The following is a 51845-nucleotide window of genomic DNA, read 5'->3' as shown; positions in this document are numbered from 1 at the left end:
GCCCCATCGACATCCCCGCCCAGGAGATGTACGGCGAGCAGTTCGACATCCCGGCCCCCGACGAGCTGATCTTCATCAGCTCGTTCACCGGCGGCGAGGTGTTCCGCAGCGGCTGCACCTTCCGGCGCGGCAACGGCAAGATCTTCTACTTCAGCCCCGGCGACCAGGACTACCCCGTCTACCACCACCCAGACGTGCTGCACGTCATCGCCAACGCCACCGAGTGGGCGGCCGCCGACCCGCCGCGACGCGACCTGCCGGCGCTGCACCGCTCCGAGGAGGGCGCCTTCGGCGCGGCCCACCGGGGCACCGAGTGAGCGCCCCCGCGGGCCCGGCGCGGCCGCTGCGCGTGGTCCAGGTCGGGGCGGGCGCGATGGGCCGGGTCTGGCTGCGCACCCTGACCGCGTCCGAGGACGTCGATCTCGTCGGGGTGGCCGACCTCGACGTCGAGCGGGCGCGGGCCGCCGTACGCGCCGCCGGAGCCGACGGCGCCAAGGTCGCGGGCTCGCTCGGCGACCTGCTCGCCGACACCGCGCCGGACGCCGTCGTGAACGTCACCGTCCCGGCCGCCCACAGCGAGGTGAACATCGAGGCGCTGTTCGCCGGAATCCCCGTCCTGTGCGAGAAACCCGCCGCGCCCACCCTGGCCGAGGCGGTCGTCCAGGTCGCCGCAGCCGAGGCGACCGGCCGGCTGCTGATGGTCAGCCAGTCGCGCCGCTACTACGCCGCCCTGGAGGAATACCGCCGGCGCATCGCCGAACTCGGCACGCCCGGCCTGCTCACGACCGGCTTCTTCCGCGGCGAGCGCTTCGGCGGCTTCCGCGACGTGATGGAGCAGCCGCTGCTCGTCGACATGGCCATCCACCCCTTCGACGCGGCCCGTCACCTGCTCGGCGCGGAGCCGATCTCGGTCATGTGCGAGACCTGGAACCCCGCCTGGAGCTGGTATCACGGCGACGCCAGCGCGACCGCGACGTTCCTGTTCGACGGCGGCACCCGCTACGTCTACACCGCCTCCTGGTGCGCGGAGGGGCTGGAGACGCCCTGGAACGGCCAGTGGCGGGCCACCGGCCCCGCGGGCAGCGTCACCTGGGACGGCGAGCACCGCGTCACCTCCAGCACCGGCGGGCCGTCCGACGGGCCGTCCGACGTGCCGCCCGGCACCCACGAGGAGATCGCAGGGGCGCTCGCGGAGTTCGTCGCGGCCCTGCGCACGGGTACGGAGCCGTCAGGGGCGATCGCCCGCAACATCCGGTCGCTGGCCATGGTGGAGGCGGCGGTGCGCTCGGCCGAGTCGGGCGCGCGGGTGCACATCGGGGAGCTGCTCGACCAGGCCCACCGCGACGCTCTGGCCCTGCCCGTCAGGGACGAGATCCGCGCCCGCCTGCAGGCCTCGGCTCCCCCGTCCCTCTGACCGTCCCACCGTCACAGGGCGGGCGGCGGCGCGGGCCCACCGCGGAAGGTTGAACCATCTACCGCGGCGGGTTGACGACGTGGTGTGACCACGACCATATATTCCGCAAGATCGGCATGTCGTGAGCCGGAGGAGTCGGAGAGATCGTGGACGCACGCACCAGCCAGCCCGTCGCGTTACCGGAGCGGTGAGGACCAGGGACCTGCGCGCGCCGGGGCCGCGACCGAGCACGAAGCGCTGGTGGCGGCGCGGCGGACGGGCAAGCGGGTCGAGGTCGGTTCCCTGCGGACCGAGACGTGCGCCGTCCACGCCACCCCTCAAGGCGGTCTGGTGCTGGAGCAGCACGCCCGCCCCGTCCGCGTACGCCAGAACGGCCGCTGGACGAGCGCGGCGGAGACGGCCTCGGCACCGGAACGAACTTGGAAGCGTGCCCATTGACAGGTAAGTCTTCCGGCCGAAAAGATACGGTCGTCCGTACAACTTCGTGGGCAAGAGGCACCGGGATGACCGACATCGACTGGGCGCGGCGGCTGGCTCTGGAACCCGGCGCCGCCGTGCCGCTCTACTACCAGCTGCGCGAGCGCCTGCGCGCGGTGATCAGCGAGTGCGAGCCCGACACCCCGATCCCGGCCGAGAAGGACCTCATGGCCTTCGCCGGGGTCAGCCGGGCCACCGCGCGGCGGGCGATCGGCGACCTGGTGCAGGAGGGGCTGCTGGTGGCCCGGCAGGGCAGCGGCACCTACACCGCCCCGGCCGGCGTCACCTCCGAGCTGGGCTCACGGCCGGCCGGCTTCACCGAGACGATGGCGCGGCTGGGCCGCAAGCCGACCACGCGGGTGCTGGAGGCACGCGTGCAGCCGTGCGCCGCCGACCTCGCCCCCGCCCTCGGCCTGGAGGCCGGCGCGGGGATCGTCTTCCTCGAACGCATCCGCCTGCTCGACGACGAGCCCTGCATGATCGAGAGCGCGCATCTGCCCGCCGAGCTGGTGCCCGGCATCCTCGACGAGGACCTGACCGGCTCGCTCTACGGCCTGCTGCGGCTGAAGTACGGCCTGAGCCCGGCCTCCGGCAAGGAGACGATCGGCGCGGTCAACGCCGACTACCGCCTGGCCGGGCTGCTGCACGTGCCCATGGCCGCCGCCCTGCTGGCCACCGCGCGCTCGACGGTCACCGAGGGCGGGCTGCCGCTCGAATACACCATCCGCCACGCCAGGGGCGACCTCACGGTGTTCTCCGTCGAGCTCAACGACGCGAAGAACGCCCTGATGGGTCAGGGGCCGAGATGAGTCGCGTGTCCAGGCGGAGCCTGCTCGCCGCCGCCGCACTCACACCCGTGCTGGCCGCGTGCGGCGGCCGGGAGGACAGGCCCCAGGCGCCCGCCGACGGTGTGCCGCGCGGCGACCTGTCGGTCTGGCTGCACCAGACGCGGGCCTACGACGCGGTCTTCACCCCGCTGGTCGAGAAGTACACGCGGGAGTTCCGCGAGGTCGGCGTGAAGCCGCTGTTCATCCCGGTGGCCCAGCTCGACACCAAGCTGCTCACGGCCTTCACGGGCGGCTCCCCGCCCGACGTGTTCAGGGTCGGCGGCTGGACCATCCCCGGCCACGCCCGCAAGGGCCGCCTGGCGCCCGCGGATCAGTCGCTCAGCAGCGGCTTCGACAAGACGGCGATCGACTCGCTCACCTACGAGGGCCAGGTGTACGGCGTACCGACCGACTACACCCTCTGCTACCTCTACTACCGCCGCGACCGGTTCGCCGAGGCCGGGCTCGACCCCGACAGGCCGCCCACGACGTGGGAGGAGGTCGCCGACTACAGCAAGCGGCTGACCTCGGCCGACGGGAAGAAGGTCGGCCTGCAGTGGATCCTCGGCAACCCGCAGTGGACGGTCATGCAGCTGCTCGCCCTGGTCAAGGGGAAGGGCGGCACGATACTCAGCCCCGACGGCGGCAAGGCCACGATGGCGACCGACGCGGGGGTGGAGGCGCTGCGCTTCTACGCGGGCCTGGGCAACGCCAAGCTGTCCAATCCGCTGTCCGCGTTCGGGTTGTTCGCCAGTGGGGAGGCGGCGATGATCGTCTCCGGCCTGTTCGCGATGGACCTGCTGCCGACGCTCAACAAGAAGCTGGAGTTCGGCAAGGTCTACGACATTGCGCCGATGCCGCGCTTCGGCGCCGGCCCGGCCGTGGTGCCCGCCTACACCTGGGGCTGGGCGGTGGCCGAGAAGAGCGAGATCCCCCACACGGCCTGGCACTTCATCGACTACCTGCAGCGGCCCGACGTGGCGGCGGAGCAGCTGCGCGAGGCGGGCTCGCTCACCCCGATCACGGGCTGGGAGAAGCTCGAAGGCGCCGATCAGAAGGCCATCGAGATCATGGCCGCCTCCGCCCCCGACGCCGACTTCGGCCCGCGGACCCCCGTGTGGGCCGAGATGGCCAAGGCGCTCACCGACGCGGGCGACGCCGTGGCCCACGGGAAGAAGACCCCTGAGCAGGCGGCGCAGGACTTCGACCAGGCGATGCGGCTCGCGCTGTGACAGCCGTCCAGCTGCGGCTCGGCCGCCCGGCCACGCTGTCGGGCCAGGGACAGCGGCGGGCCGAAGGCCGGGCGGGCGGGCTGCTGGCGCTGCCCGCGGCGATCTACTTCGGCGTGTTCTGGCTGTTGCCGTTCCTGTCGGCGGCCTATCTCAGCTTCACCCGCTACGACCTGGCCGGGACGCCCGAGTGGACCGGCCTGGACAACTACCGCAAGATGGCGGAGGACCCGGGCTTCTGGAACTCCGCCCAGGTCACCCTCGTCTACACGGCGGGCTCGGTCATCCCGTCGATCGTGCTGGCCCTGGCGATCGCCGTGCCGCTGGCGCGGCCGGGGCGCCTCAACGGCGTGCTGCGCGGCCTGATGATGATCCCGGCGGTGATGCCGCTGGTGGCCACCTCCGTGGTCTGGCGCATCATCTACGCCGACGGCGGCCCGGCCGACGCGGTGCTCGGCGTCGCGGGGCTCGGCCCGGTGTCCTGGCTGACCGACGACGGGACGGCGCTCTGGGCCCTGGTGATCATGGTCACCTGGAAACACCTCGGACTCTTCGTGATCATCCTGACGGCGGGGCTCCAGGGACTGCCGGCCGGCGTGTACGAGGCGGCCGCGCTGGACGGCGCGGGGCCCGTACGCGCCTTCTTCTCGATCACCCTCCCGCTGCTGCGCAGGACCCTGCTGTTCGTGCTGGTCATCGCCGTGGTGGGGTCGATGCAGGCGTTCATCCCCGCGTTCCTGCTGACCGGCGGAGGGCCGGCGGGCGCCACGGAGGTGCTGCCGTACTACATGTGGTCGAACGCCTTCGGCTTCGAGCGCATGGGCTACGCCTCGGCCATGGCCATGGTGCTGCTCGCGGTGCTGGTCGTGCTGTCGCTCGTGCAGTTCCGTTTCCTGCGCGGCGGTGGCGATGAGTAGGGTCCTGCTCCCGCTGGTGGTCGCGGTCATGCTGCTGCCCGTCGGCGTCATGGCCGTCGTGGCCTCGGCGCCCGAGGGCGGCGGCGCGGAGTTCAGCCTGTTCGCCAACGTGGCCGAGATGTTCGCCGGCGGCGACTTCCCCGTCTACTTCCGCAACAGCCTCATCCTGTCCTTCGGCATCGGCCTGCTCGACGTGCTCTTCGCCGGCGCGAGCGGCTACGCGCTCGCCCGGCTCCGCTTCCGCGGCAGGAAGGTGCTGTTCGTGCTGGTCGTCGGCACGCTGGCGCTCTCGCCCACCGTCGTGATGGTGCCCGTGTACGTGATCGTGCACCAGCTCGGCTGGATCGACACCTACCAGGGCATGATCGTGCCGAGCATGATCAGCGCGTTCGGCGTGTTCCTGGTCCGGCAGTTCGCCCTCGGCCTGCCCGAGGAACTGCTGCTCGCGGCGCGGGTGGACGGCGCGGGCGAGTTCCGCATCTTCGCCACCATCGCCGTCCCGCTGCTGCGGCCCGCGCTGCTGACGCTGTTCCTGCTGCAGTTCCTCACGCAGTGGGACAACCTGCTCTGGCCGCTGCTCGTCGCCAACGACCCGGCGCTGTGGCCGCTGCCGGTCGGGATCTCCCAGCTCCAGACCGAGATCGGCTACGACATCCGGCTCATGACCACCGCCGCGCTGGTCACCGCGGTGCCGCCGATCGTCCTGATGTTCTTCCTCCAGCGCTACTACGTCGCCGGACTGACCCTCGGGGGTGTCAAGAAGTGACCGCCTTCGGCGAGTGGACGCTCGTCCACGGCCTGCCCGCGTTCTCGTACACGATGGACCAGGAGGGCCGCGCGCGTCGTGGGACCCGATCCTCGACCCGCCGACCCGGCGGCACGTCGTCCACCTGGGCAACCGGCGCATCACGCTGGTGGCCGACAACTACGGGCGCTGCGACCTGTTCGACGAGCACACCGGGCTGCGCTGGCTGACCCGCGAGACCGGCGTCGCCACGGCCGGCGGCCTGTCGACCGCTGGGTCCACGACCGAGCGGCTGTTCGGGCCCGCGTTCGCGGTGGTGCGGGTGGCGGACGAGCGGGTCCGACTGGAGCGCACCGTGCTCTGCCCGGAGGGCGAGCAGCCCTGGGTGCTCATCCGGCTGACCGTGCGCAACCTGACGGACGAGCCGGTACGCCTGCCGCTGACCGAGGAATGGCACTCCCGCCCGGCCGACGTCCGCCTGATCAGCGGCCCGGCCCCGGCCCCCGACCCCGGCCTCGAACTGGAACTGCTCGGCGGCGAACGCACCCGGGCGGGACGTCTCACGATCGACCTCGACCTGGAACCGGGCGGCGAGCGGACCGTCGAGCTGCGCTACGGCCTGCTCGGCGAGGACACGCACGAGATCGGCGGCACCGAGGAGAGCCTCGCCGGTCTGGCCGCGCGGCTGCCCCGGGCACACGCGGGCCAGGCTCCCGAGGCCGAGCGCGAGGTGCCCTGGCACGCGGCGCTGCTGACCGGTGGCGCCTGCGCCGACGGGGTGCTCGGCGGCCACACCCTCGACCAGGGGTCGTGCTACTCCTTCCGGCACGGGTTCAACGGGGCCGCGCGCGACCCGCTCCAGCACGCGCTGCCCCTCGTGTACACCGAGCCCGACCTGGCCCTGTCCGTGCTGCGCAACACCTGCGCCTGGGGAGGCCCCGACGGTGACCTGCCGTACGCGCTGGGGCCGGACAAGTCACCGTGGACCGACCTGTTCCGGCCGTCCGACCAGAACCTGTGGGCGTTGTGGCTGGCGGCCGAATATCTGGCCGCGACCGGCGACGTGGCCGCGTTCGGCGCGGACGTGCCCTGTCACCCGGTGCACGACGCGCCGCCCGTGCCGCTCGGGGAGCACCTGCGGCGGCAGTTCCGCTTCTTCGCCGACGTCGTCGGTCGCGGCGACCACGGGCACGTACGCATCCTCAACGCTGACTGGAACGACCTGGCGATCTCCAGGAGCGGCGCGCCCGCCGAGGACATGATCGAACGCGGCGAGTCGGTGCTCAACTCGGCGATGGCGGCCTGGGTGCTGCCCCGCTACGCGGCGCTGGCCGAGCGGCTCGGCGACCACGCGACCGGCAAGGAGGCGCGCGAGCTGGGCGCGACCCTGCGCGCCCTGGTGGCCGGCGAGTGGACCGGACGCTGGTTCCGCCGCGCCTACGGACCCGGCGTGGTCGTCGGGGAGGACGACCTGTGGCTGGAGGTCCAGCCGTGGGCGATCCTCTGCGGGGCCGCCACTCCGGACCGGGCCCGCGAGCTGCTGACCACGATCGAGGCCACGGCCGCCGCCGGATCGCCCCTGGGCGCCCGCGTACGCTGGCCCGCCCTGCCGGGCGGCAAGGCCGGCGACGGCGCGGTCTGGTACGCGATCAACATGACGCTCATCTGGGCCGCCGCCGAGCACGCCCCCGAACTGGGCTGGTCGTGGTGGCGGCGGATGTCGCTGGCCTCCCACGCGGCGGCCTACCCCGAGGTGTGGGAGGGCACGCTGTCCGGCCCCGACGCCTACCTGCCGCCCGAGTCGGCCCGCCCCGGCCGCACCTGGGACCTGGCCGACCTCGGCGTCGCCATGCAGGCCTACCCGGTGGCCAACCTGCACGCGCACGCCCAGCCGCTGCTGGCCTACCTGCGGCTGCTGGGCGTCGTACCGGACGGGTCGGGCCGCCTCCACGTCGGCGGCGGCGCGTCGTTCGAGAGCCGGGTGCTGACCGTCAAGCCGGACGGGCACGGGCGGCTCGCGGCCCCCGGCCCGGTCGAGCTGATCACCCCGTCCGGCCCTGTTACCGGCCCTGTTACCGGCCCTGTTACCGGTACGGGACCGCTCACGTGGTGACGCGGCTCGGGGTCGACGTCGGGGGCACCACCGTGAAGTGGGCGCTGCTCGGCGCGGACGACGAACTGCTCGGCTCGGGCTCCGCGCCGACGCCGCCGGGGCCGGGCGCGGTGGTGGCGCTGGCGCGCGGGCTCGTACGCGAGGGCGTGACGAGCATCGGGATCGGCCTGCCCGGCCACGTGGACCGGGCCGCCGGGATCGCCCGGTTCGTGCCCAACCCGCCGGGAGACTGGACGGGTTTCCCCGTCGGGCCGCAGCTGAGCGCCGGCACCGGGCTGCCGGTCGCCGTGGTCAACGACGCCCGCGCCTTCGCCCTGGCCGAGCTCCGCACGGGCGCCGCCCGCGGCAGGTCCGACGTGCTGTTCGCGGTGCTCGGGACGGGCGTCGGCGGCGCGGTGGCGCTGGGCGGCGAGATCCTGGCGGGCCCCCGCGACAACCTGGGCGAGGTCGGCCACATCACGGCCGACCCCTCGGGGCCGACGTGCTGCTGCGGCAACCGGGGCTGCGTCGAGACGTACGCCTCGGGCCCGGCGATCGTGCGGGGGCTCGACGGCTACGCCACCGCGGCCGCCGTCGCGGCGGCGGCACGGGCGGGCGACCGGGAGGCCGCGGCGGCGATGAGCCGGGCCGGCCGGGCACTGGGCGTGGCGCTGGGGGACGCGGCGGCGCTGCTCGGGACGGCGACGATCGTCGTCGGAGGCGGCGTGGCCGGGGCGCTCGACCTCATGCTGAGCGCCATGCGCGACACGTTCGAGCGGAGGCGTCCGCTCATCGGTGAGGTGACGGTGCTGCCCGCCGCGCTCGGCCCGTGGGCCGGGGCGATCGGCGCGGCGCTCTATGGAGGTGAGCCGCAGTGAAGTGGATCAGGCAGGCGATGGAGCTGCTCGGGGAGATCGAGCGTACGCAGGAGGCACCGATCGCCGCCGCCGCCGGCATCGCGGCGCGGGTGATCGGCGGCGGGGGAGTGGTGCACACGTTCGGCACCGGGCACTCGCGCATGGGCGTGGAGGAGTTGTTCCCCCGGTACGGCTCCTACCCCGGTTTCCACCCCGTCGTGGAGTTGTCGACGACGTTCTACACCCAGGTCGCGGGGGCGAACGGGATGCGGCAGGCGATGTTCATCGAGCGGGTCGAGGGGCTGGCCGAGCAGATCCTGGCCAACTACGAGTTGCGGCCGACGGACGCGGCGATCGTGTTCAGCGTCAGCGGCCTCAACGCCGTCCCGATCGAGATGGCCATGGGGCTGCGCAAGGCGGGCGTGCCCGTCGTCGCGGTGACGTCGTCGCGGGAGACGTACGCGGTCGAGCCGGGCCATCCGAGCGGCACCCGGCTGGCCGACCACGCCGACGTGGTGATCGACCTGCGCACGCCCGTGGGCGACGCGCTGTGCCGGGTCGAGGGGCTGGCCGAGCCGGTCGGGCCGGGCAGCACGCTGGCGGTGGTCGCGGTGGTCAACGAGATCAAGGTCCGTACGGCGGAGCTGCTCGCGGCGGACGGCCTGGTGCCGCCGGTGATCTCCAGCGCCAAGCTCGTCGGCCGTCAGCGCTCCGACGAACTGTTCGAGGCCGCCTACCTGGAGCACGCGCGCCGGGCAGGCGAGGTGCTGAGGAAGCCGGGCCTATGACCGTCGTGGTGGCGGGGGCCGCCGGCGGCATCGGCCGGGCCTGCGTGGAGGCGGTGCGGGCGGCCGGCGGCGAGGTCTTCGGCGCCGACCTCGACAACGGCCTGGACATCACCCGGCCGGGCGGGGCCGAGCAGGCCATCGTCCGGGCGTCGGCGTACGGGAAGATCACCGGGGTCGTGCACGCGGTCGGCATGTCCGGCAGGGCGCTGGGCGACGGCGGCGTCACCGCGTGCGGCGACGAGGCGTGGGACGAGGTGCACCGCGTCAACCACACGTCGGTGTTCCGGCTGCTGCGCGCGGCCATTCCCGTGATGGAGGAGGGCGGGTCGATCGTGGTGATCGGCTCGGCGCTGGGCACCACGCTCGACGACGACTTCCACACCGTCGCCTACGCCTCGTCCAAGGGGGCGCTCATCCCGCTGATCAGGTCGGCCGCGCGCGAGACGGCGCCGCGCGGGGTGCGGGTCAACCTGGTCTCCGCCGGCCTGGTGGCCACCCCCATGAGCCGCCGCGCGCAGAACGACCGCGCCATCCAGGCCAGGCTGCCCGAGCTCATGCCGCTGGGGGCCAGGCTCTGCACCCCCGAGGACGTCGCGGCGGCCGTGCTCTGGCTGCTGTCGCCCGCGGCCGGGCGTACGACAGGCGCCGTCATCCCCGTCGACGGCGGCTGGCACCTGCGATGAGAGGAACGCTGCGGTGGACGTGTTGTGGGAAGGCGACGTGATCGTCGCGGGAGGAGGCAGCGCGGGGTGCGCCGCGGCGGTGGCGGCCGCCCGGTCCGGCGCCCGCTGCCTGCTGGTGGAGCGCGCGGGATACCTCGGCGGCACGGGCGCGGCGGTGCTCGACACCTTCTACGGCTTCTACGCGCCGGGGCCCACGTCGCCGAGGGTGGTCGGCGGCATCGGGTGGGAGGTGTGCGAGCGGCTGTTCGCCACCGGGTCGGCGTTCGAGCGGCCCAACACCTACGGCGCGGGGACGGGGGTCACGTACGAGCCCGAGGCGCTCAAGCTGGTGTGGGACGAGCTGACCGCCGGTGTCACCGTCCTGCTGCACGCCTGGGTCTGCGGGACGGGCGGCGAGGTGGAGACCGTCGCCGGGCGGTTCACGATCAGGGCGCCGGTGCTGGTCGACGCCACGGGGGACGCGGAGATCGCCTGGCGGGCCGGGGCCGCGGTCGAGCGGCCCGGCATGCGGCTGCAGCCGATGACCACGACGTTCCGGCTCGGCGGCGTGGACCTGTCGGCGACCTCGGCGGCCGAGCTGCGCGCTCTCATGGAGGAGGCGGGGGACGCCTACGGGCTGCCCCGGCGCGACGGGTCGGTGCACAGGACCGTGCACGACGGCATCGTGCACACCAACCTCACGCGGGTGAGCGGCCTGGATCCCACCGACCCGATCGAGTTGTCGCGGGCCGAGCGCGAAGGACGGCGGCAGGCGGACGCGTACGTGCGCTTCCTGCGGGAGAAGGTCCCGGGGTACGGCTCCGCCGTGCTGCTCGGCACGTCGATCCGGATCGGGGTGCGGGAGTCCCGACGCCTCAAGGGCCGATATGTCCTGACCGCTGAGGACGTACTGGCCGGGCGGGACCATCCCGACACGATCGCCCGCTGCGGCGCTCCCATCGAGGACCACGACGCGGGAGCCGGGACCCGCTGGGAGTACGTCCGCGACCACGGCACCTACGGCATTCCCTACCGCTGCCTGCTGCCCGAAGCGGCGCCCGGCCTGATCGTCGCGGGGCGGTCCCTGTCCGCCACCCACGACGCGCACGCCTCCGCCCGCTCGATGGGGCAGTGCATGGCCATGGGGGAGGCCGCGGGCACGGCCGCCGCCCTCGCGGTGGAGAGCGCGGCGGAACCGGCGGACGTCGACGTGGACGCCCTGCGCGGCAGGCTGCGCGCGAACGGAGCCATCCTGTGACAGTCCGCACCGTGCTGGGAGACGTCGAGGAGCTCGGCGTCACCTACGCCCACGAACACCTGTTCATGACCGGCGGCTGGCCCGTGCGCAACGAGCCCGACTACCGGCTCGACTCGCTGGAGGCGGCCGTCGCGGAGGTGACGGCGGCGCGACGGCACGGGCTCGGCGCCGTCGTGGAGATGACCCCGCTGGGCTTCGGCCGCGGCCCCCGGCTGATGCGGGCACTCTCCGAGCGCACCGGCCTGCACGTGGTGGCCGTGACCGGCTTCCACAAGAGCACGTACTACAGCGACGCGCACTGGCTGCACCACTACGACGCCGACGAGATCGCCGGCCTGCTGGTCTCCGAGATCGAGGAGGGCATGGACGAGCTCGGCCTGGTCGGGCCCATCGTGCGGCGCTCGCCCGCGCGGGCCGGCGCCATCAAGCTCGCCGCCGGCTACCACCGGCTGCCGCACGGCCGGCTGATCAGCGCCGTCGCCCAGGCCGCGCGGCGCACCGGCGCCCCGGTCGTCACCCACTGCGACAAGGGCACGATGGGGCACGAACTGCTGGACGCGCTCGACGTCGACCGGGTGGTGCTCGGGCACATCGACCACAACCCCGATCCCGGCTATCTCGTCTCGCTGGCGGAGCGGGGCGCGTACCTCGCCTTCGACCGGCCGGGACGGATCAAGTACGGGCCGGACAGCGACGTCGTGGCGCTGGTCGAGGCCCTCGCGGAGAAGGGGCTCGGGCACCGGTTGCTGTTCGGCATGGACCTCGCCCGCCGGTCCTACTGGCCGAGCCTCGGCGGCGGGCCCGGCCTGACGTACCTGCTGGACCGGTTCGTGCCGCGGCTGGAGGCCGCGGGGCTCGGCGAGGTGGCGCGGGCGGCGCTGACCGGCAACGCCGCCGCGGCCTTCGCGATCCGCCGAGGCTAGGGGAGGTTCTTCTGGGCGGCGTTGTTCCAGGAGGCGTTGGTGCCGATCTCGGGGGCGGAGCCGGCGAAGGCGCCGCGGGCGTAGGTGTCGCCCTGGAGGGTGTACATCAGCCAGGCGGTCAGGTAGCCGAGGAAGCCGCCGCCGTCGCCCTGGATCGTGTTGTGCCCGGCGCCCTTGAGCATGGCCTTGGCGGCGGCGCCGGGGACGGCCTGGTAGTAGGCGCGGATCGCCGAGTGCGGGGAGATGAGGCCGTCCTGGGTGCCGCTGAGGAACAGCACGGGGCAGTCCAGCCGGTCCACGTGGAAGGCGTCCTCCGGGTCGACCCAGATCGGGGCGGGCAGCGCGATCGGCACGACCGACGAGATCAGGCCGCCCGACCTGGTGGCCGTGTTGACGGAGCCGCCCGCGCCCTGCGAGTGGCCGACGGCGCCGACCTTGCCGATGTCGAGCTTGCCGTGGAACACGCTGGAGGAGTCGCCGTTCCTGGCCACCAGCCATTCCGCGGCGTCGATCATCTCCTCGCCGGTGCCCGTCGTCGTGTCCGTCGTGGCGATCACCACGAACCCCCAGGAGGCGAGCTGGTCGAGCACGCCCGGATACTGGCCGGGCACGGCGTTCGTGCCGTTGCCCCAGGTGACGATGGGATGTTTGACGCCCCCTTCGCCCAGGTCGGCCGGGTAGTGGATGCGGTAGTCGGCGCCGAGGTCGGCGGTGGCCACGTCCCATGGCCCGGCTGCCGCGTAGTGGGCCTCGATCGTGTCGGCGGCCCGCGCCGGGGAGACCAGGACCCCCAGGAGCAGCACCACGGCGGCCATGAGCTTCATGCGCCCTCCACAAATTGTACGGATGACCGTATCTTTCGCTGCGCCGGCCACCCTGTCAACCACCAGGTCGCCGGCGCACACGCTATCCACCCGCGCCGCCGTAGGGTGTTCAGGGTCCCGGACCTCACGAGGAGCGGTGATGGGGAAGACCCAGGGGGATGCGGCGGGTGGCGACGCCTTCGACGAGATGCTCGCGGAACTGGCCGAGCGCCGCCAGGAGTTCCGCGAGCAGTGCTACGTCCCCAGAGACTTCGTCGCCCGGCTCAAACGGCTCGGCCTCTACCGCGCCTCGACACCCGAGCGCTTCGGCGGCGAGACGCTGCCGCCCGCCGAGTTCCTCAGGAAGATCGAACGCATCTCGGCCGTCGACGGCTCCACCGGATGGGTGGCGAGCTTCGGCTCGCAGCTCGTCTACCTGGGCTCGCTGCCGCTGGAGACCCAGGCCGAGATCTACTCCGACGGCCCCGACGTCGTCTTCGCCGGCGCGTTGTTCCCCGTCCAGCAGGCCACACCGACCGAGCGCGGCTTCCTCGTCAACGGCCGGTGGAAGTTCGCCAGCGGCTGCATGGCCGCCGACATCGTGTGCGTCGGCATCCCCGGCGACGACTCGACCTCGGGCAGGCCGCGCGGCGCGCTGGTCCGTCCCGAGCGCCTGGAGATCGTACGCGACTGGGACGTCGTCGGCATGCGGGGCACCGGCTCGTTCGACCTGGTCGCCGAGGACGTCGAGATCGGCAGGGAGTGGACGTTCATCCGCGGCGGCGAGCCGGTGATCGACGAGCCGCTCTACCGCTATCCCGCGATCACCTACGCCGCCCAGTCGCTCTCCGTCGTCTCCGCCGGTGTGGCCAGGGCCGCCCTCGACTTCGCCGAGCAGGAGGGCGCCGGCCGGGCGAGCATCACCGGAGCCCCGGGCCTGGCCGACCGGGCCTACTACCGTGCCGGGATCGCCGAGGCCGAGGCGGCGCTGCGCTCCGCCCGCGCCTACTTCTACGAGGCCGCCGACGAGGCCTGGCGGGAACTGGCCGCCGGCCGCCTGGTCGGCGACCGGCACAACGCCCACATGCGGCTGTCAGCCGCCCACCTCGCGAGGACGGCGTCGGAGGTGGTGCACAAGGTGGTCTCGCTGTCCGGCACCGCCGCGATCTACCACGACCACCCCCTGCAGGCCCTGCTCGGCGACGCGCTGGTGCCGCAGGAGCACGCCTTCCTCAGCCCGGCGATGTACGACGCCGCGGGCGCCGTCCTCATGGGCCGCGCGCCGACCGTCCCCGCCTTCCGCTGAGGAGGGTCAGGAGGCCACCAGCGAGAACTCGTCGGCCTGCAGCCACATGTCGCCGTTGTCGGTCCAGATGCCGGCGAACACCTCGACCGAGGTGCGCGAGCCGCTGTCGAAGGTGACGGTGAACGGGGTCCACGCGCTCACCGCCCGGAAGTTGACCTCCTTGACCGGCGATCCTCCCGGCACCCGTACGCCGAGGAAGCCGTTGTCGTTGTTCGGCGACGTCCGCAACCAGCCGGCGAGGGTGTAGGTGGTGTCCGGCTCGACCTCGACCACCTGGTGCAGGTCGTGCCAGCCGCTGTTGTGGCGGGCGAACCCGTTGCGGTCGCCGGTGAAGCCCCAGGTGGCCTGGTCGATGCCGCAGTTGCCGTGGCAGGCCCACGGCGCGGCCGGCGACCCCGCGCTCTGCCGTTCGAAGCCGGGGTCCCTGACCAGGTTGGGGTTGGTGATGCCGGCGTCGGGGCTGAGCGTGATCCTGGTCAGGTAGACGTTGTACGGCGTCCACTGCGACAGCGCCAGGTACAGGTCGGGCCCCGACGACCACGGGTGCATGAAGCCGCCGTACAGGCCGGGGTAGTCGGCCGAACTGGCGACGACCGCGGGCGCGCTCCACGGGCCCGTGGGGTCGGGCGCGGACCGCAGCACGATGTCGCTGCCCTGCAGGTAGGTCATCAGCCACCTGCCGGTGAAGTCGTTGTAGCTGACCGACAACTCGCCGGCGGGGGCGGGGACGACCGGCGCGGCGGCCGTATCGGGCCCGCTCTGCCAGGCGGTGCCCGTCCAGTACCGGTAGGCGTCCTTGGACAGCACCTGGTCCTCGGGCACGCGGGCGAGGTGCACCGCTCCCGCGCGGCCGTTCGGCGTGCCGTACAGGTAGACGAACCCGTCCCTGCGGACGAGCGCGGCCATCTGGAAAGGATCGGTGCCGCCGGGGTTGTCCCACCGGGGTCCGCCCTCGGTCGTCCAGGTCTGCCCGTTGTCGTCGGAGAAGGCGATCCCGGCGTGGTTGGTGTCCCACTGCCCGGGAGGTCCCCAGTGGCGTACGGACATGTAGGCGAGGTGCTGGCGCGACCCCACGGACACGCCGGCGGTGGGGATGACGGTGATCTCGTCGCCGTCGACCTTCTTGCTCGGGATGAGCTCCTTGGCGTGCCCCTGGCGGTCGGTGGCCGCGCCGGAGAACGTCATGCCGTCGGACAGGTCACGGTCGGTGCTGCGCAGCAGCACCTGGCTGCGCCAGTCGCCGCCGTTGGCGCCCGGGGGCTCCCAGTCGGCGCCGAACGTGTCGCCGAAGGCGGCGAGCACCTCCCCGCGGCCGTTGTCCCACATGATGCCTAGGTCGGTGGCCTTCACCTGCCACCTGCCGGGGGTGTCGCTGAGGGAGCCGGGGCCGGTCAGCTTGCCGACCACGACCGCGGGCGACCTGGCCGTGCCCGCTGTGCCCGCGGTGCCCGCCTGCGCCGGCAGGGGCGCCGTCCCACCGAGCGCCACCAGCAGGAGCAGGGCGCTCCCCACCGGTGCCCAGGCGCGTGAGCCAAGCCTCATCCGCCGCCACCTCCGCAGGTGAAATCGATTTCCCACATTGTGGGGCCGACGACGATGATCGTCAAGAGCCCGCCCTGGGCGGACCGTCATCGCCACGCCAGGCGGCAAGGCGTGCCGGAGACCTGCCCGGCCGGCGGGCCGAAGGCTCGCGGCGGCCACCCGGTCCCGGCCGGGTGGCCGCCGCTGCGTCCGTCAGCCCTGTGTCCGTCAGCCCTGTGTGCGGTCCAGCTCCAGGCGTACCCTGGCCAGCCAGGAACCCCAGCCGTCGTCCGGCCGGCTGTCACCGATGCGCAGGTAGAACGCCGCGGAGTCGCCCCGCAGGTCGGCCAGGTCGAACGTGTGCTCCGCCCGGTTGGAGCGGTCGCGCACGTCGTCCTCCTCCCGCAGCACCGTCCGCCAGGTCTTCTGATCGGTCGAGACCTCCACCAGGTAGTGGTTGGCGATGTCCAGCGTCAGCGACCCGCCCGTCACCTGGGCGGGCAGCTCGAACCGGTAGGTGGCGTGGCTGTCGCCGTCGGTGAAGCGGGCGCGACCGTCGTGCACCTCGCCGTCGAGCTTCGACCCGCCCGCGTCCAGGAGCCAGGGCTCCTCGGCAGGGGTGCCGGGCGTGAACTCCACGGTGTCGCCGATCAGCGTGATCGCCACCTGCTCGCCGGCGGACCCGGAGCCGGAGGTGGCGGTGAGCCTTACCGCGTGGCTGCCGGGCCCGGCCGTCGCCGGCACCGCCACCTCGAACGTCAGGGTCTGGGACGCGCCCGGCGCGACGGGCCCGAAGCGGGCGGAGGCGGGCCGGACCGTCCAGCCCTCCGGCCCGGTGGCGGTGAGCCGCCCGCTCGCGGGCCTGGTGGCGTGGTTGGCCACGGTCGCCGAGAGCTTCACCGTCTCGCCGGGCGCGGCGAAGACCCCGGAGCTCTCGACGACCAGCGTCGACGTGCTGGGCGGCTCGTGAGCGAGCAGTTCCACCTCCGCCAGCGACACCGTCCTGCCGTCGGTGAACCTGAGCCGGTAGTGGGGGTACGCGTTCGGACTGGTGATCTTGAACGGGCGCGTCTGCGAGCGCCACCGGAAGCTCTCACCCGCCCGCTTGTCGATCGACTTCCACGCGTTGCCGTCCTTCGAGCCCTCCAGGACCCACCCGGACGGATCCTGGGCGGGATCACCCGAGGCGGACGTCAGCGTGTAGTAGCGCGCCGTGCGCTCGCCGTCGAAGGAGTAGCGCACCCACTCGGGCAGCGTCACCCCCGTCGCCGAGTCGTCGTCGAACAGCGCGCTCACGTCCGCGTCGCCGGGCGCCGACGCCGTGCCGCGGCCCGGGTCCGTGAGGTCGTGCAGCGGCGTCGGGACGCGTTCGTCGCCGGTGATCGAGGGCGGAGCGGCGTCCTTCCCCGTGCCCCAGCGCGACGGCTTCGGCCCCATCTCGAACACCAGCTCGCCGCCCTTGGCGATCAGGTCATGCGGCAGGTACGTCTTCCCGTACCGCTTGCCGTTGACCTTCAGCCCCTGCACGTACACGTTGCGCGCGCTGTTGCCCGGCGCCCTGATCACCAGCTTCTTGCCGTTCTCCAGGCGCACGGTCGCCTTCGTGAACAGCGGCGAGCCGATCGCGTAGTAGGGGCTGCCCATCTGCAGCGGGTAGAAGCCGAGGGCGCCGAAGATCTGCCAGGCCGACATCTCCCCGTTGTCCTCGTCTCCCGGGTACCCCTGGCCGATCTCGCTGCCCAGGTACAGCCGCGAGAGCGCCTCGCGCACCTTGGCCTGGGTCTTCCACGGTTGTCCCGCGTAGTCGTACATGTAGGGGATGTGGTGGGAGGGCTGGTTGCTGTGCCCGTACTGGCCCATCCGGATGTCGCGGGCCTCGCGCATCTCGTGGATGATCCCGTTGTACGAGCCGGGGAACAGCGCGGTCTCCTGGTCGTCGAAGAACGCGTCGAGCTTGCCGGCCAGCTTGTCCGCGCCGCCGTACAGGTTGGCCAGGCCCCGGCCGTCCTGCGGCACGTGGAAGGCCATGTTCCAGCCGTTCGTCTCGGTGTAGTCGTGGCCCCAGTCGCGCGGGTCGTACGCGCCCGGCTTGAGCCGGAACGATCCGTCGGCGCTCCTGCCCTGGAAGAAGCGAACCGCCGGGTCGAACATGTGCACGTAGTTGAGCGCCCGGTTCCTGAAGTACTCGTACTCCTCCAGGTAGCGGGCGCGCTTGGCGCCCTTCGACCGTTCGGCCAGCGCCTTGGCCATGTTCGCGATGCCGAAGTCGTTGATGTAGCCGTCCATGGCCCACGACATGGCCTCGCCCGTCGACTCCGTGCTCGTGTAGCCGAGGAAGACGGAGGTGGACAGGCCCTTGCGGCCCACGTGGCGGGTGGGCGGGGCGACCGTGGCGTTCTTGAGCGCCGCCTCGTAGGCGGTCTCGGCGTCGAACCCCGTGATGCCCTTCAGATGGGCGTCGGCGAAGGCGACGTCGGAGCTCGTGCCGACCATCAGGTCGGCGTAGCCCGGCGAGGACCACCGCGCGATCCAGCCGCCGTCCTCGTACTGCTGCACGAACCCGTCCACCATCTCACCGGCCGCCTCCGGCGTGAGCAGCGCGTACGCCGGCCAGGTGGTGCGGTAGGTGTCCCAGAAGCCGTTGTTGACGTACACCTTGCCGTCCGCCACCTTCGCCCCCGTCTCGGTGGGCGTGCTGGGCGGGGTCTCGGTGGCCGACTGCACGGCGTGCCGGTACACCGGCCGGTCGGCGGTGCCGGTGTTCTCGAAACCCGAGTTGGGATAGAGGAACAACCGGTACAGGTTGGAGTACAGCGTGACGAGCTGGTCGTGGCTCGCGCCCTCGACCTCGATGACGCCGAGCTTGGCGTCCCACGCCTTGCGGGCCCGCTCGCTGACCTGCTCCAGCGTGTCGGAGGCGCCGATCTCCAGTTCCAGGTTGCGCCTGGCCTGCTCGACGCTGATGAGCGAGGACGCGATGCGCATGGTGACCGTGCGCGCCTGTCCTGCGTCGAACGCGAGGTAGCCCAGCACGTCGTCGCGTCCCTCGCCGCTCAGCTTGCCGCCGCCGGTGACGGGGCGGTCGAAGGTCGCGTAATAGAACATGCGCGAGGCCCCGGTGGACAGGTCGCTGCGCACGTCGGAGTATCCCGTGACCACGCCGCCCCGCACGTCCAGGGTCAGGCCGCCGTCGCCGGTCGCGTTGTCGAAGATCAGCTTGGCCGACGACCCGGGGAAGGTGAAGCGGGCCAGCGCCGCGTGGTCGGTGGGCGCGATCTCCGTCTTCATGCCGTTGTCGAAGGTGACTGCGTACAGGTGCGGCTGGGCGACCTCCCGCTCGTGGCGGAAGGGCAGCGCGCGGGCGGTCCTCGACGGGTCGGGCGTCCCTTCGGCGGCCGACGGCATGAACTGGAACGTCTGCCGGTCGCCCATCCACGGGCTGGGCTCGTGGCTGGCGGTGAACGCCTGGATCTCGGGAAGGTTCGCCGCGTTGTTGGCCCGGTGGTACTCGTAGAGCCAGCGCGTCGAGGACGCGTCCGTCATCGGCGTCCAGAAGTTGAACCCGTGCGGCACGGCGGTGGCGGGGATGTTGTTGCCCCGCGAGAACCCGCCCGTGGAGTGGGTGCCGCGGGTGGTCACGACGTACTGCGAGGGCGAGCGCGGGTCGCCGCCGCGGCCCTCGTACGGCTGCCGCTTCCGCTCCGAGACGATCTTGATGTCGTCGACCCAGCCGCGGAACCCGGCCTCGCCCACGGGACTGTCGTAGGCCACCAGGATGCGGCTGATCCGCTTGCCCTTGGCGACCTTGCCGATCTCGGCGCGCTTGAAGTTCCACTGGTCGGTGTACAGGGTCTTCGACTCGCCCTGCTCCCGGGGCGCCAGCCGGACCCCGTGCTGGTCGACGGCCTTCAGGTCGCTGAGGTAGGTGCCGTCGCCGAAGGCCAGGTCCACGGAGACGTACGTGCTGGGATAGCGCAGGTCGGCCGCGGTGAACTCGGGGAAGACCAGGTAGGACAGCTCCATCCCGGACGTGACCGGGATGTCCACCTCGAACACCTTGTTGGTGGAGTAGCCGCCCTTGCTCGACGTGGTGCCGCCCGCGTACCGGAACGCGCGCAGGCCGGTGAAGCCGGCGCGCGGCTTGGACACGTACCCGCGGGTCGGGCCCTCCCCGACGTGGCTGCGCATGTCGCTGGGCGGCCGGCTGCCGGTGTCGCCGTCGGACAGCTCCCACTCGGCCAGCTGCAGCATGGGGGCGCCGCCGACGCGGGTGACGTTCAGCCGGTAGTGGGAGTAGGCGGTCGTGTTGGGGAAGCGGTATTCCTTGCGCTGGTGACGCGCCGAGAACGTCTCGCCGGTGCGGGTGTCCAGCGTCGTCCAGGTCTGCCCGTCCTGCGAGCCCTGGAGCTGCCAGTCGCGGGGGTCGCGCTCGGGCACGTCGTCGGCGGAGGTCAGCGCGTAGTGCACGACCGCGACCGGCTCGGACAGCTCGTACTGTGCCCAGCCGGTGCCGCTGTCCACGAGCCACTTGGTGCTCGCGTCGGTGTCGGCGAGGTTCTCCCTGACCTCGCCGGCGTCGAAGAACTCGCCGCTGACGGTGATCCGGGCGATCCTGTCGGAGACGCTGCCCTCGATGCCGCCTGGCAGGGTGCCGGAAACGTTCTCGGCCTTCTTGCCGCCCTCGGCGTCGGTCTCGGGGGTGTCGGCCCAGGCCGGCTGAGGGTCGCCGGGCTCGAAGGAGGAGGCGAAGGCCGCTCCCTCCGCCTGGGCCAGTCTCTGCCCGTCCTGCGCCGCGCGCCGCGCCTGCTCAGCGGACGGAGGCGGCGCGCTCGCCTTCGGATCGGGCGGCGGGCTGGAGGAAGGGCCGGGGGCTGGGGTGCCCGAAGGGCCGGGATTGGGAATCGGGTCTGGACCTTTCTGTGCGGTGACTCCCGCGGTGCCGTAGGTCAGCGCGGCGGCGGCGGGGGCGGAGAGTGCGAAGGCGACGCCCGCGCATAAGAGCGCCGTCATGAGGGATCGTCGGCGAGGGTGCTTCATCGGGGGAAACCTTCCGTGCGTCAGCCGGTACGGGGGCTCGGTCGGGCAGCGTCACGAAGGCGGCTGCGTGGGACGTGCCTTGTCGGGACGGGACGGGGACGGCCAGGGGGTGCTCACAGCGATCTCCCAGGAGACGGATGACAACGTTGTCAACCTCGATCTGCCAAGGAAGTTGTCAAATCGCAGGCTCCCTGTCAAGAGGCCGCACGGCGTACCAGGGCCCGGGGCCCGGCAGATGAAGCGGACGGAAGGGCCGGGGTCAGCGCCGCTTGACGACGGTCAGCAGGACCGCGGAGTCCTCGAGCGCCTCGAGAGCGTGGCGGGCGTCGGGCACGATGAGCAGGTCTCCCGTGCGGGCCTCCCACGAGTCGTCGCCGGCGACCATGCGCACCCGGCCGTGCAGCACCTGCACCGTGGCCTCTCCCGGGTTCTCGTGCTCGGCCAGGCGGGAGCCCTGCTTCATGCCGATGACCGTCTGGCGCAACATCTTCTCGTGCCCGCCGTAGACGGTGTCGGCGGTGTGACCGCCTCCGGCGTCGGCCGCCAGGCCGGTCTGCTGACGGGCCAGCGCCACGAGCGAGATCTTCTGCATGCCGCCATTGTGTCAGTTGGGCTATGGTCGGCCGTGTGACGGGACCCTGGAACACACCACGCGGGCTCATCGTGCTGAGCCTCGTCCTGGTGTGCTCGCTGGTGGCCGGCGCGGCCTGCGTCCGGCACGCCGCTCACGACCCCGTCACCCAGGCGGTGACCACGTGGCGCCCCGGCACCGCGGACAACCGGCTGACGGGCCTGCCGCCCCTGCTTCCCCACGGCAGCCGGCACCTGACGCCGACGACCGGCGCGCGCCAGAGCGACGCCGCCCATCTCGCGCTGCTGCCCGCGCCGCACGGCTCGGCCGCCGTCGGGGATCCCCAGCAGTTCGGGCACCGCCCCGCCGGGTCACGCAGCCCGCCGCCGGTCTAGCCGCTCACCTTCCGTCCACTGCCGCGCCGCGGCCCGGCCGTGCGCGCCCGCCGGCGCGGCCGTTCCCCACGCGGGGACACACCCTTTCCCTTCGCGTCAAGCAAGGAGCCGAACACCGTCATGGCCGAGCTCGAATCAGCCCCCACTATCCAGCGCACCCGCCACGGCAGGGTGGCGCTCGATCTGGGCACCGCGCACACCAGAGCGCTGACGGGGAGCGGGGTCGCCGTCGCCGACCGCCCCTCGGCCGTCGTCGCCTCCCGGTCCGTCGCCGGCGCCGCCGATCCGGTACGCCCGATCCGGCACGGCATGGTCGCCGACCCCGGCGCCTGCCTGCGCCTCGTGCGCCTCGTGCTGCGGGACGTCCAGACCGCGGGCGACGGCTCGATGGAGCAGGTGGTGGTCGGCGTGCCCGTCGCCGCGTCGCCCAGCGACCGGCGCGCGGTGCGCACCGCGGTGTCCGAGGCTGCCGGGTGCGGGGTGACGCTGGTGGAGGAGCCCCTGGCCGCGGCCGTCGGCGTCGGCCTGGACGTCACGGACTCGCGGCCGTTCCTGCTGCTCGACGTGGGTGCGGGCATCGTCGAGGTGGTCGCCATCCGCGACGGCGTCATCAGCGAGGCCATGGCCATCCAGCTGGGCGCCACGACCAGCGCGGGGCTGCTGCCGTACGTGCTGGACGGGGTCGTCGACATGACGGCCGCGCTGCTGCGCCGCCTGCCCCCGCAGGTGCGTCAGGCCGTGCGCGCCAACGGCCTGACGGTGACCGGCGGCGGCGCGCTGCAGGCGCAGCTGCTGCACCGCCTGGACGGCGCCCTGCGCATGCCGGTCAGCACCCCGCCCGAGCCGCAGAACGCCACCGTACGCGGCCTGATGCGGCTGTGCCTGATGCCCGCCCTGGCCTCCAGGATCGCCGCGCGTGGCCGCTGATCACCGGGGCAGGATAGGCCTGTGATCCGACTCGATCGCCTGGTCAACGTGCTCGGCGGATACGGGGTGCGGCTGTGCGGGCGCCCCGAGATGCGCGCGGCCCAGCTGCGCAGCGTGGCGATGCCCGACCCCACCGACGAGCGCGTCCAGGGTGACGTGCTGATGGCGGTCGGCGCCCCGTCGGCGACCGAGGCGGTGCGGTGGGCGGTGTCGGCGCGGGCCACCGTCGTGCTGGTGCGCGCCGGCGCCGAGGCCGCCCGGGAGGCGTCCTCGGCCGGCGAGAGCGAGGGCGTGGCGGTCATGCTCGTCGATCCCGCCGTGTCGTGGAGCCAGCTGGCCGGCGTGGTGTACGGGCTCGTCCTGGAAGGGAGCGAGACGGAGGCCGGTCGCGGGCCGACGGACCTGTTCGCGCTGGCCGACAGCCTGGCCGACGTCGTCGGCGGCGCGGTCACCATCGAGGACCGGCTGTCGCGGGTGCTGGCGTACTCACGCTCCCAGCAGGCGGGCGACCCCGCCCGGCTGGAGACGATCCTGGTGCGGCAGGTTCCCGGCCGGCTGCGCGAGCTGTTCCAGTCGCGGGGCGTGTTCGACCGGCTGGCGGCGTCCGACGAGCCGTTGTTCGTCGAGCAGGACCCGGCCCACGGGCTGACGGGGCGGATGGCGGTGGCCGTGCGGGCGGGCCGCGAGGTGCTCGGCTCGGTCTGGGTGACCTGCGGCAGCCCGCTGACCGGGGCGCGGCTCGGCGCCCTGAGCGACGGGGCGCGCACGGTGGCGCTGCACCTGCTGCGCTCGCGGGCGAGTGCCGACCTGGAGCGGCAGGTGGAGTCCGACCTGGCCATCCGGCTGCTGGAGGGCAGCGCCGACGCCGCGACGGTGCTCAGCCAGCTGGGGATGGCCGGCGAGACGTTGCGCGTCATCGCCGTCCGCGCGCAGGCCGAGGAGGAGCGGCACGCCGCGCTGCTGCTGGCGTTCGAGCGGGCCACCACGGGTTTCGGCTGGTCGCGGCCCGGACGAAGCACCCTGCTGGGCAACACGCTCTACACGATCCTGCCCGGCGAGGACGCCGACGCGGCGCGGGCGTGGGTGTCCGCGCTGGAGTCCGCCCTGCCCGCGCAGGTGCGGCTGCTGGCCGGGATCGGGGCGCCGGCCAGGGCCTCGGAGCTGCCGGCCAGCCGGCAGGAGGCCGACGAGTGCCTGGCGCTGCACGAGGCGGGCCTCCCGCACGCCGCGCCGCCGGCATACGACGAGTCGTGGGACGACATCCTGCTGCGGCGGCTGCGTGCCGCCGCGCGCACCGGACGCACCCCCGCGCGCGGGCCGGTCGGCGCGCTGCGCCGGCACGACGCCCGCCACGGCACCCACTACATGGCCACGCTGCGGGCGTGGCTGGAGGCGCAGGGCGATCCCGCCGTGGCCGCGGAACGGCTCGGCGTGCATCCCAACACCGTACGCAACCGGCTGCGCAAGATCACTCAGATCACCCCGCTCGACCTGGACGACGCCCGCCAGCGCCTCGCCATGATCATCACGCTGGCCGCCCTGGAGGACGACCGCCTGTTGTGACGGTCGCACAATCCGGCCGTCGCAATTGTCGGCGCCGCACAACCCGTGCGGGTCCCACGCGCGCGATCCTGGGAGAAAGAGACTTTTGTCCAGGTACGGAGGCATGCCATGAGCGAGCGCATCACCAACCCGCCGCGGTCGGCGATCGTGGTGGGCGCCGGCATCGTCGGCCTGTCGGCCGCGTGGTTTCTCCAGGAACGCGGCGTCGACGTCCACGTCGTCGACCGCGGCGGCGTGGCGGCCGGGGCGTCCTGGGGCAACGCGGGATGGGTCGCGCCCGGCCTGGCCATCCCGCTCAACGAGCCCTCCGTCGTGCGGTACGGCCTGAAGTCGCTGGTCAACCCGTCCGCGCCGCTGCACGTTCCCGCCACCTTCGACCCGAAGTTGTGGTCGTTCCTGCTCAGGTTCGCCGCCAACTCCCGGTGGTCCACCTGGACGCGGGCCGTACGCGCCAACCTGCCGCTCAACGAGGAGTGCATCGAGGCGTACGGCGTGCTCACCGCCAACGGCGTCGACGCCCCCGTCATCGACGCGCCCATCACCGCGGCCTTCCGCACCCCGCAGCAGGCCGAGACCCTGCTGCGCGAGCTGCGCCGGATGGCCGACGCGGGACAGCCCGTCGACCACGCCGCCCTGGAAGGCGCCAGGCTCGCCGAGCAGGTGCCGCTCGCCTCCGCGGCCCTGCAGGCGGGCGTGCGGATCGACGGTCAGCGCTACGTCGACCCCGGAGGCTTCGTCCACGCCCTCGGCAAGGAGGTCATGGCCCGCGGCGCCACCGTGTACGCCTTCGAGGCCACGGGCCTGCGTGAGGAGAAGGGCAAGATCACCGTCAGCTCGAGTTACGGCACGTCCGTGTCGGCCGACGCGGTGGTGCTGGCCACCGGCGCGTGGCTGCCCCGCCTGGCCTCCCGGCTCGGGGTGCGGGTCCCCGTGCAGGCCGGCCGCGGCTACTCCTTCACCGTGCCCGTCGACCGTCCCGTGCCAGGCCCGATCTACCTGCCCGACGTGCGGGTGGCCTGCACGCCGTACCAGGGGGCGCTGCGCGTGGCGGGAACCATGGAGTTCCGCGACCCCGACGCCCCGGGCGTCCCGGCCCGCGTGGAGGCGATCATCGACTCCGCCCGCCCGCTGCTGGACGGCGTGCGCTGGGACGAACGCACCGACGTCTGGGTGGGCGGCCGGCCGGTCACCCCCGACGGGCGCCCGCTCGTCGGCGCGACCGCCCGGCAGGGCGTCTACGTGGCCGGCGGGCACGGCATGTGGGGCCTGACCCACGGCCCTGTCACGGGCCGGCTGCTGGCCGAGCAGATCACCACCGGCAAGCAGCCCGCCGCCCTGCACGAGTTCGATCCGCTGCGCTGACGGGCGGGGCCCGGGAGGGTGAGACGCTCGCATATGTGATCGAGCGCCTGATGTATGGACCGTCTCATGCCGCGAGCGTCACGATGGTCTCATGTTGGCACTGCCTCTGATCGCACTCGCGCTGCACGGCGCCCTCGCGGGCCTCTACTACACCTTCTCCATGTCCGTCATGCCGGGCCTGAACGCCATCGACACCGCCCAGGCGGAGGCGGCGATGCGCAGCATCAACAAGAAGATCCTCAACCCCTGGCTCTTCCTCGTGCTCCTGGGGTCGCCGGTGGCGGCGCTCCTCGCGGGACTGTTCGCGGACGGCCCGGCCGCCCTCTGGTTCTTCGCCGCCGCCGCGGTGAACTTCGCCGGTTCGTTCCTCGTCACGATGGCGATCAACGTACCGATGAACAACGCCATGAACGCCGGCACCATGCCGTGGAAGGACTTCATGCGCAGGTGGACCCCGTGGAACACGTTCCGTGCGGTGGCGAGCGTCGTCAGCCTCGTGCTGGTCGGTGTCGGCCTGACCGGTCTCTGAGCATGCGAGGTCGTCGCATGCCGAGGCGCCGGTCGCCGCCGCAGGGCAGGGCACGACCGGCGCCTCAGTGGTGATCACAGGGTGAGGCAGCCCACCAGCGGGACCTCGGGCGGCACGGTCACCGCGCCGACGGGGTCGGCAAGGGTGCTGGTGGCGCAGTTGGCCAGCACGATGGGGTCGGTTCTGGTGACGGACTCCAGGACGTTGACCTTCGCGGGATCGACGACGGCGTGGGCCGGAGCCGACAGGGTCAGGCCGGCGGCGGCGATCATCGCGACGGCGGCGATCTGACGAGGGGATGGGCGCACGGGGGAACCTCCTTGTGCGGGACTACTGTTTGATCACTCACGGTAGTCAAGCAAATGCACATTGTACATGGATGTCGCATGAGAAAACGTTCATGTCCCCGGTCGGCCGAGCAGCTCCAGCACCCGTACGGCCTGCCGCTCCCGCGTCCCGGCCGGGTTGCGCGCCGCGAACGGCCCTCCGGGTCCCAGCATGAGGAACCAGGTGAACGCGATCAGCCGCCGGAAGCCCAGCACGCGGGCGCGCTCCCGCCGCGTAAGTGCGATGAGGTCCAGCAGCCGGGCCGCGTCGAGGTCGCCGTCGAGCCGCGAGACGTGCTCAAGGAGGTCGCCCAGCTCGAACGCGCGGTCGCTGCGGCCGGAGTCCTCCCAGTCCAGCAGCCGGATCCGGCGCTCGTGGGCGTCCCACAGGTAGTTGGCGCGGTTGCCGTCCGCCTGCCCGAGCACCGGAGGGAGCGGGTCGGCGAGCAGCTCGTCAGGGTCCGCGCCCGCCAGCCACGCCGCCCCGTGCGCGTACGCCTTCCGCACGACGGGATCGTCCCAGGGGCCGGAGGGCAGCCGGGAGACCGACACGCGGGCCTTCGCCACGGCCCCGGCCGGGTTCCACGCGGCGGGCCGCAGGGACGACACGACCCCGGCGGGCACCGCCTCCCGCAGCCGGACCAGCGCGTCGGCCAGCGCCGCCACCTGCTCTTCCGTCGTACGTTCGCCGCGCAGCGGGCTGCCCGGCAGCCGGGACATCGTCACGCTCGGGGGCGTCGCGTCCAGGGCGGCCCGGAGCGGCGCAGGGGCCAGGCCCGGCGCGTACGCGGCCAGCACGTTCAGCGCCTCCCACTCCCGCGCGGGCTCCTCCCGCTCCCACGAGCGGTAGCGCTTGACCACGACGTCGTCGCGGAGCTCGAGGTCGTGGGTGGCGAAGCGGCCGCCCGTCACCGGTGGGGAGTCCGATCGCGCGCAGCTGCCGGAGCCGCGTGCTCGTCCGTCAATCGCCGTACCTCGCCTTCCGTCGCGTGCACCGGATCCTAGGCGTCACGCCGCGCCGTGGTGGCGATGAGTTTCAGGCGCGTGCGGTGTCCGCATACTCACCAGGTCGCCGTACGTGCGGGTGACCAGGCGAGCCGCAGCCATAAATCTTCGCGGACCGGTGTCCGGATCGGCGCCGGCCGTTCGTCACCTTGGTGAAAGAACGCGACCCGAAGGAGCACAACGATGAAGTACATGATGTTCGTCTGCAGCGACACGGCGCCGGACACCGACACGTCGGACTGGCCCGACATCGAGGCGTGGGTGGCGGAGAACGACGCCCGCGGCCGCCGCCTCGACGGCGACGCGCTGGCCCCCACGTCCGCGGCCACGACGGTACGCGTGCGCAACGGCGAGCTGCTCGTCTCGGACGGGCCGTTCACGGAGACCAAGGAGGTGATCGTGGGGTACGACGTCCTCGACTGCGCCGACCTGGACGAGGCGATCGAGGTCGCGAGGGCCCACCCCATGGCGAGGTCGGGCCGGCTCGAACTGCGCCCGTTCGCCGGACCGGACGGCACGCCCGCGTGACACACACGGATCCTCCCGGTGGCGGCGCGGCGGGGGCCGTCGCCGCCGCGGGCAAGGACGCCTTCGCGCGGATCGTGGCCGCGCTGATCCGGGTCACGGGGGACTGGACCCTGGCCGAGGACTGCGCGCAGGAGGCGCTGGCGCTGGCTCTCGAACGCTGGCCCGCGGACGGCGTGCCGGCCAACCCGGGCGGATGGCTCATGACCGTGGCCCGCAACCGCGCCATCGACGCCCTGCGGCGGGCGTCGACCGAGCGCCGCAAGCTCGATGAACTGGCGGTGCTCGCGCTCACCGATCCCGGCACCGAGAAGGAGCAGATCGTGGACGACCGCCTGCGACTGGTCTTCACGTGCTGCCATCCGGCGCTCCCGCTGGAGGGCCGCGTGGCGTTGACGTTGCGCACGGTCTGCGGGGTCCCGACCGCCGACATCGCGCGGGCCTTCCTGGTCGGCGAGTCCGCCATGACACGCCGTCTGACCAGGGCCAAAACGAAGATCGCCAAGGCCGGCATCCCCTACCGGGTGCCCGCCGGCCCGGCTCTCACCGAACGGCTGCCCGGCGTGCTCGCCGTGCTGTACCTGCTGTTCACGCGGGGCTACGACGCCGAGGGCCGCCCGGCCTTCGCGGACGAGGCGATCCGGCTGGCCCGGCTGCTAGAACGGCTCATGCCGGACGAGCGGGAGATCACCGGGCTGCTGGCCCTGTTCCTGTTCCAGCACTCCAGGCGCGACGCCCGACGGGACGGCGACGGCGACCTGCTCACGCTCGACCGGCAGGACCGCTCACGCTGGGACCACGCGGCGATCGCCGAGGGCACGTCCGCCCTGGCCAGGGCTCTGGGCGACAGCGCGGAGGCACGCGCGGGCGGCGGTGCCGCGACGCGCCCGGAGGGGCCGTACGTGCTGCAGGCCAGGATCGCGGCCTGCCACGCCACCGCGCAGTCGGCCGACGCCACGGATTGGGCGGCGATCGCGGCCTGTTATGACGCGCTCGTCCGGATCCAGCCCACCCCGGTGATCGCGCTGAACCGGGCCGTGGCGCACGGTTACGCGTACGGTCCGGCGAGCGGGCTGGAACTGCTGGCCGAGGTCCGCGACGGCGGCGCGCTCGACGGCTACCCGCCCGCGCTCGCTGCGGAGGCCGACCTCATCGCCCGCGCCGGCGCAAGGGACCGGGCGGCGGCCCTGTTCCGGCGGGCCGCCGCGCTCTCCGGCGGCGAGGCCGAGCGCCGCGCCCTGCTGGACCGGGCCGACCGGCTCCTCGCATAGCCGGGCCGGCCGGCTCCTCGCATCACGGGGAGCGCGCGGGGACGATGCGCGTCACGACTTCACGGCGCCCGCCATCCCCTCGACGAAGTAGCGCTGCAGCAGCACGAAGAGGATCACGACGGGCAGCAGCGAGATGACGGCCGCGGCGGCCATGCCGCTCCAGTCGACGGAGTTCTCGCCCACGAAGGCCAGCATGCCGACGCTCAGCGTACGCAGGTCGGGCCGGCTGAAGGTGAAGACGAGCGGCAGGAAGAAGGCGTTCCAGGTGGCCAGGAACGTCAGCAGGGTCACCGTCGCGGTGACGGGCATCGCGAGGGGCAGCATCACGCGGAAGAAGACGGACAGGAAACCCGCGCCGTCGATCACGGCCGCCTCTTCGAGCTCCTTCGGGACGCCGCGGAAGTAGCCCATGTAGAGCAGGATCGAGGCCACGTGGGCGGCGCCGCTCAGCGCGATGACCATGCCGGACAGCGAGTTGAGCAGTCCGAGACGCTGGGAGATCTCGACGACCGGGATGATGGTGTAGCCGGTGGGGACGAACAGGGTCGCGATCAGCACGACCATGACGGTCTTCCTGCCGGTGAACCTGTACCTGGCGATCACATAGCCCGCCATCGCGCAGCGCACGACGACGAGCACGACCGTGCAGACGGTGACGATGACGGTGTTGAGCAGATAGCGGCCGAAGCCCGCATCGGTCCAGGCGCGGGCGTAGTTCTCCCAGACGGGCGTCTTCGGCAGCAGGCTGAGGCCCGAGCCGAAGACCTCCAGCTGATCCTTGAGCGAGGCCGACACCATCCAGACGAACGGGTACACCCACAGCAGCGCCCCGATACCGACGATCACCGCCATGACCCACCACACCAGGCGGTTGCGGACACGGGCCACCGACCAGCCGCGGCCGGGATCCTTGCGGACCGTCGTCGTGCTCATACGAGGCCTCCTGCCTTGCGGGCGGCGCGGATTCCGGCGAGTTGCAACAGCCCGAGCAGGCACACGAACATGCCGAAGATGACGGCCGCGGCGGACGCGAAGCCGAGCTGGGGCGTGGTGGCGGCGAACGACCAGCGGTAGATGTAGATCTCCACCACCTCGGTGCTGTAGAACGGGCCGCCGTTGGTCATGGTGAGCACGAGGTCGAAGACCTTGAGCGTGCTCTCCAGCGTCAGCAGCGAGATGATCACGGTGAACGGCTTGAGCAGCGGCATCGTGATGTGCCGCAGCATCGACCAGGGGCCGGCGCCGTCGAGCGCGGCGGCCTGATAGACGTCGTCCGGGATCGTCTGCAGCGCGGCCAGCCAGTAGATCAGCGTCACGCCGAACCACTTCCAGACGTAGACGCCGACCACGGTCCACAGCGAGCTGGAGGAGTCGCCGAGGAAGTTGACTCCCTCGTCCACCAGGCCGAGCGTGAGCAGCAGCTGGTTGACCGGGCCGTCGGTGGGGTCGAACACGAACTGCATGACGACGCCGACGATGGCCGTCGTGGTGACCACCGGCAGGAAGAACGCCGTACGGAACAGGTTGCGCAGCGGCATCTTCGGCGAGTTCAGCAGCAGGGCGACCAGCAGCGAGAAGACCACCTTCACCGGGACGGCGACGACCGTGAACAACGCCGTGACGGTGAAGGAGTTCCAGAACTGGGGGTCGGCCAGCACGTCCTGGTAGTTCCGCAGCCCGACCCAGGTCTTCTCCGCCTCGAAGCCGTTCCACTCCACGAAGGAGAACCAGTAGCTCGCGACGATGGGGTAGACGGTGTAGAGGCCGTACAGCACCACGGTCGGGGTGAGGAAGAACCAGATCCAGACCTGGGTGCTGGTGAAGCGGCGTCGCCGCGCGGGCGGCCGTCGCCGGACCGGCGCGGGACGTTCCCCCGGCTCCCGTCCGGCCTTCAGCCTGGGCAAACTGACCATGTCGTCCTTCTGCGGGTCGTCCTTCTGCGGGTCGAGCTTCTGCGGGTCGTCGCTTCTGCGGGTCGTCGTGTGGGAGGGCCGCCGGCGGTGCGCTACGAACGGTCACTGCGGTCGGCCTGGAGCTCCTCGTCGAACTCCCTGATCCGGGCGGTGAGCGCGGCGACCAGGGCGGGGTGGCGCGCGCTCAGGTCGTACGCCTCCTCCGGGTCGCGGTCGAGGTCGAACAGCTGGGGTAACTCCTCGGTCGCGGAGAAGCCCCTGCCGGTGTAGAAGGGGCCGGGAAAGCGTCCGACGTGCAGCTTCCACCGGCCGCGGCGCACGGCGTTGCAGTCCTCGCGGCTGTAGAAGAAGATGTCGCCCCGATCCACCGGCCGCCCCCGCAGCAGCGCCGCGGACAGGTCGGTCCCGTCGATGACGCGGTCGTCGCGCAGCCGCGCGCCGGTGATCGCGGCCAGCGTCGGCAGCACGTCCACCATGCAGGCCGGTTCCGCGTAGGTGAGGCCGGCCGGCACCGTGCCCGGCCAGGAGAGCACGAACGGCACCCGCACCCCGCCCTCGTACGTCTCGGCCTTACGTCCCGAGAACGGGCCGGTGCCGCCGACGTACCAGGGGCCGTTGTCGCTGGTGAAGATCACCATGGTGTCCTGCCGGATGCCGAGCCTGTCCAGCTCGCCGAGCAGCACGCCGAGGTGGTGGTCCACGGCCTCGACCGCGTCGCCGTAGTCGCCTCCGGCGGAGCGCCCGGCGAACTCCGGCTCCACCGACAGCGGGGCGTGCGGCATGGTGTGCGCCAGATACAGGAAGAAGGGCCGGTCGGCGTGGTCACGGACGAAGGAGACGGCCTGCTCGGTGTAACGGCGCGTCAGGGACGGCTGGTCGGCGGGGTCCTCGACGACGCGGTCACCGTCGTACAGCGCGGGCCTGGGATTCCAGTCGTTGCTGCCGAGCAGGCCGTAGAACCGGTCGAATCCGTGGTTGCCGGGACGGAAGCGGGGCGGCGCGCCGAGATGCCACTTGCCCACGCACGCGGTGGCGTACCCTGCCTCGCGCAGGTAGGCGGCGATCGTGACCTCGCTCGGCGCGAGCCCGTTCGTGTCGCGCGGGTCGAGGACGTACGGCAGGTTCACCCGGGGCGCGTAGCAGCCGGTGAGCAGCGCGGCCCGTGACGGTGTGCACAGCGGCGAGGCGGAGTACATCGTGGTGAACCGCATGCCGCCCGCGGCCAGGCGGTCCACCACAGGCGTGCGGATCAGCGGAGCGCCGTAACACGACAGGTCGCCGTAGCCGAGGTCGTCGCAGTAGACGATGATCACGTTGGGGGTGCGGCGCGCGGCGGCGGCGGGCGCCGCCCGGGCCATCGTGGCCAGACCGGCGAGTACGCCCGCGCCCTGGAGCATCTGCCTGCGGGTGGTCGCCACGGTCATGACGCCTCCACCGTCCGGGCGAACTCCTCCAGGCCGGCCCGCATCCGCTCGGCGACGTCCGCGTGCCGGGAGCTCACGTCGCAGGTCTCGCCGGGGTCGGCGGCCACGTCGAAGAGCTGCGGCATGTACGCGGTCCGGTCGGTCGAGAAACGGACGTGCAGCTTCCACCGGCCCTGCCTGGCGGCGTTGAGATGCGGGCCGAAGAACAGGTAGACGGGCGGACGGCCGGCGGCGTGCCCGGCGAGCCGGGGCGACAGGTCATACCCGTCGAGGTCGCGCATGGGGGCCGAGCACAGCGCGGCCAGCGTCGCGGGCACGTCCACCAGCGACATCGGCTCGTGGTCCGCTCCCGGACGCACCCTGCCCGGCCCGCGGACCAGGAACGGCACGCGCACGCCGCCGTCGTACACCTCCGGCTTGCGCCCGCGGCGCCGCTGGTTCGCGCCCTCGTAACGCGGCCCGTTGTCGCTGGTGAAGATGACGAGGGTGGAGCCGCGCAGCCCGTGCCCGTCCAGCTCGCGCAGCAGCGCACCGACGTGGTGGTCCAGGCACTCCACCACGTCGCCGTACGCCCCCGCCGCCGACCTGCCCGCGAAGGCGGGGTCGGGCCGGTAGGGGACGTGGGGGTCGAGATAGGACAGGTAGAGGAAGAACGGCTGCTCACGTCGTTCGGCGACGAACTCCCGCGCCTTCGTGGTGAAGTGCGCGATCCCGCCGGAGACGTCGAAGTCGTCCCTCACCACCTCGTGCCCTTCGACCAGCGGCAGGGGCGAGACGTCCGTGCCGTACATCGTGCCGTGGAAACGGCCGAAGCCGTGCCGCAGCGGATGGTCCTGGGGACGGTCGCCGAGCCGCCACTGGCCGACGCAGGCGGTGGCGTACCCGGCGTCCCGCAGCGCCGACGCGATGGTGACCGTGCCGGGGCCGAGGCCCGCGTCCGCGCCGCGGCCGAGCGAGTGGGGCAGGCCGAGGCGGGCGCCGTACCTGCCGGTGAGCAGGCCGGCGCGGGACGGCGTGTCGGTGGCCGCGGCGGCGTACGCGGCGGTGAAGCGGCGGCCCTGGCGCGCGAGGGTGTCCAGGTGCGGGGTGCGGACGGCCGGCGACCCGGACACGCCCAGGTCGCCGGGCCCGAGGTCGTCGGCCACGATGAGCACGACGTTGGGGGGTGCGGGCGGCATCAGCCGTACATCTCCCGGGTGTAGTCCTTCTCCGGTTTCCAGTTGGAGAAGACCCAGTCGTCCACGCTGAGCTCGGCGCCCTTGGCCTTCGCCGCGGCGATGGCCCGGTCGCGCTCGGCGCTCATCTTGTCGCTGAGCTCCTTGAGCGCCTTGCGGTAGTCGGGGATGTCGCCGGTGAACGCGCCCTGCACGATGTCGCCGAGCCCGGGGGTGACCTCCTTGGTCTCCGCCTGGTACGCGGTCATGCCCTTGGGGTTGCGCACCACCGGGGCCGGGCAGAGGTAGGCCTGCTCGGCGAACCAGCCGACCAGCTTCTTGTACGCCGGGTGCGCGTTCGACTTCGCGACCGCCTCCATGTCGCTCGGCGGCTGGAGCATCGCGTCGGCCAGGTCGACGGCGTAGGAGTCGGTGACGAAGTAGTCGCCGAGCAGGCGGCCGGCCTCCTTGGGGTGCTTGCAGGTGGGCGAGAGCCAGTAGGTGCCCTCGCGCGGCCCCGAATAGGTGGCCACCTTCTTGCCGGGCTCGGGCACGAGCACGGGGCCGACGCCGAGCTTGTCCTTCCACTGCGGGATGGTCTCCAGCGTCGAGCCCGCGGTGAACGGCCCGCTGATGAAGTACGTCGCCGCGCCGGCCGCCCAGCGCCCGCGTGCCACGTCGTCGCTCCACGACCGCGAACCGGGGGCGATCAGGCCGTCCTTCTGCAGCGACAACATGAACTCGATGGCGTTGACGAAGGCGTCGTCGTGATAGGCGTACTCGCCGGTCTTGAACAGGCAGCCGTCGGCGCCCTCGAACCCGCCCGCCTGGGCCATCTTGTCGATGGCGAAGCCGAGCCGGATCGGCATGCCGATGCACCAGGCCAGGCCGTGGGAGTCACCGCCGGACGCCTTCTGGGTCGCGGCGCACGCCGCGCGGAACTCGTCGTAGGTGGTGGGCGGGGCGTTGGGGTCGAGGCCGGCCTTGGCGACCAGCTCGGTGTCGAACCAGGTGACGGCCATGTAGGAGCGGTAGTGGTAGATCGGCCAGGAGTAGACCTTGCCCTCGAAGGTGTGGATGCCCTCGTAGAGCTGGCCGTCCAGCCGCTTCAGCGCCGCCTCGCCGAGCTCGACCGGCGCCACCCAGCCGTCCTTGATGAGCTGCTCGACCTGCGCGCCGATGCCCACGTTGACGTGGATGTCGGGAAGCTGCTTGCTCTGCTTGGCCAGCTGCAGCGCTTGGGGGAACTTGGCGGCGCTGACGTGCGTGTACTCGACGGGGACGCCGCCGGGCGACTCGGCGAACTTCCGGAACAGCGCCTCCTTGGCCTCCTTGCCGCTCTCCTGGGCGTCCCACCACGTCAGCCTGCCCGCCGACCCTCCGGAGCCGGCGCCGCTCGTCCCGCCGCACGCGGCCGCGGCGGCCATCAGCCCCATCAGGCCGGTCGTCTGCATGAACCGCCGGCGGCTCAGGGTGTGCATCACTTCCACCTTTCGCGGCGATCCCGCTCCGGGCATGACGCACCCCCAAGAGCCGGGCGGGATCGCGGATGTCTCGTTGGTGAACACGGCGGGACCTTCGACGTGCGCAGGCGGTCGTGCGAGGCTGCCGAGTAATCGATTTCCAAGCAACGTAACGGCGACGCACAGCAGTGTCAAGAGTCACGTGAGCGACGCTGAAACAGGCACTGTCGAGGGGAAATGCCGGCGCAGGCGGGCATGCCGGCCCGCGCCGCCGCCTGCGGCCGGGCCCTGCGCGGGGCGGTCGGAGAGGCGCTCACAGCCACGTCGAGGTGCGGTCGGCGGGGTGCCTCCGCCACACCGGCGGGGTCAGGCGCAGCGGCCGGCGGCGCGTCCTTCGGCCTCGACCCGCTGGGCGGCGATCTCGGCGGCGAAGGAGGTCGCCAGCTCGGTGAGCCGGGCCATGACCTCGGGCTCCAGGTTGGCCACGTTGTAGGCCTCCCCGGGGTCCGCCTCCAGGTCGAACAGCTGGGGCAGCTCCCTGCGGTCGGGCTGCGGGTTGCGGTCGACGTGCAGCTTCCATCTGCCCTGGCGTAGGGCGTTCAGGGTCCAGTGGTGGAAGAAGTACAGGGCCTCGCGCTCCGGCATCGGCCCGCCGGTGAGCGCCGGTCCGATGTCGATCCCGTCGAGGGGCCGGTCGGCCGGCAGGTCGGCGCCGGTCAGCCCCGCCAGCGTCGGGAGGAGGTCGATGAAGCAGGCGGGCTCGTCGCACACCGACCCCGCGGGAATCCTGGCCGGCCACCGGGCGACGAACGGCATCCTGATCCCGCCCTCCCAGGTGTCGATCTTGCGCCCGCGCAGCCCGCCCGTGCTGCCCTCGAACCAGGGCCCGTTGTCGCTGGTCACGATGACCAGCGTGTCCTCGGCGAGCCCGAGCTCCTCCAGCCGGTCGAGGATCCGGCCGAGGTGGAAGTCGATGCACTCGATCGTGTCGCCGTACGTGCCGCCCCTGGACGTGCCGCGGAAGCCCTCCTCCACGTGCAGCGGGATGTGCGGCATCGTGTGCGCCAGGTAGACGAAGAACGGGTCGTCGCCGCCGCGCTCGATGAACTCGATCGCCCGGTCGGTGTACTGCTTGGTGAGCTGGGCCTGCTCCACCTCCTTCTGCACGGGTTTCTCGCCGTCGTACAGGTGCACGGGGTCCATGTCGTTGCTGTACAGCAGGCCGAAGAACTCGTCGAACCCGTGCCGCGTGGGGTTGTGCTCGGGGCGGCAGCCGAGGTGCCACTTGCCGTACCCGGCGGTGCGGTATCCGCGCGTCTTGAGCACCTCGGGAACCGTGCGCTCGTAGCCGGACAGGCCCTCGCCCTCGTGGGGGAAGATCACCCGGGGGAGGCCGACGCGCTGGGCGTACCTGCCGGTCATCAGCGCGGCCCGGGACGGCGTGCACACGGGGGCGGCCGAGTACATGTGGCGGAAGGTGATGCCGTTCTCCGCCACGCTGTCCATCCGAGGCGTCCGCACCACGGTGCCGCCCATCGCGCCCATGTCGCCGTACCCCATGTCGTCCATGAAGACGAGCACCACGTTCGGCCGGTCTTTCACTGTGGATCTCCCTTGACGATCGCTTCCGATTCCGCCTAGTTTCCTAGAAATCGATTACTCGCACCATAGCGTGACGAGGAAATCTGGTGAACCCCGCCGAGAGCCCCATTGCCTTCCCAGGAGTGCGCATGAGCCACGCCCCCGCGCGGACCCCCCGATTCGCCCCCGTACGACGTGCCGTCCTGCCCCTGTCAGCACTCGTCCTGCCGCTCGCCGTGACGTCCTCCGCGCACGCCGGCTCCAATGACGGCGGGCCGGCGGGGGTGCACGCGACAGTGCACGCGGCCCCGTCGTCGTCCCCGTCGTCCCCGTCGTCCCCGTCGTCCCTGCAGAAGTCCCCGCCGAAGTCCCCGCCCGACAGCACGTGGTTCTCGACGATCCGCGTCGGCGAGCGCAGCGCGGTCACCTCGCCGAGCGGCGGCGATCTGTGGCCCTCCTGCTGGTCGGACGACGGCGACCTGTACGCCGCCCACGGCGACGGCCGCGGCTTCGGCCCTCTGCCGGGCACCGACATCGGCGTCAACCGCATCACCGGCACCCCCGAGCAGGACGACCTGGCCGGCACGCTCGTCGCCAAGGGCGACCAGGTCGGCCAGATCTGGAGCGGCGCCGGCTACAACCGCAAGCCCACCGGCATGGCCTGCGTCGGCGGTGACCTCTACCTGGCCGTGCAGGACCTGAAGAAGCACACGTTCGACAGCGCGCCCGCCGCGACCATCGCCAGGTCCACCGACCACGGCCGCACCTGGACCTGGCACACCGGCGAGGCGATGTTCGCCGATTCCGTGTTCACCACGATCATGTTCCTGGATTACGGCAAGGGCTACGCCGACGCCGTGGACGGCTACGTCTACGCGTACGGGCTGGACACCAACTGGCGTCAGCAGACCGACGTCTACCTCGGCCGCGTGCCCAGGGGCCGGATCCAGGACCGCTCGGCCTGGGAGTTCTACACCGGCACTCGGGGCGGGCGGGCCACCTGGTCGGCCGAGATCGGCGACAGGGCGCCGGTCATCCACGACGAGGAGCGCGTCTACCCGCGGGTGCACGAGGACGGCGTGCACGACAAGGTGCTGATCGCGCAGGGCGGCGTGGTCTACAACAAGCCGCTTCGCCGCTACCTGTACACCACCTGGAACGCCTTCCAGTGGACGATCTACGACGCGCCCAGCCCGTGGGGTCCGTGGAGCAAGATCCGCGCGAAGGACTTCGGCGTCGGGTGGACCCAGGACAAGCACGGCGGCTACGCGCCCACGATCCCGTCGAAGTTCATCAGCGCCGACGGCAGGAGGATGTGGGTGCAGTCGAACGTCTGCGGCCCCTGCGGCGCGAAGCCGAAGACCGTCTACAACTTCAACCTGCGCGAACTGCGGGTCACACCGCACGTCCCGTCGGCGCCGGACAACCGTAAGGACGCCGCCCGCAACCTGGCCACGGACCCGGGCACGACGCCGTACGAGCGGGTGACCCGCGCCGGACGCACGTCGATCTACAACGACGGCGACCTGACGGCGTCCGAGGACGACTGGAACAACGAGGTGAAGAACTCCAGTTGGTGGGGGTACACGTGGCCGCGCGTGCGGCACGTCAACGAGGTCCGCTACACGACCGGCGCGATGCCGTCCGACGGCGGCTGGTACGCCCGTGACCTGCGCGTACAGGTGCGCAGGAACGGCCGGTGGACCGACGTGCAACGCTCGCGGACCACCCCCGCCTACCCCTACGACCGGACGGCGGGACCGGGCAGGACCTACACGTTCCGCTTCGCCCCCGCGGTGGCGGACGGCGTACGGGTGATCGGGGTGCCGGGCGGCTCGCACACCTTCACCTCCGTCGCCGAGGTCGAGGTCTACTACCGCTGACCGTGGGCGCAATCGATTTCTCAAGGAGCGAAGCCCAGGGCGTCGCGGCGGGCACGGAAGGCGGTCATGGCCGCGGCGTAGGCGGGGTCGGCGGCGTGGTCGGTGCTCTCCCCGGGGTCCTCGGCCAGGTCGAACAGGACCTCGGGGCCCTCGTCGCCGTACCACTGGTACTTCAGGGCGCCCTGCTTGACCATCAGCCGGTTGCCGCCGAACTGGGAGACGGCCTCGTCGGGCCAGCCCTCCTCGTCGCCGGACATCAGCCCGGCCAGCGACCTGCTGTCCAGCCCGCCGGGAGCCGGCACGCCGGCCAGGTCGCAGAGCGTGGCGAACAGGTCGCAGGTGCTCACGTTGCGCTCCACCGTGCGCGGGGCGAAGCGGGCGGGCCAGCGGATGATGAGCGGCACGCGGACGCTGGCCTCGTAGAAGCGCTGTTTCTCGTAGACGCCGTGCTCGCCCAGCATCTCCCCGTGGTCGCTGGTGTAGACGATGATCCAGTCGTCGAGGTCCTGGCCGGCCAGGCGCAGCGCGTCCAGCACCCGGCCGTACATCCGGTCGGCCAGCTCGATCATGCCGTAGTAGGCCGCGGTGGCGCGCCGGTGCTCGCGCTCGCTGACCTCGATCCCCGGGCGCACGACGAAGCGGTCGCCGCCCAGCACCGGATGGCCGGACAACCGCTGGCCGGCGAAGGGGCGGACCCGGTTGAGGTAGTGGTCGAACAGCTCGCGGTCGGGCACCTGGAACGGATAGTGCGGCTGCCACAGGCTGACCTTGAGCAGCAGCGGCACCTCGGGGATCGGCCGGTCGTAGAAGGAGTCCACGAAGTGCTGGTGCGCGTACTGGACGGCGCCGTCCACCGCGTACTCGTCCGCCGCCAGGTAGGGCGGGCGGCCGACGCCCGCGCGCCGCACCTCCTTGGCCATGGACCACTTGTGGTGGATCGGCTCCGGCAGCCCGGCGTACGACGCCTCGTCGCGGCCGGGGATGTGGCGGTGGGCGATGCCGGAGTCCATGCCGATGCGGTGGGTCCAGCCCTGCATCTGGTCGGTGCCGGTGTGGTGCAGCTTGCCCGCGGCGACCGTGCGGTAGCCGTACTGGGCCAGGCGGCGGGCGTAGGTCATGTGGCCGGGCGCGAGGTCCTCGCCGAACCGCTCACAGCCCGTGGTCCTGGGGAACTGTCCCGCCATGATCGACTGCCGTCCCGGCACGCAGATGGGGGAGGGCGTGTACGCGTGGGTGAACACCACGCCCTCCGCCGCGAGCGCGTCGAGCACCGGCGTGCGCGCCACCGGGTCGCCGGCGAAGCCCGCGGCGTCGGGCCGGTGCTCGTCGCTCATGAGGAACAGGATGTTGGGCCTTCTCGCCACGGTGATCCCTCCGTGAGCCGGCCCTCTGGCGGGCGCGGACCGTTCTGCTAAGGTGCGAGTAATCGATTTCTAGCAATATCCGGCGCCCCTGGGGCTGTCAAGGCGCGCGGGAAGGAGGTCGGCGTACGCACCCCCGGCCGAGCGTCCGTGAGGGAGAGGAAGGGCCGCGTGTCAGAGCGCGTCACCTATCAGTTCGAGTACGACGAACGTGTCCGCTGCGCCTTCATCGGCGCGGGAGAGCACTCCTACCGCAACGTCTATCCGGCCTTCCGGTACGCCCCCGTCGAGCTCGCCGCCGTGTGCGACGTGCGGGGGGAGCGCGCGGAGGCGTACGCGCGGATGTTCGGCGGGCCGTCAGGGGAGGCGGCCCCCTACACCGACCACCGGGAGATGCTGGCCAAGGAGAAGCCCGCGGCGGTCTTCATCGTCACCTCCTACGATCAGCGGACCGGGCGGGTGCAGGCCACCGACCTGGCCCTCGACTGCCTGCGCGCGGGCGCCCACGTGTGGATGGAGAAGCCGGTCGCCGCCTCGGTCGCCGAGGTGCTGCGGCTGCGGCGGGTGTCGGCGGAGACGGGCCGGTTCGTCATGGCCGGCCTGAAGAAGATCTTCACGCCCGCGGTGGAGAAGGTCGCCTCGATCATGGCCTCGGAGGCGTTCGGGCCGGTCACGTCGATCTCCGTACGCTATCCGCAGGCGCTGCCGCCGATGGAGCGCCGGCACGATCTGAAGGCCATGCGCTGGTTCCTCGACCACGTCTACCATCCGGCGGCGGTGCTGACGCACCTGATGGGGCCGGTCGAGCGGCTGTCCTACGAGTGGGAGCCGGGCGGCGGGAGCAGCGTGAGCACGCTGCGGTTCGCCTCGGGGGCGATCGGCTCGCTGCACCTGGTCGCGGGCGTGGCCGCGACCTCGCCGCTGGAACGGGTGGAGGTGGTCGGCCGCGGCGCCAACGTGATCGTGGACAACGGCGTGCGGCTCACCTACTACCGGCCGGGAGCCCGCAGGGACTACGGCAGGGACGGGTCGTTCGTGGTGGACGACGCGGTGGCGCCGCTGGTGTGGGAGCCGGAGTTCTCCCTCGGCCAGCTGTCCAACAAGAACCTGTTCTCCCTGGGGTACGCGCCGGAGGTGCGGCACTTCTGCGACAGCGTCCTGTCGGGCAGGCCGCCGGTCAAGGGCACGCTGGACGACGCACTGGAGATCATGCGCCTGTTCGAGGCGTACCGGGAGACGCCTCCGGGCACCACGGTGACGATCACGAGGGAGAGCGAATGAGCGCGTACGTGGCACGGCGGGAGGACCGCGAGGTCGAGCACACCGCCTGGGGCCGGCTGGAGTGGATGGTCTCGGGCCGGCTGGGCAACTCGGCCACGATGACGGTCGGACGTTGTCACATAGCGCCGGGTCAGGCCAACCCCCGCCACCACCATCCCAACTGCGACGAGGTCCTGCACGTGCTCCAGGGAACGATCGAGCACGCCGCCGGCGACCAGCGGGTCGCGATGGGTCCCGGTGACACGATCAGCATCCCCGCCGGCGTGGTGCACAACGCCACGAACGTGGGCGACGACGAGGCGGTCTTCGTCATCAGCTTCTCCTCCGCCGACCGGAGGACCGTCGGTGAATAGTCAGGTGGAAATCGATTACTCGTCGCGGGGCGCGCCGTACGTGGACGCCCGGAACAGGAAGGAGGCCCAGGAGCGGTACGGCCGCCACGCCTGCGCCAGCGCGCGGTAGGCGGCGGGCGGCGCGTCCTCGGGCAGGCCGTACGCCTCGCGCAGGATGGCGAACAGGCGCGGCTCGTCACCGGGGAACGCGTCCGGGGCACCGGCTCCCCGGATCAGGATGAGGCCGGCGGAGAACGGCCCGACCCCCGGCAGGGAACGCAGCTCCGCCAGGGCGTCCTCGGGGGAGAGCGAACGGAGGTGCTCGGTGGTGAGCACGCCGTCGAGCGCCGCGCGGGCCAGGCCGCGCAGCCACTCCTCCTTCTGCCCCGGCAGCCCCAGGCCGCCCGCGTCCACCAGGGACACGGGCGGGGGGAAGGCCGCGTACGTCCGCCCGTCCACGGTGACCCGCGCGCCGTGGCGTTCGGCGATGCGCTGCTTGATGCTGGACGCGACGACCATCGAGGACCGCTGCACGATCACCGCCCAGCAGGCCGCCTCCCACGGGCTCCAGAAACACACCGGCCGCAGGCCGGGGCTGTCCCGCTGCAGGTCGCCGAGCACCGGGTCGGCCTCCCCGAGCTCGGCGAAGCCGGCGCCGTCGACGTCGAGGGAGAGGATGCGCGCCACCTCGCCCCGGATCTGCGGCCCCGCGGGGCGGGTGGTGGTGACGGCGACCCCGCCGGGCGAGGCCGTCACGGTCACGCCGATCGGCAGCCAGTCGGCCTCCGCGTTGTACGCGAAGCGCAGCGAACGGCCGTCGGAGGGCAGCGTGCTGGTCGCCGGCCACTCCTCGACGAAGCGCAGCGCGGCCCCGAAGTCGAACGGGCCCTCGGCGGTGAGCGTGAAGTCGTACGTGGTCATGCGCGAATGGTAGGGGCGGCACGCGCGTCCCCCGCACCCGGCACGGGTCCGTGGACGCCCCGGGGAAGGACGATCGACACGTCCAGGCCGCCTTCGTCGCGGGCCCTGGCGGCGTACCGGCCGCGGTGGGCGTGGGCGATCGCGGCGACGATGGACAGGCCGAGCCCGTACCCCTGGCCCGCGCCGCCGGCCCGGTCGGGCGTGTGCCTGCGGAACGGCTCGAAGAGCCCGGCCACCGCCTCCGGGGCGACCCGCGCGCCGCTGTTGGCCACGCGCAACCGCACCGAGCCGGGCCCGGTCTCCGTGCGCACGTCGATCCAGCCGCCTTCGGCGTTGTGCCGCACGGCGTTCTCGACGAGGTTGGCGGCCAGCCGTTCGAGCAGGACGGGGTCGCCGGCCAGGGGAGCGGGGGCGAGCGCCTGCGTGAGCCGCAGGCCCCTGAGCTCGACGTCGGCCGCCACCGCGGCGAGAGCGTCCCGTACGGCCGCCGCGAGGTCGACGGGCTCGTAGCGCTCGACCCCGCGCTCGCTGCGGGCCAGGGCGAGCAGGCTGGCGATGAGATGCTCGTGCCGCCGGGTCGCGGCGTGGATGCGCCGGGCCATGGTCAGCAGCGACTCCAGCGACGGGCGCGCGAGCGCGACGTCGACGGCGGCGCGCTGCACGGTCAGCGGGGTCCGCAGCTCGTGCGAGGCGTTGGCGACGAAGCGGCGCTGCGCCTCGAACGCGGCGGCGAGCCTGCCGAGCATGGCGTCGATCGTGTCGGCCAGCTCCTTCAGCTCGTCGCGCGGGCCGCGCAGGTTGATGCGCTCGCCCAGGTTGTGGGTGGACAACCGCCGCGCGGCCGCGGTGATCTCGCGCAGCGGGCCCAGCACCCGTCCCGCCATGACCCACCCGAGCGCCGTCGCGACGACCGACACGAGCGCGAGAGCCAGCACCGACTGCGTGAGCAGTTCGCTGAGCGCCTCCGCCCGCTGCTGGGCCAGCGCCTCGACGATCCTCTCCCTGATGGCCCCCGCGTCCCCGGCGTACGGCGGCACGACGGGCGTCTCCGGCCGGGGGACACGGCCGCGGGCCTGGAGCTGCCGCGCGAACAACCCGTACGTGATCGTGAGGAGCAGCACGCCGACCGCCACGAACAGCCCGCCGTACAGCGCGGTCAGGCGCAGCCGGATGGTGGCCGCGGGACGCGGCAGCGCGAACGGCCCCACCGCCGTCATGGCCGGCCGATCCGGTAACCCGCGCCGGGCACGGTGTCGATGACGCCCGGCTCGCCGAGCTTGCGGCGCAGGCGCATCATCGTGACCCTGACCGTGTTGGTGAACGGGTCGGCGTGGGCGTCCCACACGCGTTCCAGCAGCTCCTCGCTGGTGACGACGGCTCCGCGCGCCCCCATCAGCACCTCCAGCACGCCGAACTCCTTGAGCGTCAGGTCGAGGGGCCGCAGGGCGCGGGTGGCCACGCGGCGCGCGGTGTCGACGGTGAGGTCGCCGTGCGCCAGCACGGGCGGCAGCGCCGGGTTCGACCGCCGCGCCAGCGCCCGGATCCGCGCCACCAGCTCGGCGAAGGCGAACGGTTTGGCCAGGTAGTCGTCGGCGCCCAGGCCGAGCCCCTCCACGCGGTCGCCGAGCGTGCCCGCCGCGGTGAGCATGAGCACCCGCGGGTGGGAGCCGCCCGCCACCAGCTCCGCGCACACCTCGTCGCCGTGCACGTCGGGCAGGTCGCGATCCAGCACCACGACGTCGTACCGGTTGACCGCGAGCTGCTCCAGCGCGCTCGTCCCGCCGAGCGCCGCGTCCACCGCCATGCCCTCGGCCCGGAGCCCTTCGAGCAGGATCTCCACCAGATCCGCCTGGTCCTCCACGACCAGCACCCGCATCGCCACCTCCGCCGCCCGTCGCCTCTGGCCCCACCTTGGCGGCGAGCCGATAACACGGGCGTAACGTCCGCGCTGTTACGCCCGTGTTAGCGCCGCCTCCGGAGACTGCCTGGCGACCGGCAAAGGAGGAATCACATGAAACACCTGGTGGCCGTCGCGGCGGCGGCCGTACTCGTGGCAGGGTTCGGCAGCGCGGCGTACGCCGCGGCGCCGAGCGTCACCTCGTCCCCCGCCTTCTCCGAGGGCCCGCCGAGATGGGGCGAGGTGCTGTACGGCGAGACCGTGACGCGCGACGACGACGGCCGGACGACGGTGCGCAACCACCAGCGGGGCCGGATCACCAAGGTCTCCGGCACGTCGATGACGGTCCGGAGCGCCGACGGCACGAGCTGGACCTGGGTGCTCAACGGCGACACCGAGGTGCGCACGGAGGGGAAGGACGACGCGTCCGACCTCAAGGCGGGCGACGACGTCATGGTCGCCGGCACCCGCGAGGGCGGTACGCGGACCGCGTCCTTCGTGACGAACCCGCTGCAGGACCTCGGTGAGCTGCGCGATCGCCTCAAGGACCTGCGGCAGGGAGGATGGCACCACCCGCGCGGCCTGGGCCGTCCCGCGTTCCGCTCGTGACGGCGCCCCCGCGGCGGGCCACCCGCCGCGGGGGATCTCTCGCGGCGGGCGAGGTCATCGTGGAGACTGGCGACAGGCGATCGGTACGGAAGGGAGCCCGCGTCCCATGGCCGAGGAGATCGTCCTGCAGGACACGCCGCATCGCCGGGTGGTGCGCGTGGGCGACACCGTGCGCAGGCCGGTCCAGCCGTGGACGCCGGCGGTCCACGCGCTCCTGCGGCATCTCGAGGGCGTCGGGTTTCCCTACGCGCCGCGGGTGCTCGGGATCGACGAGCAAGGACGCGAGGTCCTCACCTACCTGGAGGGCGAGGCAGGGCCCCTGAGCTGGGCCAAGGTGGCCGGCGACGACGGGCCCGCGACCTGCGCCCGGCTGCTGCGGGCCTACCACGACGCGGTCGCCGGCTTCGACCCGCCGCCCGAGCCGGCCTGGCACACGGGGCAGCGCGGGCTGGACGGCGCCGAGCTGGTCTCTCACGGCGACTTCGGGCCGTGGAACATCGTCTGGCGGGGTGACGTGCCCGTGGGGATCCTCGACTGGGACTACGCCCGGCCGGCGGATCGCCTGCACGACGTCGCCTACGCACTGGAATACCTGGCGCCCTTCCGCGACGACGCCGAGTGCCTGCGCTGGCTGCGTTACCCCGAGCCGCCCGACCGCCGGCGGCGGCTGGAGTCGTTCGCCGCCGCCTACGGCCTCACCGGCGCCGCCGGGCTGGCCGACAGGGTGATCGAGGTCCAGCGGGAGGTGGCGGCCCGCGTACGCACGATGGCGGAGGCCGGGCACCAGCCGCAGGCGCGGTGGGTCGAGGAGGGATACCTCGACGAGATGGGCCGCAGGATCGCCTGGAGCGTGGCCAACCGGCCGCTGTTCGGCTGACCTGGGCAAACATCATGGGTTTGGGTCGGGGTAGGGGCGACCGTAGCCGGAAGAAACGGGGAACGCTCATGAGCCGCATCGGAGAATGGCTGAAGAAGGCGGAGAACCTGGCAAGGGGGCACTCCAAGCAGGCCGACCAGGTGCTCGACCGCGCCGAGGAATACGCCAAGGAGCGCACCGGGCACAAGTACGACGATCACATCAGCAAGGGGGCCGACGCGGTGCAGCAGCGCTACGGCGGCGGAGGCGCCGCGGGCTCGGAAGAGGAACGGCGCGCCCAGCAGGAGCAGCAGGGGCAGCAACCCGGACAGCAGCAGGGGCAGGCGGGACCGGAGGAGCAGCAGCCCAGGCCGCCGCAGGGCTGACGCCTAACGTTCCTCGACGAAGCGGAGATAACGGTCGGCGGAGCGGCGCACCGCCGCCGCTCCGTCCGTCCGGACGACGCGGTTCCACCAGCCGCCGTAGACCCGGTCGAACGCGTACGGCTCCAGCAGCGACAGGGCGCGGCGCACGACGTGGGGGCGTTCGGGGATGAGGTTGGGATAGCTGTACATGAAGCTCACCCAGCGCCGGTCCTGCACGACCTGGACGATGTCGCCGGAGAACAGGGCGCCGTCGCCGGCCGACCAGTGCAGCACCTGGCCGCCCGCGAAGTGCACGCCCGCGTTGATCAGCGTCAGGTCGTCGGTGAGCCGGTGGGTGTCGCCCTCCCAGAAGACCACCGCGTCGTCCGGACGGGCCACCCACCGGCGGTCGGCGGCGTGGACGTAGATCGGGACGTCGCCGAAGGCCCGCGACCATTCGACCATGGAGCCGTAGAAGTGGGGGTGGCTGACGGCGATGGCCGACAGCCCGCCCAGTTCCCTCACCTCGGCGACCAGCTGGTCGTCGAGGTAGGAGACCATGTCCCACATGACGTTGCCCGCGGGGGTGCGGACGAGGAGGGCTCGCTGGCCGATGGCCGTGGGCGGGGCGGTGCCGATGCCGACCACGCCGGGGCCCTCCTCCTCCACCCGCCCGCGATGGCCCTCCTCGGCCAGCCCGGCGAGGGTCGTCCACTGCTGGCCGTTCCAGCCGACGTACTGGCGTTCGTCCTCGCAGATCGGGCAGTCGGGGCGCGGCTCGCCGTACTGGACGCCACAGGTGCGGCAGATGGGCAGGCTTGACGGCATCTGTCCAGCCTAGGGCCGGCGGGCGGCGTCCTCCAGGACCTTGCGCGCGTCGCGTTCGAACGACGCCCGCGCTCCGAGCGTGAGCAGGCCGCCCACCACCATCGGGATCACCAGCAGGTACATGCCGGACACCAGCGAGCCGAGCCGGTCGGAGGCGATGCCGACGATGAGGGAGCCGAAGGCGCCGCCCGCCGTGATGAGCAGTTGCAGCACCGCGAAGCCGAGGCCGCGCGAGGCGGCCGGCACCACGTCGGCCACGCACGCCATCATGTTGGGGATCGCGATCGACATCAGGGAGCAGGCCAGCAGCACGAGCGCCGTCAGCGCGCCGATCGAGTCCATCGACAGCGCGAGCGCCAGCACCAGCGAGCCGGCGGTGATGCCGCCGCCGCCCGCGAGCAGCCGGCCGCCCTTGCGGCTGCCGTGCCACTTGCGGCCCAGCCACGAGCCGACCAGGGTGCCCGTCAGCGTGCCCGCGACGGTGATCAGGCCGCTCAGCGAGCCGGCGGTGCCCACGCCCACGTCGAAGCCGCGCACCATGAGCGTGGGCAGCCAGTAGAAGATGCCGGCCAGGCCGAGGGTGAGGAAGGACAGCCCGATGCAGACGAAGACCAGCGTGGGGATGGACAGCACCTGCCTGCACTGCCGCCAGAACGGCGGTTTCGGCTCCGCCGGGGGCGCCGCGGGGGCGGCCTCTCCCTGGGCGACCAGCCGGTCCAGCTCGCCGCGGCGCGGCTCGCGCAGGAACCAGACGAGCAGCGCCGTGAGCACGCCGGGGATGACCATGACGAGGAACGCCGTACGCCACGAGAACATCTCGGCCAGCACGCCGCCGAGCAGGGTGCCGACGCCGCCGAGGTAGGTGGTGACGCGGGTCAGCCCGTACGCCTTGGCGCGGCTGACCGGCGGGTAGTAGTCGGCGAGCAGGCTGCCCGCGGCCGGGTTGTCGATGTTCTCGGCGGCGGCCAGCAGCACGCGCATCAGGTAGAAGATGACGAAGCCGGTGGCCAGGCCGGATCCGAGGGTGGCGATCGCCCAGACGAAGACGACCACCGCGATGATCCGCGTACGGCTGAACCGGTCGGCCAGGTAGCCGGCGGGCAGCGACACGATCGCGGCGGCCAGGGCGGCGGCCGTCGGGATGGAGCCGGCGGCGGTGTCGCTGAAGCCCCATTCGCGCTGGATGAGGGGGAGCACGCCCGACAGGAGGTTGTGCTCGATGCGGTCGACGAGTCCGACGATGAACAGAACGATCAGCGGCGCCCAGCCGAATGGCGCGCGGGCCTGCGCGTCGATGGCGCCGGCGCGTGGCGAGCCCAACGTACCGACCATGCCCACCCTTTCAGTAGGTAACTCTAGAATCGCGTTCTAGGGCAACGTTCTAGCCAGAGTGGCAGAAGTCACAGCGTTCGTAAATGGGGGATTTCGCGGAAATTTCGGGAGCTGTCGGCTCCGGTACGGTGCTCGCATGGTCAAGGGAGCGTTGCTGGTCGCGGGCACCACGTCCGACGCGGGCAAGAGCGTGGTGACCGCCGGCATCTGCCGCTGGCTCGCCCGCCGGGGCGTGCGCGTGGCGCCCTTCAAGGCGCAGAACATGTCGCTCAACTCGTACGTCACCGCCGGGGGCGCCGAGATCGGCCGGGCGCAGGCCATGCAGGCGCAGGCCGCCGGCGTCGAACCTGCCGCGGACATGAACCCCGTCCTGCTCAAGCCGGGCAGCGACCGCCGCAGCCAGGTCGTGCTCATGGGCCACCCGGTCGCCGACGTCGACGCGATGGAGTACGGCGCGCTCAAGGACCTGCTCCGCACCACCGCCCTGGGGGCGCTGGACAGGCTCAGGAAGCAGTACGACGTGGTGGTGTGCGAGGGCGCGGGCAGCCCGGCCGAGATCAACCTGCGCCGTGGTGACATCGCCAACATGGGCCTGGCCAGGGCCGCGGGCCTGCCCGTGCTCGTGGTCGGCGACATCGACCGGGGAGGGGTGTTCGCCGCGTTCTACGGCACGGTGGGGCTCCTGGACGCCGCCGACCAGGCCCATGTCGCCGGATTCGTGGTCAACAAGTTCCGCGGCGCGGCCGAACTGCTGGAACCCGGGCTCGACCTGATCGCACGCCTGACGGGCCGCCCGGTCTACGGCGTGCTGCCCTGGCTCGACGGGCTCTGGCTCGACGTGGAGGACTCACTGGCCCTCGACGGCCGCAGGGTGAGCGCCGGCCCGCCGCACGGCCGGCAGACCCTGCGGGTGGCGGTCGTGCGGCTGCCCAGGATCTCCAACTTCACCGACCTCGACGCCCTGGCCGCCGAGCCCGGAGTGGTGGTGCGTTTCGTGACCGACCCGGTCGAACTCGATGACGCCGACCTGGTGGTGCTGCCCGGATCCCGCGCCACGGTCGACGACCTGGCCTGGCTGCGCGCGACCGGCCTGGCCGCCGCGATCGGCGACAGGCAGGGGCCCGTCCTGGGTATCTGCGGCGGGTTCCAGATGCTCGGGCGGGAGATCGTCGACACCGTGGAGTCCGGCGCGGGCCGGGTCGAAGGGCTGGGGCTGCTGCCGGTGCGGGTCGAGTTCGCGCCGGAGAAACGGCTCGGCCGGCCGGAGGGCGTCGCGTACGGGCAGCCCGTGCGCGCGTACGAGATCCATCACGGCCGGGCGACCGTGGAGGGCGGCGAGCCGTTCCTCGACGGGTGCCGGGCCGGTCACGTCTGGGGCACCGCCTGGCACGGAGCCCTGGAGAACGACGGCTTCCGCCGCGCCTTCCTGGCCGACGTGGCCGGACGCGCCGGGCGGGCGTTCGTACCGGCTCCTGGCACCGACTTCGCCCGGCTGAGGGAGGAACGGCTCGACGCGCTCGGCGACCTGGTCGAACGGCACCTCGACACGGACGCCCTGCTCCACCTCATCGAACACGGCCCGCCGGACGTGCCCGTCCTGCCTCCGGGCGCCCCCTGACCCGCCGGGCAGCCTGCGCTCCCGCGTCCGCCACGCGGGCGCAGGCGTCGCGGTCGCGTACGTCGAGGTGGAAGGACTCGGCATGAGGCGATCAGTCGGTGAACGCCAGGCGTACGCCGAAGCCGACGATGACCACGCCCGTCAGCCGGTCGAGGAAGCGCCGCACCCGAGGGGAGCGCAGGAACCCGCTCATCAGCGACGCGAACCAGATCAGCGCCACGCTCCACAGCAGTCCCTCGACGACGTGCACCCCGGCCAGCAGCAACCCCATGAGCGCGTGCGGCGCCTCGTACGGGATGAACTGCGGCAGCATGGCCACGTAGAAGGCGCCGACCTTGGGGTTGAGCAGGTTCGTCAGCAGCCCGCGGACGAACGCCCGCCCGAACCCGGCCTCCTGCTGCTCCGGCAGCTCGTGGGCGTCCGCCCTGGCCAGGATCATGCGAAGGCCCATCCACACCAGATAGGCCGCACCCGCCCAGCGCAGCACCTGGTAGGCCGTCTCCGAGGCGGCCAGCAACGCCGACAACCCCGCCGCCGTGAGCACGCCCCAGACGAGCGTGCCGAGCTGGATGCCCAGCGTCACGCCCCAGGCCGGCCCCCGTCCCGCCAGCAACGACGTCCGGAGGATGAGGGCCGTGTCGAGGCCCGGGGTGAGCGTGAGCAGGGCGACCACGGCGGCGAACGACAACACCGAGCCCGTGACGTCCATGCCGGTCAAGGGAGGAGAAGGAGCTTGCCGGTCGTACGGCGGGCCGCGAGGTCCTCGTGGGCCTGCCGCGCATCGGCCAGCGGGTAGCGGCGCGAGATGGTGATCGCGAGCTGTCCCGCCGTGATCCAGCCGAACAGGTCGGACGCGCGCCGCAGCAGTTCATCGCGTCGCGCGATGTGGTGGACGAGCGTGGGCCTGGTGAGGAAGAGCGAACCCTTCTGGTTGAGCAGCTGGGGGTCGAACGGCGGGACGGGGCCGCTGGCCGCGCCGTACAGGGCCATGAGGCCGCGCGGACGCAGCACCTCCAGACCGCCGTCGAAGGTGGCCTTGCCGACTCCGTCGTACACCACGTCGATCGTGCCGCGCAGAGCGTCGGTGAAGTCGTCGTAGCCCAGCACCTCGTCGGCGCCCGCCTGCCGGGCCAGCTTCTCCTTCTCGGCGGTGGAGACCGTGGTGTGCACCTTGGCGCCCTTGAGCTTGGCGAGCCGGATCAGCAACTGCCCCATGCCGCCCGCGCCGGCGTGGACCAGCACCTGGTCGCCCTCGCGCACCTCGTGGGTGGAGTGCGTCAGGTAGTGGGCCGTCATCCCCTGGAGCATCGCCGCGGTCGCCACGTCGGCCGGCACGCCGTCGGGCACCGGCACCGCACGGGCCGCCGGCACCACCACCTTGCCGCTGTAACTTCCCATGACGTCGGCCCAGGCCACGGTGTCGCCCACGGCCAGGTCACCCACCCCAGGTCCCACGGCCGACACCGTGCCGGCGCCCTCCATGCCGATGGACGTGGGAAGGTCGAGCGGATATGCGCCGGAACGGTGGTAGATGTCGATGAAGTTGACCCCGGCGGCGGCGACATCGACCACGACCTCGCCCTCACCCGGCACCGGGTCAGGACGTTCGACGTATTCGAGCACCTCTGGGCCGCCCTGGGCGGAAACGACGATACTGTGCATTCCCCTAGTCAACCTCTTCGCCGCCACCCCGATCC

The 51845-nt window shown here is 72.5% G+C and carries 48 protein-coding genes; 28 read left to right on the top strand and 20 right to left on the bottom strand.

Annotated features, from left to right (window positions below):
- From E1295_RS21575 to E1295_RS21520, 13 genes are all read left to right on the top strand, one after another.
- Positions 1-317: ThuA domain-containing protein (locus E1295_RS21575; RefSeq protein WP_342775903.1), on the top strand; the 317-nt coding region annotated here is incomplete at its 5' end.
- Positions 314-1414: a Gfo/Idh/MocA family protein gene (locus E1295_RS21570; RefSeq protein ID WP_220448830.1), complete on the top strand. Its 1101-nt coding sequence runs from the start codon at positions 314-316 to the stop codon at positions 1412-1414. The genes E1295_RS21575 and E1295_RS21570, both read left to right, overlap by 4 nt.
- Positions 1415-1654: 240 nt before the next feature.
- Positions 1655-1852: a hypothetical protein gene (locus E1295_RS48885; RefSeq protein WP_166427349.1), complete on the top strand. Its 198-nt coding sequence runs from the start codon at positions 1655-1657 to the stop codon at positions 1850-1852.
- A gap of 65 nt (positions 1853-1917) precedes the next feature.
- A complete protein-coding gene (locus E1295_RS21565; protein WP_132632137.1) occupies positions 1918-2700 on the top strand; it encodes a GntR family transcriptional regulator in 783 nt (260 codons plus the stop codon).
- 5 nt (positions 2701-2705) lie between these two features.
- Complete coding sequence (locus E1295_RS21560) at positions 2706-3950, top strand: ABC transporter substrate-binding protein (protein ID WP_166427348.1); 1245 nt, start codon at positions 2706-2708, stop codon at positions 3948-3950.
- Positions 3947-4864 carry a carbohydrate ABC transporter permease gene (locus E1295_RS21555; protein ID WP_132632135.1) on the top strand — a complete coding sequence of 306 codons (918 nt, stop codon included), beginning with the start codon at positions 3947-3949 and terminating at the stop codon, positions 4862-4864. Before E1295_RS21560 ends, E1295_RS21555 begins: the two co-directional genes overlap by 4 nt.
- Positions 4857-5630, top strand: coding sequence for a carbohydrate ABC transporter permease (locus tag E1295_RS21550; protein ID WP_132632134.1), 774 nt, complete (start codon positions 4857-4859; stop codon positions 5628-5630). Before E1295_RS21555 ends, E1295_RS21550 begins: the two co-directional genes overlap by 8 nt.
- Before the next feature lie 13 nt (positions 5631-5643).
- Entirely contained in the window at positions 5644-7722 is a 2079-nt protein-coding gene (locus E1295_RS21545; protein ID WP_132632133.1) for a GH36-type glycosyl hydrolase domain-containing protein, read from the top strand.
- Entirely contained in the window at positions 7716-8579 is an 864-nt protein-coding gene (locus tag E1295_RS48880) for an ROK family protein (protein ID WP_166427347.1), read from the top strand. Before E1295_RS21545 ends, E1295_RS48880 begins: the two co-directional genes overlap by 7 nt.
- A complete protein-coding gene (locus E1295_RS21535) occupies positions 8576-9346 on the top strand; it encodes a sugar isomerase domain-containing protein (protein ID WP_220448829.1) in 771 nt (256 codons plus the stop codon). The genes E1295_RS48880 and E1295_RS21535 overlap by 4 nt, the downstream gene beginning before the upstream one ends.
- Positions 9343-10029 carry an SDR family oxidoreductase gene (locus E1295_RS21530; protein ID WP_132632131.1) on the top strand — a complete coding sequence of 229 codons (687 nt, stop codon included), beginning with the start codon at positions 9343-9345 and terminating at the stop codon, positions 10027-10029. The genes E1295_RS21535 and E1295_RS21530 overlap by 4 nt, the downstream gene beginning before the upstream one ends.
- Positions 10030-10042: 13 nt before the next feature.
- Positions 10043-11266 carry an FAD-dependent oxidoreductase gene (locus tag E1295_RS21525; RefSeq protein ID WP_132632130.1) on the top strand — a complete coding sequence of 408 codons (1224 nt, stop codon included), beginning with the start codon at positions 10043-10045 and terminating at the stop codon, positions 11264-11266.
- The gene (locus tag E1295_RS21520; RefSeq protein WP_132632129.1) at positions 11263-12189 is read left to right on the top strand and encodes a phosphotriesterase family protein; all 927 of its coding nucleotides are present in this window, start codon (positions 11263-11265) and stop codon (positions 12187-12189) included. Before E1295_RS21525 ends, E1295_RS21520 begins: the two co-directional genes overlap by 4 nt.
- Here E1295_RS21520 and E1295_RS48875 read toward each other — a convergent pair.
- Complete coding sequence (locus E1295_RS48875) at positions 12186-13013, bottom strand: alpha/beta hydrolase family protein (RefSeq protein WP_166427346.1); 828 nt, start codon at positions 13011-13013, stop codon at positions 12186-12188. The genes E1295_RS21520 and E1295_RS48875 overlap by 4 nt on opposite strands.
- Positions 13014-13152: 139 nt before the next feature.
- Here E1295_RS48875 and E1295_RS21510 point away from each other — a divergent pair, with 139 nt between their 5' ends.
- Entirely contained in the window at positions 13153-14298 is a 1146-nt protein-coding gene (locus E1295_RS21510) for an acyl-CoA dehydrogenase family protein (protein WP_132632128.1), read from the top strand.
- A gap of 6 nt (positions 14299-14304) precedes the next feature.
- Here E1295_RS21510 and E1295_RS21505 read toward each other — a convergent pair whose 3' ends face one another.
- The 3 genes from E1295_RS21505 to E1295_RS21495 all read right to left on the bottom strand — a co-directional run bounded on the left by E1295_RS21505 (position 14305) and on the right by E1295_RS21495 (position 21448).
- On the bottom strand, positions 14305-15840 hold the full coding sequence (locus E1295_RS21505) for a glycoside hydrolase family 183 protein (RefSeq protein ID WP_132632127.1): 1536 nt from the start codon (positions 15838-15840) through the stop codon (positions 14305-14307).
- A gap of 207 nt (positions 15841-16047) precedes the next feature.
- The gene (locus tag E1295_RS21500; protein ID WP_132632126.1) at positions 16048-20829 is read right to left on the bottom strand and encodes a GH92 family glycosyl hydrolase; all 4782 of its coding nucleotides are present in this window, start codon (positions 20827-20829) and stop codon (positions 16048-16050) included.
- A gap of 286 nt (positions 20830-21115) precedes the next feature.
- On the bottom strand, positions 21116-21448 hold the full coding sequence (locus E1295_RS21495; RefSeq protein WP_132632125.1) for a cupin domain-containing protein: 333 nt from the start codon (positions 21446-21448) through the stop codon (positions 21116-21118).
- A gap of 35 nt (positions 21449-21483) precedes the next feature.
- Here E1295_RS21495 and E1295_RS21490 point away from each other — a divergent pair, with 35 nt between their 5' ends.
- The 5 genes from E1295_RS21490 to E1295_RS21470 all read left to right on the top strand — a co-directional run bounded on the left by E1295_RS21490 (position 21484) and on the right by E1295_RS21470 (position 26203).
- Positions 21484-21822 carry a hypothetical protein gene (locus E1295_RS21490; protein ID WP_132632124.1) on the top strand — a complete coding sequence of 113 codons (339 nt, stop codon included), beginning with the start codon at positions 21484-21486 and terminating at the stop codon, positions 21820-21822.
- 120 nt (positions 21823-21942) lie between these two features.
- On the top strand, positions 21943-22749 hold the full coding sequence (locus E1295_RS21485; protein WP_132632123.1) for a rod shape-determining protein: 807 nt from the start codon (positions 21943-21945) through the stop codon (positions 22747-22749).
- Positions 22750-22770: 21 nt separating this feature from the next.
- The gene (locus tag E1295_RS21480) at positions 22771-24312 is read left to right on the top strand and encodes a PucR family transcriptional regulator (RefSeq protein ID WP_132632122.1); all 1542 of its coding nucleotides are present in this window, start codon (positions 22771-22773) and stop codon (positions 24310-24312) included.
- Between the two features lie 108 nt (positions 24313-24420).
- Entirely contained in the window at positions 24421-25674 is a 1254-nt protein-coding gene (locus E1295_RS21475; RefSeq protein ID WP_132632121.1) for an NAD(P)/FAD-dependent oxidoreductase, read from the top strand.
- Between the two features lie 91 nt (positions 25675-25765).
- Positions 25766-26203 (top strand): anthrone oxygenase family protein, encoded by a 438-nt coding sequence (locus E1295_RS21470; RefSeq protein ID WP_132632120.1) that lies wholly within the window; start codon positions 25766-25768, stop codon positions 26201-26203.
- 74 nt (positions 26204-26277) lie between these two features.
- Here E1295_RS21470 and E1295_RS21465 read toward each other — a convergent pair whose 3' ends face one another.
- Positions 26278-26511 (bottom strand): hypothetical protein, encoded by a 234-nt coding sequence (locus E1295_RS21465; protein ID WP_132632119.1) that lies wholly within the window; start codon positions 26509-26511, stop codon positions 26278-26280.
- A gap of 90 nt (positions 26512-26601) precedes the next feature.
- Positions 26602-27441, bottom strand: a complete 840-nt coding sequence (locus E1295_RS21460; RefSeq protein WP_220448828.1) for an aminoglycoside phosphotransferase family protein — start codon at positions 27439-27441, stop codon at positions 26602-26604.
- A 276-nt stretch (positions 27442-27717) separates the two neighbouring features.
- On the opposite strand from E1295_RS21460, the gene E1295_RS21455 reads away from it, so the two are divergent.
- Both E1295_RS21455 and E1295_RS21450 read left to right on the top strand, forming a co-directional pair.
- Positions 27718-28062, top strand: a complete 345-nt coding sequence (locus E1295_RS21455) for a YciI family protein (RefSeq protein WP_132632118.1) — start codon at positions 27718-27720, stop codon at positions 28060-28062.
- Complete coding sequence (locus E1295_RS21450) at positions 28059-29330, top strand: RNA polymerase sigma factor (protein WP_132632117.1); 1272 nt, start codon at positions 28059-28061, stop codon at positions 29328-29330. The genes E1295_RS21455 and E1295_RS21450 overlap by 4 nt, the downstream gene beginning before the upstream one ends.
- A 51-nt stretch (positions 29331-29381) precedes the next feature.
- On the opposite strand, the gene E1295_RS21445 is transcribed toward E1295_RS21450, so the two are convergent.
- The 6 genes from E1295_RS21445 to E1295_RS21420 all read right to left on the bottom strand — a co-directional run bounded on the left by E1295_RS21445 (position 29382) and on the right by E1295_RS21420 (position 36886).
- Positions 29382-30263 carry a carbohydrate ABC transporter permease gene (locus E1295_RS21445; RefSeq protein ID WP_132632116.1) on the bottom strand — a complete coding sequence of 294 codons (882 nt, stop codon included), beginning with the start codon at positions 30261-30263 and terminating at the stop codon, positions 29382-29384.
- On the bottom strand, positions 30260-31243 hold the full coding sequence (locus tag E1295_RS21440) for a carbohydrate ABC transporter permease (RefSeq protein WP_132632115.1): 984 nt from the start codon (positions 31241-31243) through the stop codon (positions 30260-30262). The genes E1295_RS21445 and E1295_RS21440 overlap by 4 nt, the downstream gene beginning before the upstream one ends.
- Before the next feature lie 92 nt (positions 31244-31335).
- A complete protein-coding gene (locus E1295_RS21435) occupies positions 31336-32667 on the bottom strand; it encodes a sulfatase family protein (RefSeq protein WP_220448827.1) in 1332 nt (443 codons plus the stop codon).
- On the bottom strand, positions 32664-33845 hold the full coding sequence (locus E1295_RS21430) for a sulfatase-like hydrolase/transferase (RefSeq protein ID WP_132632114.1): 1182 nt from the start codon (positions 33843-33845) through the stop codon (positions 32664-32666). Before E1295_RS21430 ends, E1295_RS21435 begins: the two co-directional genes overlap by 4 nt.
- Positions 33845-35302 (bottom strand): ABC transporter substrate-binding protein, encoded by a 1458-nt coding sequence (locus E1295_RS21425; RefSeq protein WP_166427345.1) that lies wholly within the window; start codon positions 35300-35302, stop codon positions 33845-33847. Before E1295_RS21425 ends, E1295_RS21430 begins: the two co-directional genes overlap by 1 nt.
- Before the next feature lie 348 nt (positions 35303-35650).
- Positions 35651-36886 carry a sulfatase family protein gene (locus E1295_RS21420; RefSeq protein ID WP_132632112.1) on the bottom strand — a complete coding sequence of 412 codons (1236 nt, stop codon included), beginning with the start codon at positions 36884-36886 and terminating at the stop codon, positions 35651-35653.
- 128 nt (positions 36887-37014) lie between these two features.
- Between E1295_RS21420 and E1295_RS21415 the strand changes: the two genes are divergently transcribed.
- Positions 37015-38748 carry a DUF4185 domain-containing protein gene (locus tag E1295_RS21415; protein ID WP_132632111.1) on the top strand — a complete coding sequence of 578 codons (1734 nt, stop codon included), beginning with the start codon at positions 37015-37017 and terminating at the stop codon, positions 38746-38748.
- Between the two features lie 20 nt (positions 38749-38768).
- Here E1295_RS21415 and E1295_RS21410 read toward each other — a convergent pair whose 3' ends face one another.
- Complete coding sequence (locus E1295_RS21410; RefSeq protein WP_132632110.1) at positions 38769-40112, bottom strand: sulfatase-like hydrolase/transferase; 1344 nt, start codon at positions 40110-40112, stop codon at positions 38769-38771.
- Between the two features lie 168 nt (positions 40113-40280).
- On the opposite strand from E1295_RS21410, the gene E1295_RS21405 reads away from it, so the two are divergent.
- Complete coding sequence (locus E1295_RS21405; protein WP_132632109.1) at positions 40281-41390, top strand: Gfo/Idh/MocA family oxidoreductase; 1110 nt, start codon at positions 40281-40283, stop codon at positions 41388-41390.
- Complete coding sequence (locus tag E1295_RS21400; protein ID WP_132632108.1) at positions 41387-41743, top strand: cupin domain-containing protein; 357 nt, start codon at positions 41387-41389, stop codon at positions 41741-41743. The genes E1295_RS21405 and E1295_RS21400 overlap by 4 nt, the downstream gene beginning before the upstream one ends.
- A gap of 15 nt (positions 41744-41758) precedes the next feature.
- Here E1295_RS21400 and E1295_RS21395 read toward each other — a convergent pair whose 3' ends face one another.
- Genes E1295_RS21395 through E1295_RS21385 form a run of 3 tightly spaced genes read right to left on the bottom strand, consistent with a single transcriptional unit; the run spans position 41759 to position 44519 of the window.
- Positions 41759-42643 (bottom strand): DNA-3-methyladenine glycosylase family protein, encoded by an 885-nt coding sequence (locus tag E1295_RS21395; protein WP_132632107.1) that lies wholly within the window; start codon positions 42641-42643, stop codon positions 41759-41761.
- Positions 42640-43860: a sensor histidine kinase gene (locus tag E1295_RS21390; RefSeq protein WP_132632106.1), complete on the bottom strand. Its 1221-nt coding sequence runs from the start codon at positions 43858-43860 to the stop codon at positions 42640-42642. Before E1295_RS21390 ends, E1295_RS21395 begins: the two co-directional genes overlap by 4 nt.
- The gene (locus E1295_RS21385) at positions 43857-44519 is read right to left on the bottom strand and encodes a response regulator transcription factor (protein ID WP_132632105.1); all 663 of its coding nucleotides are present in this window, start codon (positions 44517-44519) and stop codon (positions 43857-43859) included. The genes E1295_RS21390 and E1295_RS21385 overlap by 4 nt, the downstream gene beginning before the upstream one ends.
- Positions 44520-44654: 135 nt before the next feature.
- Between E1295_RS21385 and E1295_RS21380 the strand changes: the two genes are divergently transcribed.
- The 3 genes from E1295_RS21380 to E1295_RS21370 all read left to right on the top strand — a co-directional run bounded on the left by E1295_RS21380 (position 44655) and on the right by E1295_RS21370 (position 46391).
- Positions 44655-45149, top strand: a complete 495-nt coding sequence (locus tag E1295_RS21380; RefSeq protein WP_132632104.1) for a DUF5666 domain-containing protein — start codon at positions 44655-44657, stop codon at positions 45147-45149.
- Positions 45150-45255: 106 nt separating this feature from the next.
- Entirely contained in the window at positions 45256-46026 is a 771-nt protein-coding gene (locus tag E1295_RS21375; protein WP_132632103.1) for an aminoglycoside phosphotransferase family protein, read from the top strand.
- A gap of 68 nt (positions 46027-46094) precedes the next feature.
- Positions 46095-46391, top strand: coding sequence for an antitoxin (locus tag E1295_RS21370; RefSeq protein ID WP_132632102.1), 297 nt, complete (start codon positions 46095-46097; stop codon positions 46389-46391).
- Positions 46392-46394: 3 nt separating this feature from the next.
- Here the strand turns inward: E1295_RS21370 and E1295_RS21365 are convergent, their stop codons facing one another.
- Complete coding sequence (locus E1295_RS21365; RefSeq protein WP_132632101.1) at positions 46395-47198, bottom strand: MBL fold metallo-hydrolase; 804 nt, start codon at positions 47196-47198, stop codon at positions 46395-46397.
- Positions 47199-47207: 9 nt separating this feature from the next.
- Entirely contained in the window at positions 47208-48530 is a 1323-nt protein-coding gene (locus E1295_RS21360; protein ID WP_132632100.1) for an MFS transporter, read from the bottom strand.
- Positions 48531-48666: 136 nt separating this feature from the next.
- On the opposite strand from E1295_RS21360, the gene E1295_RS21355 reads away from it, so the two are divergent.
- Complete coding sequence (locus E1295_RS21355; RefSeq protein WP_132632099.1) at positions 48667-50148, top strand: cobyric acid synthase; 1482 nt, start codon at positions 48667-48669, stop codon at positions 50146-50148.
- Between the two features lie 91 nt (positions 50149-50239).
- Here the strand turns inward: E1295_RS21355 and E1295_RS21350 are convergent, their stop codons facing one another.
- Positions 50240-50857, bottom strand: coding sequence for a LysE family translocator (locus tag E1295_RS21350; protein WP_132632098.1), 618 nt, complete (start codon positions 50855-50857; stop codon positions 50240-50242).
- A gap of 5 nt (positions 50858-50862) precedes the next feature.
- A complete protein-coding gene (locus tag E1295_RS21345) occupies positions 50863-51810 on the bottom strand; it encodes a quinone oxidoreductase family protein (RefSeq protein ID WP_132632097.1) in 948 nt (315 codons plus the stop codon).
- Positions 51811-51845: the final 35 nt, after the last annotated feature.

The organism is Nonomuraea mesophila (assembly GCF_004352805.1).
In the GTDB taxonomy this organism is placed as follows: Bacteria; Actinomycetota; Actinomycetes; order Streptosporangiales; family Streptosporangiaceae; genus Nonomuraea; species Nonomuraea longispora.
This window is presented reverse-complemented; position numbering and strand designations above follow the sequence as displayed.

Bases quoted from the DNA above. Each gene is read 5' to 3' on its own strand.
- E1295_RS21455 (WP_132632118.1), top strand. From the start codon at position 27,718: ATGAAGTACATGATGTTCGTCTGCAGCGACACGGCGCCGGACACCGAC.
- E1295_RS21355 (WP_132632099.1), top strand. From the start codon at position 48,667: ATGGTCAAGGGAGCGTTGCTGGTCGCGGGCACCACGTCCGACGCGGGC.
- E1295_RS21375 (WP_132632103.1), top strand. From the start codon at position 45,256: ATGGCCGAGGAGATCGTCCTGCAGGACACGCCGCATCGCCGGGTGGTG.
- E1295_RS21445 (WP_132632116.1), bottom strand. From the start codon at position 30,263: ATGAGCACGACGACGGTCCGCAAGGATCCCGGCCGCGGCTGGTCGGTG.
- E1295_RS21350 (WP_132632098.1), bottom strand. From the start codon at position 50,857: ATGGACGTCACGGGCTCGGTGTTGTCGTTCGCCGCCGTGGTCGCCCTG.
- E1295_RS21385 (WP_132632105.1), bottom strand. From the start codon at position 44,519: ATGCGGGTGCTGGTCGTGGAGGACCAGGCGGATCTGGTGGAGATCCTG.
- E1295_RS21530 (WP_132632131.1), top strand. From the start codon at position 9,343: ATGACCGTCGTGGTGGCGGGGGCCGCCGGCGGCATCGGCCGGGCCTGC.
- E1295_RS21500 (WP_132632126.1), bottom strand. From the start codon at position 20,829: ATGACGGCGCTCTTATGCGCGGGCGTCGCCTTCGCACTCTCCGCCCCC.
- E1295_RS21550 (WP_132632134.1), top strand. From the start codon at position 4,857: ATGAGTAGGGTCCTGCTCCCGCTGGTGGTCGCGGTCATGCTGCTGCCC.
- E1295_RS21345 (WP_132632097.1), bottom strand. From the start codon at position 51,810: ATGCACAGTATCGTCGTTTCCGCCCAGGGCGGCCCAGAGGTGCTCGAA.
- E1295_RS21400 (WP_132632108.1), top strand. From the start codon at position 41,387: ATGAGCGCGTACGTGGCACGGCGGGAGGACCGCGAGGTCGAGCACACC.
- E1295_RS21365 (WP_132632101.1), bottom strand. From the start codon at position 47,198: ATGCCGTCAAGCCTGCCCATCTGCCGCACCTGTGGCGTCCAGTACGGC.
- E1295_RS21485 (WP_132632123.1), top strand. From the start codon at position 21,943: ATGGCCGAGCTCGAATCAGCCCCCACTATCCAGCGCACCCGCCACGGC.
- E1295_RS21395 (WP_132632107.1), bottom strand. From the start codon at position 42,643: ATGACCACGTACGACTTCACGCTCACCGCCGAGGGCCCGTTCGACTTC.
- E1295_RS21380 (WP_132632104.1), top strand. From the start codon at position 44,655: ATGAAACACCTGGTGGCCGTCGCGGCGGCGGCCGTACTCGTGGCAGGG.
- E1295_RS21495 (WP_132632125.1), bottom strand. From the start codon at position 21,448: ATGCAGAAGATCTCGCTCGTGGCGCTGGCCCGTCAGCAGACCGGCCTG.
- E1295_RS21505 (WP_132632127.1), bottom strand. From the start codon at position 15,840: ATGAGGCTTGGCTCACGCGCCTGGGCACCGGTGGGGAGCGCCCTGCTC.
- E1295_RS21565 (WP_132632137.1), top strand. From the start codon at position 1,918: ATGACCGACATCGACTGGGCGCGGCGGCTGGCTCTGGAACCCGGCGCC.
- E1295_RS21440 (WP_132632115.1), bottom strand. From the start codon at position 31,243: ATGGTCAGTTTGCCCAGGCTGAAGGCCGGACGGGAGCCGGGGGAACGT.
- E1295_RS21415 (WP_132632111.1), top strand. From the start codon at position 37,015: ATGAGCCACGCCCCCGCGCGGACCCCCCGATTCGCCCCCGTACGACGT.
- E1295_RS21475 (WP_132632121.1), top strand. From the start codon at position 24,421: ATGAGCGAGCGCATCACCAACCCGCCGCGGTCGGCGATCGTGGTGGGC.
- E1295_RS21390 (WP_132632106.1), bottom strand. From the start codon at position 43,860: ATGACGGCGGTGGGGCCGTTCGCGCTGCCGCGTCCCGCGGCCACCATC.
- E1295_RS21360 (WP_132632100.1), bottom strand. From the start codon at position 48,530: ATGGTCGGTACGTTGGGCTCGCCACGCGCCGGCGCCATCGACGCGCAG.
- E1295_RS48875 (WP_166427346.1), bottom strand. From the start codon at position 13,013: ATGAAGCTCATGGCCGCCGTGGTGCTGCTCCTGGGGGTCCTGGTCTCC.
- E1295_RS21435 (WP_220448827.1), bottom strand. From the start codon at position 32,667: ATGACCGTGGCGACCACCCGCAGGCAGATGCTCCAGGGCGCGGGCGTA.
- E1295_RS21470 (WP_132632120.1), top strand. From the start codon at position 25,766: ATGTTGGCACTGCCTCTGATCGCACTCGCGCTGCACGGCGCCCTCGCG.
- E1295_RS21510 (WP_132632128.1), top strand. From the start codon at position 13,153: ATGGGGAAGACCCAGGGGGATGCGGCGGGTGGCGACGCCTTCGACGAG.
- E1295_RS21430 (WP_132632114.1), bottom strand. From the start codon at position 33,845: ATGCCGCCCGCACCCCCCAACGTCGTGCTCATCGTGGCCGACGACCTC.
- E1295_RS21425 (WP_166427345.1), bottom strand. From the start codon at position 35,302: ATGCACACCCTGAGCCGCCGGCGGTTCATGCAGACGACCGGCCTGATG.
- E1295_RS21370 (WP_132632102.1), top strand. From the start codon at position 46,095: ATGAGCCGCATCGGAGAATGGCTGAAGAAGGCGGAGAACCTGGCAAGG.